Origin of the sequence: Pseudobutyrivibrio ruminis, from assembly GCF_015057245.1 — a bacterium.
GTDB classification, from domain to species: domain Bacteria; phylum Bacillota; class Clostridia; order Lachnospirales; family Lachnospiraceae; genus Pseudobutyrivibrio; species Pseudobutyrivibrio ruminis_E.
In genome coordinates, this window is sequence record NZ_SVET01000005.1 from 1 (window position 1) to 57,671 (window position 57,671).

Consider the following 57,671-nt stretch of genomic DNA (forward strand, 5'->3'; position numbering starts at 1 on the left):
CCACAGTATCTTAAAATAGCATAGTCAAACCTATAGAAAAGGTAAAGAAAGACTATGACTTTATATAATAGTAGGGGAATAGTTAATGAAAGTATTAATAGTTGATGACGAACTTTTTGCAAGACGCACTTTGGAAAGAATTCTTTCTGATGATGCAGAAATTATCGAGGCACAGGATTGTTACGACGCATACACAATGTATGAAGTATTTCATCCTGATGTAGTAATCACAGATATTATGATGAAGGGTGGCATCGGCGGAGACTGGCTGATAGATAAATTACTCCAGCTTGATGAGCATGCCAAAATCATAGTTTGCTCAGGCAGACAGAAGACAGATTTGCTTAAATATAAGCTTATGGGAGCTAAGTATTGCATCCAAAAACCAATCAAATATCAAGAGCTTTGGGACTGTATTGATGCCGTAATTTGACAAAAAAATGTAATAATGTTATATTAGCCTTTGTAACAAAGTTGTAATAAATAGAATTTTTTTGTAAAAAACAACGGAGGCTTATGGTTAAATTTAGCAATTATCTTGCTGCAGCGTACGATAAGAATCGAAAGTATATCAATAAACGTACTATGCAGTCAGGAGCTCTTGCAGTAGCATTGATGCTCTTATTTACAGGCGCATACACAGGCGCACCTGAGGAAGAGGTTTCTACTACAGCTGTAGAAGTTCAGCCAACTAGCACAGCAGGTGTATTCTCAGCAGTATCATCAATGGAGCTCACAGCAGGAGATTCAAGTCTGGTTTATGCATCAGCGGATGTTACAGTGGTTGCGTCTACAACAGATCAGGTTGAGCCTGATTTAGAAGATGAATACGATGAGTGGGCAGACAAGGTTATGGCACAGGTTGAAGATTATCTTTCTATTCGTTCAGAAGCCAGCTCAGATTCAGAAGTTATTGGAAAGCTTCGTTCTGGCGATGTTGCTACACTCGTAGATGTTTTTGACGGATGGTACGAAATCGAGTCAGGTAATGCACACGGCTTTGTATCAGCAGATTTCTGCGTCACAGGCATCGAAGCTTATGAGCTTGCAATGGATGTATGTGATACATACGCTACAACAGATGTAGCAGGCCTTCGCATTCGTAGCGAAGCATCAGAGGATTCTAGCATCCTCAAGGTTGTTTCTGAGGGAACAAAGCTTACAGTTAATTCTGATGCAGAGGAAGTTGACGGCTGGGTAGCAGTTACATCAGCAGACGTATCAGGATATGTTAAGGCAGAGTATGTCCAGGTGGACATGGTTACTGGCGAAGCCATCACTCTTGAAGAAGAGGCAGAGGCTAAGGCTGCAGCAGAGGAAGCAGCACGTCAGGCAAAGGAGGCAGCAGCTGCTGCCGCTGCAGCAAATCAAAGCATTATTGATTCTGCAGATGATGTTACTCTTCTTGCAGCAATCATTCAGATTGAAGCAGGTAATGAGATTTACGAGGGACAGGTTGCAGTTGGTTCTGTTGTTATGAACAGAGTTCGCAGCGGTTCTTATGCAAACACTATCAGCGGAGTTATTTTCGCAAAGGGACAGTTTGCAACTTCACGTATGTCATCAGTTATCTCTAAGGGACCAAAGGCTTCTTGTATCCAGGCAGCTTATGATGCCCTTGCAGGTGTTGATACAACAGGTGGCGCAACACACTTTAGACGTGCAGGTTCAAAAGATGGACTTATCATTGGTAACCACGTTTTCTATTAGTTTTGATATATTGATGCAAAAATCCGAGCTCTTGGGCTTTACCCAAGAGCTCTTTTATTGTATAATGCATAATTAATTACAATAAATGCATAAATATACATCACTAAGGAGGTACGTTATGAGCTTAAAGGGAAAGAACTATTTAAAGATGTTGGATTTAACTACTGAGGAAATCAATTATCTTATTGATTTATCTATTCAGCTTAAGGCTGAAAAGAAGCAGGGTAAGTCTCAAAAAGATTACATGGCCGGAAAGAATATTGCATTGATTTTTGAGAAGACATCAACACGTACCAGATGTTCATTTGAAGTTGCAGCTTACGACATGGGAGCTAATGTAACTTATCTTGATCCATCAGGTTCTCAGATTGGCAAAAAAGAATCTATCGCCGATACAGCTCGCGTCCTTGGTCGCATGTATGATGGAATAGAGTATCGTGGATTTGAGCAGACTATTGTTGAAGATTTGGCAAAATATGCAGGTGTTCCTGTATGGAATGGTCTAACAAATGAATCACATCCAACTCAGATGATTGCAGATATGATGACAATCAAAGAACATTTTGGCAAACTTGAGGGAATAAAGTTTGTATATATGGGCGATGCCCGTTATAATATGGGTAATTCCCTTATGGTCACTTGTGCAAAGTTGGGTATGGATTTCGTAGCTTGCACAAACAAAAAATATTTCCCAGAGGAGTCACTTGTAAAGCAGTGCCAGGACATTGCAAGCAAGACAGGAGCTACAATCACACTTACAGAGGATGTAGCAGAGGGCTGCAAGGATGCTGATGTTATCTACACAGATGTGTGGGTATCAATGGGCGAGCCTGATGAGGTTTGGGCAGAGCGTATTAATGATCTTAGCCCATATCAGGTTAATGCAAAGGCATTTTCTTATGCAAAGCCAGATGCAAAATTTATGCACTGCCTTCCTGCTTTCCACGACTTGAATACTACAATCGGCAAGCAGATTCACGACAAATTTGGAATAGACTGTATGGAAGTTACAGACGAAATTTTTGAAGGCGAGCATTCAATAGTATTTGATGAGGCAGAAAACCGCATGCATTCCATCAAGGCTATTATGTATGCAACATTAGGTTCATGTTAGAGGAAATACGATACGAATATTACGAATCAGTAGATTCAACAAACGACAGAATTAAAGAACGTGCTCATGAAAATGAGGCACAGGGGCTAGTTATTTCAGCAGGCACACAAACAGCTGGCAAGGGGCGCATCGGAAGAAAGTGGGAATCACCTACAAAGGATTCAGTTTCCACTTCACTCTTGCTTACACCGGATGATATTTCATTAGAGGCCATTCCAACAATCACTGTAGTTGCAGCAATGGCAGTGAGAGATGCATTATCAAATCTATATGGCTTAGAAGGCAAAATAAAATGGCCAAATGATATCGTGTTGGGCGGCAAGAAAATCTGTGGAATCCTGACAGAGATGGAAATGAAGGACAACAAGGTTTGGTATGTTGTAGTAGGTATTGGTGTCAATGTTCACAACACTCAGTTCCCAGAGGAGATTGCATTCAAGGCCACATCTGTGGATATTGAGCTTAAAAAGCAATCCGGGGAAAAAGGACATCGTTCCGAAATCACAAAGGCAATCTGGGAGAGCTTTCAGAAGTACTACAACATCTTCATAAAGACTCAGGATATGTCCGGCCTTAAGGAAGAATACGAAAGATATCTTGCTAATCTGAACGAACGTGTTAGAATAGAGGCTCAGGAGAATTCCTACGAAGCGATTGCTAGAGGAATCGATGACCGCGGCCAGCTCATCATAGAAGTTGACGGTCAGCAACAAATAATTAGTACAGGAGAGGTTTCTGTTAGAGGAATCTATGGATACATTTGATATGGAAGAAGAAGTAGTATTATGCGGCGCCAGCTGCTACACTAAAAAATTTTATTTGAATCCGGACTTCGAGGGACTCCCTCCAATGATTAAGGATGAATTAAAAATCATGTGCGTTATGTACACTGAAGAAGTTAGTGGAACAATTCAGTTCATCTACGAAGAGGATGGCAGTCTCAGAATTGACGTAGATCACAACGAGGATGATTTACTCTATGACGAGATTGGCTCTGCACTTGAAGTAAAAAGAATGCAGAGAGAACGTACAGAGTTATTCGAAGCACTTGAGACATACTATAAAGTAGTTTTCCTTGGGGAGGGCATGTAATGTTACTTACAATCGACGTTGGAAATACAAATATCACTATGGGAGTTTTTGATGGAGATACTCTTCTTGGCAACTTCCGTATCACTACAAAGATAAACAGAACATCAGATGAGTTCGGTATCGTAATCAAGGATATCCTTCGTTCAAACGATTTGGATGCATCAAAGGTAAACGATGTTATCATCGCATCTGTAGTTCCAAATGTAATGCACTCTCTTACAAGTGCAATCATTAAGTACTTCGATATTCAGCCTATCATCGTTGAGGCTGGTATCAAGACAGGCATCCGCATCGCTACAGAGAATCCAAAGCAGATTGGTGCAGATAGAATTGTTGATGCAGCAGGCGCATATGAGCTCTACGGTGGTCCAGTTCTCGTAATTGATTACGGCACAGCTACCACATACGATTTGGTAGATGGAAATGGAGCATTTGTTTCAGGTGTAACAGCACCTGGTATCCGCATCAGCGCAAGGGCTCTTTGGGAGGATGCAGCAAAGCTTCCTGAAATCGAAATCAAGAAGCCTGAAAAGATTCTTGCAAAGGAAACAATCTCATCTATGCAGGCAGGTCTTGTATACGGTCAGATTGGTCAGACAGAATACATCGTAAAACACATGATAGAAGAGAGTGGCTATGATAATGTGAAGGTTGTAGCAACAGGTGGACTTGGAAATCTTATCGCAAGCGAAACAAAGTGCATCGACATCTACAATCCAAATCTTACACTCTATGGAATGAAGTTTATTTATAACAAGCAAAAGAGATAATGATTAATAAATTAAAAATTGGAAATGTAACTCTAGACAATAATTTAATTTTGGCACCAATGGCAGGCGTAACAGACCTGCCATTTCGTCTGTTATGCAAGGAACAGGGAGCGGCTCTTTGCTGCATGGAAATGGTCAGCGCCAAAGGCATTTACTACAACAACAAGAACACCGAAAGTCTTCTTACTGTTGATGAAAGAGAACGCCCAGTTAGCCTTCAGCTTTTTGGCTCGGACCCAGATATCATGGCAGCCATGGCAGCAAAAATCGAGCATCGTAATTTCGATATCCTTGATATCAATATGGGATGCCCTGTTCCAAAGGTAGTTAATAACGGCGACGGTTCTGCTCTTATGAAGAATCCTAAATTGGCGGGCGAAATCATCGAAAAGATGGTAAAGGCAATCGACAAGCCTGTCACAGTTAAGATTCGTAAGGGATTTGACGATGAACATGTTAACGCGGTGGAGATGGCTCACATTGCACAGGAGTCAGGTGCAGCTGCCGTTGCAGTCCACGGAAGAACCCGTGAGCAATACTATTCTGGAAAGGCTGATTGGAGTATTATTGCTGATGTAAAAAATGCAGTATCAATTCCTGTAATTGGCAACGGCGATATTCTTGATGCAAAGGATGTGATTGCCATGAAGGAGCAGACAAACTGCGATGGTTTTATGATTGGTCGTGGAGCCCAAGGTAACCCTTGGATTTTCCATCAGATTCTTCACTACTTTGAGACAGGAGAGCTGATTGGCAAACCACCTATCGAGGAAATGATAGACACAATGCTTCGTCATGCCAGACTTCAAATCGAGTTTAAGGGAGATTATCTTGGAATTAGAGAAATGCGAAAGCATGCAGCTTGGTACACAGCAGGATACAAGGGTGCAAGCAAGCTGAGAGGCATGATAAATGACGTAGAATCATACGAAGAATTAGAAGCTCTTTTCTACAACTTTTTGGCAAATTTTAAATAATTTATGAATTAATTTGGAATTCTTGACATCAATATGTGGGTGGCTTATAATTCACTAAGTTATTGAAGTTAGTAGGGTCTTGCTTAGCAAGGCTCTTTTGAAAATGATAGACCCTGGAGGAAATAATATGGAAGCAAAGAAGAATTTACTTACTGCTGAAGGACTTAGAATATTAGAGGACGAACTTGAGGATCTCAAGGTCAATAAACGTAAAGAAGTATCACAGAAGATTAAGGAAGCTCGTGAGCAGGGCGACCTTTCTGAGAACGCTGAATACGATGCAGCTAAGGATGAGCAGAGAGATATCGAAGCTCGTATCGAAGAAATCGAAAAGATTCTTAAAAACGCTGAGGTCGTTACAGAAGAACACGATACAAAGAACATTAACATTGGATGGACCGTTACACTTCTTGATGTAGAGTTTGACGAGGAAGTTGAGTACAAAATCGTAGGTTCTACAGAGGCAAACAGCCTTAAGGGCAAGATTTCTAACGAGTCTCCTGTAGGTAAGGCTATTCTTGGACACAAGAAGGGCGATACAGTTACAGTAGAGACAGAAGCTGGAGAATTCCAGTACAAGATTCTTGCTGCAAAGAAGAACAAGTAATATCGCACATTAAAGCGGCCTATTCAGGGCCGCTTTTTTTGTACCTATAAATTAATCACATAACAAAAGGAGGAAAATATGCTAGCTAGACTTAAGAAAAAATACATCGGTGACAAGGCGTTTTACAGACGATATATTTTCCTGGCAACACCTATGATTATCCAGAATGCAATTACAAACTTTGTAAGTTTCCTGGATAATATCATGGTTGGACAATTGGGACAGGAAGCAATATCTGCTGTCGCAACAGTCAATCAGTTAAACTTTGTTTTTTCACTGGCAGTTTTTGGTGCAGCTTCCGCAGGAAGTATCTACGGAGCTCAGTACTTCGGTAAGGGCGACCACAAGGGTCATATGTACACTTTTCGATTTAAGCTCTACACCACATTGCTTGTAACTATACTAGGTATTTTGATGTTTAAGGTTTGGGGAAGCCAGCTTATTTCCCTTTTCCTTACAGAAAGCGAAGGCGCATCTCCAGAGCTTGCACTTTCACTTGGACTTCAATACTTAAGTATTATTTTGATTGGTTTGATACCTTTCGCTGTAAACCAAGCATACGCTACCAATATCAAAGAAACTGGTCAGACGGTAGTGCCAATGGTTGCAGGTATGGTTGCAGTTGCTACAAACGCTATTTTGGACTACTGCTTGATTTTCGGATTTGGACCATTCCCTCAGCTTGGTGTAGAAGGCGCCGCAATCGCAACAGTTATTGCAAGATATATCGAAGCAGCCATCGTAATCATTTGGGCTCACACTCACGCAGACAAAAACAAATATCTTGCAGGAGCTTACCTTGGTTTTGGAATCCCAAGAAAGATATTCAACCAGATTCTTATCAAAGGTGCGCCACTTATGCTTAACGAGGTACTTTGGGCAGCAGGTGTCAGCGCAGTAACACAGAGTTACTCAATACGTGGAATGAATGTACTTACTGCACTTAGTATTTCAAATACAGTAGGAAACCTGTTTAATATTGTATTCATCCAGCTTGGTGCATGTATCAGCATTATTGTTGGACAATACCTTGGTGCAGGTGAGCTTGAGGAAGCAAAGGATGCTGATAACAAGATGATTGCCTTTAGCGTATTCTGCTGTACTATCATGGCGGTTATCATGTTTGCGTTTGGAGGATTGTTCCCTCACATTTACAATGTAACACCTGAAATCAGAGCACTTGCTACAAAGTTCATTGCAGTAGCTGCACTATGGATGCCATTCTGTTCATTTAGCCATTGCTCATACTTTACGCTTCGTTCAGGCGGCAAGACTCTTGTAACATTCCTGTTCGACTCAGTGTTTACATGGGTTGTTATGGCTCCACTAGCATTTGTGTTGGCTCATTTTACAGGCCTTGGAATTGTTTGGGTGTACTTCTTTGTTCAGGGAACAGAAATCATCAAAAACATCATGGGATATTTCATGGTAAAGAGCGATGTATGGCTCCAGCAGATAGTATAGTTCCTTGACACAATTGAGGAAACTAGACTATAATTAAGTAGTTTGACAATAATTAAAATGTTTTTAAATAGATAAGGAGAAATTATGGCAGAGCAGGATATTAATCAGTTACTTCAGGTTCGCCGTGAAAAGCTTTCTGCACTTCAGGAAGCTGGCAAGGATCCATTCCAAATCACAAAATTCGATCAGACTCATCACAGCGATGAAGTTCGCGCTCTTTACGAGGAGCATGAGGCAAAGCTTTTAGCAGGTCGTCCAGCTGTTAACACAGATGGAATGGATGAGGAGGCTGCAAAGCAGGCCATTAATGATGATTACAACGAGCGTCGTGCTATCATGGATGCAGATCCAATCCACGTTAGCATTGCAGGTCGTATGATGTTTAAGCGTGTTATGGGTAAGGCAAGCTTCTGCAATATCCAGGATTTACAGAACAGCATTCAGGTTTATGTAGCACGTGACGCAATCGGCGAAGATTCATATGCAGATTTCAAGAAGTCAGATATCGGTGATATCTACGGTGTTAAGGGATATGCATTCAGAACAAAGACAGGTGAGATTTCTATCCATGCTGAGGAAATGACTCTTCTTTCAAAGTCACTTCAGATTCTTCCAGAGAAGTTCCATGGTCTTACAGATACAGACACACGTTATCGTCAGCGTTATGTTGACCTTATCATGAACAAGGATTCAAAGGATGTATTTATTAAGCGTTCACTTATGATGCGTGAAATCCGTAACTTCCTTGCAAACCGTGATTTCATGGAAGTTGAGACACCTATGCTTGTTGAGAACGCAGGTGGTGCAGCAGCTCGTCCATTCTTCACACACTACAATGCACTTGGCGAGGAGCGTAAGCTTCGTATCTCTCTTGAGCTTTACCTTAAGAGACTTATCGTTGGTGGCCTTGAGCGTGTATTTGAGATTGGCCGTGTATTCCGTAACGAGGGTGTTGATGCTCGTCACAACCCAGAGTTCACTCTTATGGAGCTTTACCAGGCATACACAGATTACGAAGGTATGATGGAGCTCACAGAGAGCATGTTCAGATATCTTGCTGAAAAGGTTGTTGGTTCTACAAAGATTTCTTACAACGGAGTAGAAATCGACCTTGGCAAGCCATTCGAAAGACTTACAATGACAGATGCTGTTAAGAAGTACGCAGGCATCGATTTTGATACAGTTGCAGACGATGAGGCTGCAAAGGCACTTGCTCGTGAGAAGGGTATCGAGTTTGAGGATCGTCACAAGAAGGGCGATATCCTTAACCTCTTCTTCGAGGAGTTCTGTGAGGAGAATCTTATCCAGCCTACATTTATTATGGATCATCCAATCGAGATTTCTCCACTTACAAAGAAGAAGCCATCTGACCCTACAAAGGTAGAGCGTTTCGAGCTCTTCATCAACGGATGGGAGATGTGTAACGCATACTCAGAGCTTAACGATCCAATCGATCAGCGTGAGCGTTTCGCAGCACAGGATGCAAATGCAGAAGCTGGTGATGACGAAGCTGAGCACACAGATGAGGACTTCCTTAACGCACTTGAAATTGGTATGCCACCTACAGGCGGTATCGGATACGGTCTCGACAGACTTTGCATGCTTCTTACAGATAGCGCTGCAATCCGTGACGTATTATTATTCCCAACTATGAAGTCACTTAACCCTGCAAAGCCACAGGCAGCAGGTGCTGATAATGGATTCTTTGCTCCAAATTCTAGCATCGATTTCTCAAATGTTAAGATCGAGCCACTTTTCGAGGAGCAGGTTGATTTCGAGACATTCTCAAAGAGTGATTTCAGAGCAGTAAAGGTAAAGGCTTGCCAGGCAGTACCAAAGTCAAAGAAGCTTCTTCAGTTCACACTTGATGACGGTACAGGCATAGACCGCACAATCCTTTCGGGAATTCATGCATTCTATGAGCCAGAGGAGCTTGTTGGTAAGACACTTGTAGCTATTACAAACCTTCCACCTAGAGCAATGATGGGAATTGAATCATGCGGTATGCTTCTTAGCGCTGTTAACAACCTTAAGGACAGCGAGGATGAAGAGCTTCATCTTCTCATGATTGACAACCACATCCCAGCTGGTGCAAAGTTATACTAAAATAAGTTTTTAAAACCTTCTTGGATAGAAATATCCAGGGAGGTTTTTTTGTTGCATGAAATTTTAGTGTTTAAAGTTCTAAAGTTTAAAGTGCTAATGTATTGTATTTTCTGTGTTTAAGAGCCCTAAAAACATTGAGAATCATGGTATAATCGAGGACGCTGCGTGTATAGGAAAATTAAATAAAGAATATATTTTATAAAGGAAGTAGTAATGAAAGAAGAAAAGAAATTAGGGCTAATGGCCCTCATACTGATGATCTTTACATCAGTATACGGATTTAACAATATCCCACGTTCATATTACTTAATGGGATATGCAGCAATTCCTTGGTTTGTAATTGCTGGTATTTTATTCTTTATACCATTTGCATTTATGGTAGCAGAGTTTGGTTCTGCATTTAAGGATGAGACAGGTGGTATGTATTCTTGGATGTGCAAGTCAGTAGGTCCTAAGTATGCATTCATTGGAACATTCATGTGGTACACATCATATGTACTTTGGATGGTAAATGTTTCATCAGGTATCTGGGTACCTGTATCAAACCTTATTTTCGGTGAAGATTGTACATCAAGCTGGTCTTTCTTTGGTTCAGAAATTCTTTCTGGCTCAAGACTTCTTGGTATCATGGCAATCATCTTCTTTATCTTTATCACATACTTTGATTCAAAGGGTATTGATAAGATTAGCAAGGTTACATCAATCGGTGGTACAGCAGTTCTTGTAATCAACATCATGGTAGTAGTTGGTTCAATCGTTATGATTATCGCTCGTCACGGACAGCTTGAGCAGCCATTCCTTGGCACAGAGTCATTGATGGTTCCTCTTAACGCAGCTTACCAGGGCAGCCCTATCATGATTTTATCATTTATTGTATATGCACTTTTCGCTTACGGCGGAATCGAAGCAGTTGGTGGTCTTGTTGATAAGACAGAGAACCCAAAGAAGAACTTCCCTAAGGGAATCGTAACAGCAGCTATGGTAATCGTAGTTGGTTATGCACTTCTTATCATGCTTGTAGGTTCATTTACAAACTACAGCGAAATCCTTGGCTCAGACAATATTACACTTGGAAATGTTTCATACGTAATCATGTCAAACTTTGCAGCAGCATTTGGTAAGGCATTTGGCGCTTCAGCAGCTACACAGGTAGCTCTTGCTCATGGATTCGCTCGAGTATACGCACTTATCATGCTTCTTGCACTTATGGGTGCTATGTTTACACTTGTATATTCACCACTTAAGCAGATTATCGACGGAACTCCAAAGGAGCTTTGGCCAGGTAAGATGGGTGAAATTGCAGAGGACGGTATGCCAAAGAACGCTATGTGGATTCAGTGTGCAATCGTTTGTATCATGATTCTTTTAGTTTCATTTGGTGGAGACACAATGCAGCAGTTCTTCGTTATCCTTACAGCAATGGTAAACGTTGGTATGACAGTACCATACATGTTTATTTCATTTGCATTCCCTAAGTTTAAGAAGATGAAGAACATCGACAGAAGCTTCGAAGTATTCAAGACACAGAAGTCTGCAAATATCTGGGGCTATGTTGTAACTCTTACATTGTTCTTTGCAAACGCATTTGCTATTATTCAGCCAGCTCTTGATGGCGATTTTAAGACTACATTCTGGTCATTAAGTGGTCCTGTAATCTTTGGATTAGCAGCCTGGATCATTTACACACGTTATGAAAAGAAATTAGCAGCAGGCGAATTCAATAAAGAAAATGCTGATGATGTTAATGAAAACGTTGTAACAGAATAATTAATTTAAGTTATAATACCTTCTTGGAATGATATTTCAGGAAGGTATTTTTTATTGTTACAAAAGACTATTAATGAACATTTATGCTAAAAAAGCGTAACAAACTGTGAACCTTGTTGAAAATAAATGAAAATCAATATATTCTCTTAATTATAAGGGATAGGAGGACTATTTATGGATTTGAAGGAAAGACACATATATGAAAGTAACAAGCTAGGATTTAAGTTGGCATGTATTATTCAAGTGTTCGAATTGGCTGCCACCATTCTCTATAGTGATCAGCGAGTGGGATTTTCATTTGTAAATACCACAACTATGTCTATCATACAGATTATAATGTTTATTTGCTCAATCTATGCATACTTACGATATAGTCATAGAACCAGAGGCAGATATTTGATGTTAGGCTCAATGCTCATTGGATACGCTGTAATGATGGCAGGATCTGTTCATGTCACATACATGTGGGCATTCGGACCATCATTTATTATTCTTTCCCTTTTGTTTAACGATGTGAAACTGACTATAGCTACATCAATAATTACAGCAGTAATTAATTTGTTATATATCCCATTGTTTTATATGTTTTCTGTGGAAGTGGCAGACAGACATTTTGCAGTCATGACAGATACTATATTCATGGTATTACTTTCTCTTATGGGTATATTCTATGTGCGCCTTAATTCACTTCAGAACAAAGAAACAATGGATGAAATCGAAGAGAATGTAAGACTTCAAGAAGAAAGTTCTGAGGTTATTAAAAATACAGGTATTACTATTGCTAAGAAGCTTGAGGATGCAAATGATGCAATGGAATCCTTGGCTTCAAAGGTTAGCTCAAGTGCAGAAGCAGCACAGCAGATTAGCGAGTCTGTAAACCTTACAGCAGAGGCCATTCAGACTCAAACAGAAATGAACTCTAATATCACAGATTCATTGGAAGAGATTGCACATCAGGCTAGAGCGATGAGACGAAATTCAGACGAGGTATCAGAAAACATCAGTGATGGTAATGCTCTTATTGAAGAGCTTCGTGCAAAATCTGATGAGGCATCTACAATTAACGCAGAGACAGCCACAATGACAAGTGAACTTCAGGAATCTGCAGTGACAGTAAAGGATATCGTAGGTACAATTCTTGATATCTCTGGCCAGACAAATCTTCTTGCACTTAACGCTTCTATAGAGGCCGCCAGAGCAGGTGAAGCTGGTAAAGGCTTTGCAGTAGTAGCAGACGAAATCCGTGCCCTTTCAGAGCATACAAAAGAATCAGCAGAGCAGATTTCAGCAACAATAGACGAATTAATCCAGCGTGTAAATACAGCATCTACAAACATGCAAAAGAGTGTGGACTCAGCAAATCAGCAGGGCGAAATGATTGCAGAAACTGGAGAAAAATTTGAAATTATCCTTGAGAAAATCACAGATCTTGCTCGCCGCGTAGCGATGATTTCCGACAACGTAGATGGCTGTGTAGATGCTAACAGTAAAGTAATGGATGCTATCAGCAACCTATCTGCAACATCACAGGAAGTTGCTGCATCTTCAGAATCTAGCATCACTCTTAATCAAGATTGTGAAGCTGACATGGAAAGCACCAAAGAAATCCTCCATGACATCCTCACAATCTCTCGAAGCAGCATGAATTAACTATTCTCACCTCCACTAATGGGATGAGGACAGGCCACCCTACCGGGACCCACAGCACCGCCCTGCTTAGCGTGTATCATTTGAGCAGATTTATAGATTTCCTTAATGTGTAAAGTCTCCCATATGTAGGTGTACTTACGAGGCTTTTACTATTCGAAGGTAATGTGTGGGTGGGACGGACAATGTTGTTTATATAATCATCTTGTCTTAACTAGTCTTTGTATTATTACTTTTGCTACTCCGTTCACCAAGAAAAATTAAAAAAGAGATATTTGTATGTATTGGCACCGTGGCACATTCAACATCGTGTTTCAAGTGACCACTGCTGCTGCCGTCCTAGCAGCAGCTGCCAATTCATATCAAATATCTCTTTTTATTTTTCTAAGTTCACTCCAAAGCAAATAGTAATAAATACAAAGCTAGTTTAAGACTGATGATTACTAAGTGTAGTGTATGTCCGTCTCCACCCATACTTTACCGATAGAATTGTAAAACTTCGTAAGAACACCTACTAATGAATATGGGAGACTACACATTTAGGAAATCATAAATCTGTGATTGTACACGCTAAGCAGGGCGGTGCTGTGGGCCCCGATAGGGTGGCCTGTCCTCATAGAAAATTCCTGGCAGAATAGTTATTTTTTTGCATGGACATTGGTTGAAAATAGGCATATAATACAAAGTAATTTAACGATTTAAAGTGACAGAGAGGGTGAGAAGAATGGTTATTTCGAAGAACATGGAAGCACTTGTAGCGGGAAGTTCCACAATCAGAAAATTATTTGAGGAGGGCTTGCAGCTTGCGGCTGAAGTTGGTGCAGAGAATGTGTACGATTTCAGCTTGGGAAATCCAGCTGCACCTGTGCCTGAGAAGGTTACTCAGTCTATTAAGGATATATTAGCTGAGAATCCTGGTGCGTATGTTCATGGTTATATGAAGAATGCGGGATTTGACGAAGTAAGAGTAAACGTTGCAAACAGCTTAAATAAAAAGTTTGATATGGGATATGGACCAGAGGATGTTGTTATGACTGTAGGGGCTGCTGGTGCCATGAATTGCGTGTTCAGAGCCCTTTTAGGATATGAGGATGAAGTAATTGCATTCGCTCCTTATTTTGGTGAATATAGAAGCTATGTGGCAAACTACGGTGGTATCTTGAAGGTTGTACCAGCAAAGCTTGACGATTTCGATTTGAATTTGGATGAGCTTGATGCGCTTATCAACGAGAAGACAAAGTGTGTCATTGTAAACAATCCTAATAATCCATCCGGAAAGGTTTATCCTGCAGCTACACTTCAGAAGCTAGCAGATATTTTGGAGAAGGCTGAAAAGAGAGTGGGTCATCCTATTTATGTAATCGCAGACGAGCCATATAGAGAGCTTGTATACGATGGAGATGAAGTGCCTTACATTCCTTCTATCATCAAGAATAGCATTTACATGTACTCATTCAGCAAGACTCTTTCCCTTCCAGGAGAGCGAATTGGCTACATGGCTCTTTCCAAGAGAATGGATTACTACGAGGAAATGATTGGTGCCATGGTTGTTGCAAATAGATGCTTAGGCTATATTAACGCCCCATCTCTATTCCAGCTTGTAGTATCAAGATGCCTTGATGTAGATGTAGATTTGGAATTCTACGATAAGAATAGAAAGCTTTTATACAGCAAGCTTACAGATCTTGGCTTTGAAGTGGTAAAGCCTCAGGGAGCATTTTATTTACTTGTAAAATCTCCATATGAAAACGAGGAAGAATTTGTAAAAGCAGCAAAGAAAAACCACATAATCTTAGTTTCTACTAAGACATTTGGTTGTCCTGGATATGTACGTATTGCATATTGTGTGGATTACAAAATGATAGAACGCTCTTTGCCAGCCTTTGAACAACTGGCAAAGGATTGCGGTCTTTAATCGTTAGATTTGAAATGCTCGTTTATCTTTTTATAGAGCATATCAATTGAAGACGAAATAGTATTACGTTTCCAAGCGATAGAGATTGGAAGATGATCATTGAGATTGAAATAATGGATTCCTGGGTGGTGGATTCCCTGGTACCAACCATCCAGGACTGCCACTCCAAGTCCATTTTCTACAGAGGCAAACACTGTATTGATGTTTGGAACTGCAGTAAATCTTGGAACAAAACCATAAGGTCTAAATAATAATTCAATGTCCTGACACAGCTCGCCAACACGTGGGTCGTCAATCATATAGAAAGTATATGAGGCGAAATCGGCAGCTGTTTTTATTTTGTCAAAATCTGGTAAAAGTTCAGAGTATACCACGATACGAGGTATGCTTGTGAACTTGTATCTAACCAAATCAGCTCTTCCCTCAACATAATCAGACGAAGTAATAATAGCATCTAAATGCTTGTCCTCAAGGGCCTGGAGAAGGTCTCTAAAGCCAAGACATTCAAATGAAATCATAAAGTCTGGATCCTCACTACGGCATTCGTTAACAACCTTTGGAAGAAAGCTTGAAACATTCCAACCGATGTTGTATCCCAAGCGGATATGGTTGGTGGTGTTGGCAAGCATCTTGCGGATGTTGTGTAGCTCAGCAAAATAGCGCTGGAAGAAATTGAAATAAAGAGTTCCTTCATCAGAAAGAGAGATGTGTCTGCTGTTTTCTCTGATGAAAAGATCTACTCCAAGTTCTTCTTCCAAGGCAGAAATATATCTGCTGACAGCTGGCTGAGGAAGATATAAATTTTGAGCAGCTTTTGTAAAGCTTAAATGTTTTGCTGTTTCTAAAAAACATTCTATCTGTTTATCATTCATGCCACCTATTATAGCAAAAAAATAACAGCTGTCACGTGGGCAACTGTTATTTATATATGGAGAATTTAAAATTAGTAGAAATAACCTATACTAAACATTTAAGGATATAAACACCATCATGCATTGCGTTCATGTAGATGTATCCTCTGTCATCAACAACCAAATCCTCAGCTGTGCCAAGAGGCTTGTTAGGCATCTTTACATCGAAGCAAAGCTTCTCTGGGTTTGGTGGGATGAAGTAAGCGATTTCCTTTGGTACGTATGGATCAGAAATATCGTATACACGAAGTCCTGCATGGAAGTAGCAGTCATAAGCTCTGTCACTTCTGTCCTCAAGCCAAGGCTTACCAGTCATTGGCTCGTGAAGGTTGTGTGGACCAAAGGAAGTAGGATAACCATATCCTAAATCATTAAAGTTTTTATATGGGAAGTCCTCTGGCACCTCAGGATAAGGAAGTACTGAAATAAGTACTGGATCCTCAGGATTAGAGATATCAAACATCTCAATACCGCACATAGCCTGTACGCCGAACTTATCAAAATCATTTTTGTTATAAGTCCACTGACGCTCGCCTTCCTGCATACCAATAGCATACTTTGTGCCGTGGATAGGCATGAATGTATGGCAAAGTGCGCCTCCAAACTTTGTAGCGAAAGGTGGAGTCATTTTAGCTTCACCGATTACCTGTGGCCACTCTGGATTTGAAACATCAAGAATCTTGAATCCGGCACCAGCGCAACTAAGGTAAGCTGTATCGCCATCAACATATGGGAAATGTACGAAACCAGGGTAAGTGTTGTAGCCCTGCCATCCATTCCATTCTTTTTCTCTAGTCTTCTTGGTCTGATTACCGAAGAACTGACCAGGATTCCACCAACGACCAACTTCATGTGGGTTTGTTGGGTCTGAAATATCTACGATTCTGTAGATGAAATCCTTAAATCCAACTGCTGTAGCAGAAAGATGTAAATATTTGCCACCGTTATATGTAAAACGATGAACGCCGGCACCTGGGTTACCCTCATCACCTGTTGACCAGAATGAAAGCTTCTTAGGATGCTCAGGGTCTTCCTTAAGAGAGAAGATATGTACTCCGCCTGGAGCAGGAGTGTACTTCTCTGGAGCAGGTCCATGAAGAAACTCAAGACAGTTACCATTTGAAACAATCATGAGATCATCTGCAATCTGAACCTTTGGTGTAGACATGTAAGGGTAAACCTCTGGATCCATAACAGGCATGTACTGTACATGACGTGGATTTGCAGGGTCTGTTACATCGATAATTTCAACACCATATCCGTAGAAGCAGCCGCCGTAAAGATAATACTTGCCGTCAGCTGTTTTATATAACTGTGACTGGAATAAGTAATGATTGTCAGCATCGTGATATGCGACAACTTCCATATTCTTTATGTAGCCTTCGTTTCCTGGGCTTTTAGCATAAAACTTTTCGCTCATAAAAACCTCCTTATAAGTGATTGCCTTAATTATAGGTCTCAAATTTTGGCTAAGTCCAATATTAAAAAGTGGTCATCAATAATATCAATTTTGTTATTGAAAATTTTTTCTCATTTAGATCCAAATCTGGATAAAAAAATTCTTTCATTATATAGGTTAAAAATTTAACAGACTTATATCATTTTTGTTATCAATATCCAACAATATTGATATTTTTTATCAAGAATCTGCGGTGTTATTATCTCAAATAGTTAAATATGCACAATAAATGTGCCTAAAAGAGAAGTTCAGTTGGTTAGTTTTATCTAACCGATGTAGAAGGAGGATCGTTATGGCTTACGAGTTTAACTTAATGAGAAGCTTAATCTATGTGGGGTTAGCAAAGGAAGAATACAGACCTAAGCTTGAGCACTGGCTTTACTATCATCATGTGCCAGAAAGTATCAGCAAGTTTTCCCCATATGTAACAAAGTATGCGTTTTACCAGGCATACCCAACACCACCAGAGGGAGATAGATTTGGTGCAAGAGCAATGCAGCTTACAGAGCATTACTGGTTAGTAAATGAGCATCTTCCAGAGATGGCAAACAACATCTTCTGTGAATATATGCCAATGGATGTACTTCGCTGGCAGGGATGCATTCCTGATGTAGAAAGCGCAACAGTACATGATAATTCAGAGTCTGGCGACGCAGGTCGCGCAGCAGGTGGCGGAGATTTCCCACCATTTATTTTCTCATTCGTTCCAATCAACTGGGAAGAAGATTTCAAGGGAAAAGATAGAACAATGGAAGATGGACCAAACTTCCGTTGGCAGTTCCTTATCAAGTATCCAGAGGAGTGCGGTAAGGAAGAAGGAGAAAGATGGTTCCATGAAGAAGTGGTTCCATTCCTTACAGGATCTGTTCGAGTAAACAGAGTAGTAAGTAGCAAGGTAATCGTAAACTACGGTGCTCCAGAAGCACAGTTTGATAGAGTTGTTGAGGTTTGGTTTGAAGGACCAGAAGAATGGCATGAGCTTTGTGTAAACCTTGCAAAGACACATCTTACAAAGCCAGCTTGGGCACAGCAGGATGAGTTCCCATTCTTAAAGCCACAGCACAATATAGCTTCAGTATTCCTTGGTGACAGATGTACATCTGACAACCTAAGACAGTACCAGGGCTATATCACACTTAGATAAATTCACTTATAGGTTTTAGCGAGGTAGGAAAATGCAACTAATCAAAAATGCATTAGCAATGAAAAAAACAAATTTCATTCTCATTGGCGAGGCAGGCTGTGGTAAGAGTGAGATAGCTCTCAATCTTGCTGAATACCTTGCTAAAAATACTGATAAGCATGTCCATCTGATTGATATGGACATGACAAAACCTCTATTTAGATCCAGGGATTTGCTAAACAGCGGGAAGCTCTCTGATGTAAATATCCACTATGAAGAACAGTTCTTTGACGCACCAACAGTTGTAGGCGGAGTCAGAGAGCTTTTAGCAGATCCGGAAAGCATTGTTGTTATGGATGTAGGAGGAGATGATATCGGCGCCAGATCTATTGGAGGATTTATGCTTGGGGTAGATAAAAAATCTATGTGCGTCATGTATGTACTAAATTACTACAGACCATTCTGCCAAGACATTGAACATATTGATCGATTTCTTTCGGAAATTCTCGCAGTTTCCCACTTAACTTTAGAGGATATTCACTTTGTGGATAATCCAAATGCAGGCCTGACAACAACTATTGATGAAGTTGTTGAAGGTGCAAACAAGATGAATGAAATCATTTCTGAATACAGAGAAATAGAGATGAATGTAATTCATGAAGGATTTTATGAATCCGTAAAAAACAAGCTCCAAAAAGAAAAGATTATGCCTATACACTTGTTCCTAACCTATGAATGGTTAAGAGACTAAGTTTATGGATATAGATATTAGATAAAGGAGGTCTAATAATGGCAAAGTTTAGAGTTAATGTAGTTGCCGAACGTTGCAAAAGCTGTGGCTATTGCATGAAGTTCTGTCCAAAGAATGTTCTAGAAGTTGGAACAGAAGTAAATGCAAAAGGCTATGAATATGTAGTGGCTGCACGACCAGATGACTGTGTAGGTTGTCTAACATGTGGTCGCATTTGTCCTGATGGGGCAATTGAGATTTATAAGGAGGATTAAAAATGGCTAGAACATTTATGAAGGGCAGCGAGGCTGTAGCTGAAGCAGCAGTACGTGCCGGTTGCCGTTTTTTTGCAGGTTATCCTATCACACCTCAGAACGAAGTCCCAGAGTATTTCTCAAGAAGACTTCCAGAAGTTGGTGGAACATTTATACAGGGTGAGTCTGAAGTAGCATCAATCAACATGGTTTACGGTGCTGCATCAGCAGGTGTCAGAGCAATGACATCTTCATCTTCACCAGGAATCGCACTTAAGAGTGAGGGAATATCATATTGTGCATCAGCACGTATTCCAATTGTGTATACAAACTTCGCAAGAGGGGGCCCTGGAGTAGGTTCAATCCAGCCAGCACAGATGGATTACTTTGAGGCTACAAAGGCAGCTGGTAACGGTGGTTTCCAGATGATGGTACTTGCTCCTTCAACAGTACAGGAAGCTGTAGACCTTACAGTTAAGGCTTTCGAGCTTGCTGATAGAGATAGAAACCCAGTTCACATCCTTGCTGATGGTGTTATCGCAACAATGATGGAGCCAGTTGAGCTTCCAGAGATGATGTCTGAGGAAAAGGTTGCTGAAATCAGAGAGTCAAAGAAGAAGTGGGCTTGCATAGGTCATGAGCTTGATTATGCAAATCGTGCTTGGATCCAGCCAGGTCAGTGGCAGACAACTGTTATGCAGAAGTGTAACGAGGAAGCTGCAGCACTTTATGAGTCATGGAAGAAGAATGACGTAATGGTTGAGGAATACATGGTAGAGGATGCTGAAATCATCCTTACAGCTTATGGTATTTCAGGACGTATTGCTAAGTCTTCTGTAGATATTCTCAGAAAGCAGGGAATCAAGGTTGGACTTATTCGTCCTATCACTCTTAATCCATTCCCAACAGAAGCTTTTGAGAAGTTAGATTACTCAAAGGTAAAGGCAATTCTTGATGTTGAGATGTCAATCCCAGCTCAGTATGCAACAGATGTTGAAGCAGTTGTTAGACGTCGTTGCCCAGTTGAGAAGTGCTTATGCTCTGGTGGTAACGTAATGTCAAGAGAGGCCGTGCTTGAGGCTGTAATGAAATTAGCAGGACAGGAGGCTTAACATGGCAGAATTATTATATAGCAGAACTAAAACAATTCAGGAGGACAAGGTTTCAGGATTTTGTCCAGGATGTATGCACTCTTCAGTTATGAAGTTAATCGGTGAAGTTATCGATGAGCTTGGTATCGTTGATAAGACAGCAGCTGTACTTGGTATTGGTTGCTGTGGTCTTCAGATGGACTACATGGCATACGACAACATTACAGCTCCACACGGTAGAGCATGTGCTGTTGCAACAGGTATGAAGAGAGCAAATCCAGATACTATTTACTACACATATCAGGGTGATGGTGACCTTGCTTCAATCGGTCTTGCAGAGACAATGTCTGCAGCAAACCGTGGCGAGAACTTCACAGTTATCTTCGTTAACAACGGAATTTATGGTATGACAGGTGGTCAGCTTGCTCCTACTACACTTTTCGGAATGAAGGCATCAACTGCGCCTAAGGGACGTATCGCTGAAGAGCATGGTTATCCAATGCATGTTTGCGAGACACTTAACCAGCTTACTGCACCATATTATTTAGCACGTACAAGCTGCAACACTCCAGCAAATGTAATGAAGACAAAGCAGGCTATCAAGAAGGCATTCCAGTATCAGATGGAAGGCAAGGGATTCTCACTTGTTGAAATCGTTACAAGCTGCCCAACAAACTGGGGACTTGATTCACTTAAGGCACTTGATTTCCTTGAGGAGAACATGCTTAAGGAATACCCACTTGGTGTAATTAGAGACAAGGGAATGGAGGAGAAATAATGGAAACAAATTTATGTGTAGCCGGATTCGGCGGACAGGGCGTTATGACCCTCGGAAAATTCCTTGCTTCTGCAACATGTGATTCAACAGATAAGAATGTAACATTCTTCCCTTCATACGGCGCAGAGCAGCGTGGTGGTACAGCAAACTGCTACGTAGTTATTTCAGATGAAATGATCGGTGCACCACTTGGTGACACAATGGACGACCTTATCGTTATGAACGGTCCTTCATTAAACAAGTTCATCGGAACACTTAAGCCAGGCGGACGCCTTTTCATCAACAGCTCAATCGTAAAGGACAAGATTGAAAGAACAGATGTTGAAATCGTAGAAGCACCTGTAACAGAGCTTGCACTTGAAATGGGTAATGCAAAGGTTCTTAACGTAATCATGCTTGGTGTTTACGTTGGTTATACAGAGGTTATCGCTCCAGAAATCGTTTGGGGCACAGTAGAGCACAAGCTTTCAAGCAAGCCAAAGCTTTTACCTCTCAACAAGGCTGCTTTTGATAAAGGTCTTGAAATCGGTCGTGAGTTCAAGGTTAAGAACGGCAAAAACTAATTTGATTTGAAAGGTAAAGCATATGGTATTTCATAATTTTGATGAGCTTATCGCAAAGGTAAAGGGCAACCCTTCAAGAAAGATTATGGCAGTTGCATGTGCAAACGATGATCACACACTTGAGGCTGTTGTTCACGCTCGACGCGAAGGCATTGTTGAGCCAATTCTTGTTGGTGAGAAGGCAATCATTACAGAAATCTTAGCAAAGCTTGAGGAAGAAATTCCTGAGGAGAACATCATCGATGTTCCTGCTGATGATTTACAGAAGGCCTGCGAAACAGCTGTAAAGCTTGTTAGCTCAGGTAAGGCAGATTTCCTTATGAAGGGTAAGGTTGATACAAAAATTATCCTTAAGGAAGTTGTTAATAAGGAATATGGACTTGGACAGGGAAGACTTATGTCTCACTTCACAATGTTTGAAGTTCCTTCATATCACAAATTAATTCTTCCAGTAGATGGCGGTATGGTTACATATCCTGACCTTCAGCAGAAGAAGGAGATTATCCAAAACACAGTAGACACACTTGTTGCTATGGGATATGACTGCCCAAAGGTTGGTGTCCTTGCATGTGTTGAGAAGGTTAATCCAAAGATGCCAGAGTCTGTTGATGCAGCAGAGCTCCAGGCAATGAATGAAAGAGGCGAGATTACAAATTGTATCGTAGAAGGACCTATCCAGTACGATTGCGTTATGAGAAAAGATCTTGCTGATTTCAAGGGACTTGAGTCTAGAATCGCTGGCGACCCAGATGTACTTGTTGCTCCAAACATCCATGCTGGAAACATCATGGGAAAGATGTACGCAATAAGCTGCGGTGCAAAGATGGCCGGATTTATCGTAGGTGCAAAGTGCCCAATCGTTATGGTTTCAAGAGGTTCATCGGCTGAGGAGAAATATCTTTCAATAGTTGTTTCTGCAGCAGCTGTTAAATAAGGAGAAAAACATGGCAAATGAAAAAATTCTTGTCATCAATCCAGGTTCTACTTCAACAAAAATTGCTGTTTATCAGGCTGATGAACAGCAATGGGTTGAAAGTATTGCTCACTCGATGGATGACTTAAAGAACTACCCAACAATCTATGATCAGCTTGATATGAGAAAAGAACTAATCATGGCATGCCTTGCAAAGCATGGCGACAAGCTTGATTCTCTTGGAGCAATCGTAGGTCGTGGTGGAGCACTTCCTCCAGTAAAGACTGGCGCCTATGAAGTAAATGAGAAGATGGTTGATACATTAAGATATCATCCAGTTGATCAGCATGCTTCAAATCTTGGTGCTGGTATTGCATACAGCCTTGCCCAGGAAATAGGGGTAAAGGCATACATCTACGATGCTATCACAGTTGACGAGATGACTGAGGTAAACAAAATTACAGGACTTAAGGGTGTTAGAGTTCCTGCAAAGGGACACAACTTGAACACTAGAGCAGCAGCCCTCAAGCTTTGTGCAGATAAGGGGATTGATTATAACAAGGTAAACATCATAGTTGCTCACCTTGGTGGAGGTATTACAGTAAACCTTCATTCTAATGGACAGATTATTGATTTCTTCAATGATGAAATTGGAACATTTGCTCCAGAGAGAGCAGGCGGACTTCCTACATACGCACTTGTAGATTTGTGCTACAGCGGCGAGTACACAAAGGAAGAGATGATGAAGAAGCTTCAGCGTAAGGGCGGAATTGCTTCTTATCTTGGAACAGCAGATATGCGTGAAGTAGAGCAGATGGTTGTTGATGGAAATGAGGAGGCAGCTCTTCTTTTCGAAGCAATGGCACTTAATACAGCAAAGACAATTGCTCGTATTGCACCATCAGTTGACGGAAAGGTTGACTACATTGTACTTACAGGCGGTCTTGCTTATTCAGATATGTTCGTAGACTCAATCAAAAAGCATGTAGGTTTCGTTGGACCAATTGAAGTAATTCCTGGTGAAAACGAAATGAAGGCACTTGCTGAAGGTACTCTTAGAGTTATGAGAGGCCAGGAAAAGGCAAGAATCTACGAATAATCTTATTGGAAATTTGGAGTTTATAAATGAATAAAACAAATAGATGGATTTATGCAATCGCAGGAGTAATCGTGCTTCTGTTTGCAGGACTAATCTACGCTTGGAGTGTACTTTCCAGCCCTATCGCTGCAGAGTTTACATCCTGGAGTAAGGGAGCTCTTTCCCTTACTTTCACTCTGGCAATGAGCTTCTTTTGTATAGGAGGTCTTGTTGCAGGACTTGTGGCAGACAAGGTTAAGGAGAGATACATCTTCATTGTATCTGCGGTGCTTTTCTTGATTGGCTTTGAGTTAGTCAGCATGATTTCTTCTATTGGAATGCTTTATTTAGGTTTCGGAGTGTTAGCCGGTCTTGGAGCTGGCTGTTCCTATAACGCAGTAATGGGAAGTGTTACAAAATGGTTCCCAGATAAGAAGGGACTGATTTCTGGAATTCTTTTAATGGGATTTGGAATTGGTGCATTCATTATAGGAAAAGTTTATGCCGGGCTATTAGGTACTTATGGCTGGAGAACAGAATTCAAGGCACTTGGAATTATCGTATTTGCGGTAATTTTTATCGGCGCATTTATCGTTAGAAAGCCTACTGCTGAAGAGCAGAAAGTATATGCAGTAGAAGATAAAAAATCTGAGAAGAACACTTCAGAGGATTTCACCACAATAGAAATGGTGTCGAAGGTAAGCTTCTGGCTTTACTTCGTATATGCGATATTGCTTAGTGCAGCAGCATTGGCACTTATCGCACAGGCAAGTGGAATTGTTACAGAGACAGCACCTGCACTTGCAGCAGGCTCTATCGCAACAATCGTAGGACTTATTTCTGTGTTCAACGGAATTGGACGAGTAATATTCGGTGGTTTGTACGACAAGCTTGGACAGAAGAAAACAATGCTTTTAAATTGTGGACTTTTCTTAGTTTCAGTACTTATCAATATCGTAGCAATCAACTCAGTTAGTCTACCACTTGTTGTAATTGGATTTATATTCTTTGGCCTCTCTTACGGAGGTGTAACACCAACAAACTCTGCATACATAATGGATTTTTACGGTGTTAAGAATTATCCTGTTAACTTTTCAATTATCAATTTGAATTTGCTATTGGCATCATTCGGAGGGACTCTTGCAGGTATGATTTACGACATGCAAGGCACATATCTTAGCATTTTCATGATTATGATTGGCGCAATTGTACTTGCTACAATCTGTACTTTATTAATTAAACGACCTGCGAAAGGAAAATAGAAATGGATGATATAATTCGCTTTTTCAGATGGAATGTAATCATCAATGTATGTATGGCGCTTTCTATCAATACTACAGCAACCATACTAGCAGGTGGAGATTCATTGGCCGGCTGGGTGAGAGGATGCTGCTGTGCTTTTACTATCAACACAGTTGCAGCAATTATTCTTCCGATGGGGTTAATTGGAAGCTGGTTTGCAGAAAAGATATGCAATCAGAAACCTGGTACCTTCCTTGAAATGCTGGCAAGGAATTTCATTGTAAATGCAATATACGTGACCATAGTAAGCTTCTGTATGGCCATTATTAATGTTGGAGTTGGGGATTTGCTTATAGCAACTTGGTTTTCTACCTATCCTATTCTTCATATTGTAGGCCTTATCACAAGTCTTGTTATAGAGAAGCCAGTAACTAAATTAGCGTATGGCAAATAACTAGATAAAAATGTTCAGCGGAGCAATTTTATAAAAAGGAACTAATAACAATTTAGGAGGTTTATGGTATGAAAATTTTAGGACTTTCATGCGGAACAAGAAACGGCAACAACGATACAATGTGCCGTGTTGCTCTTGAAGCAGCAAAAGAAATGGGGGCAGAAATCGAGTTTATCCACGTATTTGATTGGGACATCAAGTACTGTACAGGCTGTGTTGCTTGCTCTAGAAGTTTAGTAATGGGTAAGGGCATGGTTTGTTCTCAGAAGGACGATTTTGCAAAGCTTTTCGATAAGATGGCTGAGGCAGATGGCGTTCTTGTAGTTGACCCTATTTATGAGTCAGGTGGATCTGGATTATTCCACGTATTATGTGACCGTATGGGCCCTGGACATGACATCGGAATGATGTACATGCTTGATGGAAAGCTCAAGGAGCAGGGTAAGGAAGGTCTTGATCCTAAGTACTTAAAGAAGAAGGCAATTTCTTTTGTAGGTATCGGTGGATCTGACTGGGCATGTCGTGTTGAGACAGATCACGCTATGCTTGCAATGAGCCCAGCTTGGACTGTAGTAAATAATGAGTTCTTCTCATGGTCAAAGGATGTAATCATGCAGGATGAGAAGGTTGAGCGTATGAGACAGATCGGACGTAATCTTGTTGAAGCTGCAAAGGATGTTGACAATGCTAAGTGGATGGGCGAGCCAGGTGCATGTCCTCACTGCAATGGTAACAACTTCTACATCTTCCCAGGCACAACTCATTGTGTATGCGAGCTTTGCGGTCTTGAGGGAACACTTGAGGTTGTAGACGGTGCATTCAAGTTCAAGTTTGCTCCAGAAGATGAGCACAAGGCTCATGACACAATTTCTGGTAAGAAGCTTCACGGTGATGATATTTTCCAGAACGAGGGACGTCTTATGAACCTCTTCAAGGATCCAGAGTTTAAGGCTCGTAAGGAGCACTACACAAATGTAGTTGCACCTACACCTTCACCATCGAAGGCAGTTTAATTAAAAATTGGGGGCTATGGGCAATTGGTTGCTAATAGCCAATTGTTCATTTTCCTTGAGGTAGAACAAGGGCTTTAAAGCCTGTTTGTCATATGTAAAGGAGAATAAAATAATGGGAAAACCAAGTTTAAAATTTTTTGTTGTATTTAATTTAGTAATGAATATTCCTCTTGCAACAGCAATGTCAATTGGTGGAATGATTTTTTCAGGAAATGCTGCAAATTTAGCTACTCCGGCACTTCCAATTAATATACTGCTAGGATTTATTTTGGCGTGTATCGTAAATGCGATATTCCCAATTCCACTTATTGCAATGAAGTTCCCAGGATTGTTTAAAATTAATCCTGAGAGCACTCCGGGAAGATTCTTAGGAAATGTTCCAGTTGTATTTATATTTGTTGTAATCATTGGACTTGCAATGAACTTTGTGAATGTACAACTATTTGCAGGAGCACCTGCTCCAGCATTCTTGTTTGCATTCTTTGGAACTTTCATTCCTATGTATGTACTATGCTACATCATTGCTATGATTTTTATTCCAATTGCTCAGGGAGCAGCTGCTAAGGCAGATGGAAAGAAAATTGCATAAATAAACTTGTTAGCCATAATGAGGGCCATCTTTCTTGATTTTATCAGGAAAGGTGGCCCTTATTATACAATACATGGAATGTATAAAATTTATTCACAAATGAATGATAGAATGTATTATCAGATTATAATGAAGGATTCATGTAATGGGAAAAAAGGAGTTTTTAAAGGAAAATCGAGACGATTTAACAGGCCTTCTGGATAAACACGCTTTTATAGAGTGGGGCCAGGAGCTTATTGACACGCAAGACAAACAGGTTGAGTATGGGTTTGTCTTTTTTGACATGGAAAACTTTAAGCTCTACAACATTAACTACGGGTATGAAAAGGGAGACGAATTATTAGTAGAAATAGGAAAAATATTAGAAGAAATATTTAAAAACCAGCTTGTTGCCAGGTTTTCTGGGGACCATTTTGTAGTGTGTACTAATAGTATTCGGATAGTGCCTGCAATAGTTGAAGCGAGAAAGCGAGTAAAAGCGCTACAAAGAAATATAAATGTGGAGCTGAAGGCCGGTGTTTACATATTAGACAATGATAAAATTGATGTTACGAGATGCGTTGATAGAGCAAGGATGGCTTGTGTCAGCATCAAGAAAAAATATGATATCGACTATAAGTTTTACGACGAAGAACTAGCTGGAACAATACAACGAAAACAATTAATTATAGATACTGTAGACGAAGCTTTAGAAAAAGGATATATAAAGGTATATTATCAGCCAATTATACGAAGCCTTACAGGTTATATTTGTGGATGGGAAGCATTAGTTCGTTGGATTGATCCTAAAAGAGGAGTATTTTATCCGGATGAGTTCATATCTGTATTGGAAGAATACAGATTGATTCATAAGGTTGATTGCTATGTAATCGAAAAAGTTATAGCGAAATTTTCTGAAATGAAAAGAGCTGGACTAAAAGCTGCTGTCCCAGTATCTGTGAATTTATCGCGAATTGATTTTGAAACAATAGATTTAATCTCTTATGTTGGTAGTCTGATAGAAAAATATGATACAGATAAAAGCATTATCAGACTAGAAGTAACTGAAAGCGTTATGATGGACAATCCTAGATTTATTCAGGAAGAAATATCCAAATTAAGAGAAAATGGCTACAAAGTGTGGATGGATGACTTTGGTAGTGGTTATTCTTCCCTTAATTTGCTGAGAGCATTTCAGTTTGACCTAGCCAAAATAGATATGGAATTTTTGCAGGATTTTGATACATCAGACAATGGAAAGATTGTATTAAAGCATACTGTATCTATGCTGAAAAATATGGGTATTCATACTCTTGCGGAAGGTGTGGAAACAAAGGAACAGTACGATTTTTTGAAGCTGTTAGGCTGCGAACTGCTACAGGGATATTATATCGGACGACCACTGCCTCTTGATGAAAGTATGCGGGAAGTGGAGAAAGCGGGATATAAGTTTGAAAACCTGAATTATAGAGCATTTTTGGATTTAGTTGGGGAAACAGATCTGCTTAGACAAAATCCGTTGGAAGGAAAGCAGGATACTGTTACAGAAAATGATCTTCCTTTAGCAATGGGCCTTGTACGCAAAAATAAGTGGAGATTTGCCTATTTCAATGAAGGGTATGAAAAGGCAATAAAAATCTATGGTAATGAAAATATGGAAATTGCCGAGGCGATGATAAATGGAGATGAAAAATGGCCTTGGATTCAAAAAAATGATTTTTGGAATATGTGCCTTTTAGCTAAGAAATCGGGAGAAGCAGAAAGTATCGAATTTGTAGAAAATGGGCATATTGTGAATATGAGAGCTCGTCATATTGCATATGATGAAGAAACACAGACGGATGCGTATCTGGTTTCAATCAGATTATTATCAAACTATTTAAATGAAAGCTATGAAAGCAAGGTCAAAATTGTAAGTAGTTATATATTCTCATTTTACGAATGTATTGACGTCTTTGGATTAGATGGAGTTTATTATGAAAATATATACCTTTCAAATGGCAGTGTACATGTGCGGGATAAAAATTTAAAAGCAAAAGAAATGATAGAAAGCTTATGTAAAAACAAGATACATGAAGACGACAGGGAATTATTCTATAAGCTGATGGATTTGGAGCATGCCAAGGAGAATCACATGTATGAACCAGGAGGAGTTAAGTTCGATTTACTTAGAATATCTGACGCTAATGGTGAGTACGTATGGAAGTCTGTCACTACAAGGATTATTTCTATATTCGGAAGAGAAGCGTTGATGAGTTGTGTTGCTGAGGCTACGCAAGGCATGTCTAATCATATGAGTGAATTCATGTCATATGATAACAGTTTAATTAACAAAATAAACGATAATGATTATGCCTTTGAAAATATCCTAAGACTTGTGCCGGTTGGTGTTTTTTGGAAGGATCGAGATCGTAGATTTTTAGGGGCAAATCAGATGTTCCTGGATTATTATGGTTTGGAAACGGTCGATAGCATAAGGGGAAAAAACGATGAGGATATGGGATGGCATATTAATCCCGAACCATTTAAGCAGGATGAACTGGCGGTCATAAAAGAAGGAAAGGTAATTAGAAATGTTCCAGGCGAGTGTATTGTAAAAGGCGAGCTCAGGCGCATATCAGCAAGCAAGCAGCCATTTGTTATTGATGGCAAAATTGTTGGATTATTGGGATATTTTGTGGATATAACCGATGATGAAAAGGTAAAGGCAAATCTAGAGGCATTATCAAATACAGACGAATTAACAGGTATGTTAAATCGACGCGCTTTTGATGAAATCGTGGAGAAATACATAAATCAATATAATACAGATAAAACCGATTTTGCGATGATGGTATTTGATATTGATAAGTTTAAGCAGGTAAATGATCATTATGGTCATATGTTTGGAGATTTGGTTCTCAAAGCTGTAAGCAAAAGATTAAAAGAAGTAACTAACAATAATAGTGTTGCATTTAGAATTGGAGGGGATGAGTTTGCCCTTTTGCATCAGTATGCTAGCAAAACAGAGTTGGATAGTATAGTTCAGGACTTTAATTACAAAATTGCAAAGATAAAGAGAATAGGTAAGGAGGATATAAAAGTAAGAGTATCAGTTGGAGTATCAACTTATAAAGAGACAGAGGACAAGGATCGTATGTATGAATTATCAGATAAACGTATGTATGAAGATAAGATGTCGAAGAAAGGATAAAGATTTGGAAGGCACTACTACTGTGCCTTCCTTTTTCATTTATCAAATTGTTACAAAATATACCACATTGAAATAGTAAAAGTGACAGAATTTGACCAGGTATGATTATTTGTGAGCGTTTATGATTGCAAAGCCCGAAATATGGTGTTATATTTTCCTTAGAACAATCAAATTCAATCGAATTTGTTCAAGGGGTGGAAAATGCTAACAGAAGAACGAAGGGCAAAAATAATTGAAATAGTCAATGAAAAAAAGGCGGTTTCAGTAAATGAGTTGGTGGAGTTGCTTGATACATCAGCAGCTACCATTCGAAGAGACATCAATGCACTCAATCGTTCTAAGCAACTGGTGAAGGTATTTGGAGGTGCTACTGCAATCTCTACTTTGGATGTAAACACCAAAGAAGATGCAGTAAAGGCAAAGGCTAGCAAAAATGTAGCTGAAAAAGATTGCATCAGCAAATATGCAGCAGGGCTTATACAGGACAATGATTTTGTGTACATCGATGCGGGAACTACAACACTTACCATGATTGATTACATTGATAATCGCAAGGCTAAGTACATTACAAATGGTGTAGTACATGCAAAGAAGCTTATGGACAAAGGGCTTGAAGCCATCATGATTGGCGGCAGGCTCAAAGCCCCAACAGAGGCAGTAGTTGGTCCAGATTGTGTTGAGTTTATTCGAAAATATCATTTTACTAAAGCCTTCATGGGAACCAATGGCATTTCAATTCATGCGGGGTTTACCACACCAGATGTGGACGAGGCCATGATAAAGACAGAAGCAATCAGACATGCTTATATGTCATACGTTTTGGCGGACCACACCAAATTTGATCAGATTAATTCGGTCACATTTGCGCAGATTGGTGATTGCTGCATCATCACAGATAAGCTACAGGCTAGAGATTATATTAATCACACAGTAGTAAAAGTATGTGCAGAATAAACTAGGAGGAAACGTAATGATTTATACTGTTACATTCAATCCAGCATTGGATTATGTTGTGCGTATGGATGGAGATTTACTTCCAGGCATGACAAACCGTTCTTCAAGTGAGGAATATTATTTCGGAGGTAAGGGAATCAACGTATCAATGGTTCTCTCAGAGCTTGGATTAAAGAGTACAGCACTAGGATTTATCGCAGGCTTCACAGGTCATGCAATTGACGCAGGTGTTAAGGCTGCAGGAATTGACACAGACTTCATCGAATTAAAAGAAGGCATTTCACGAATCAATGTAAAGCTTAAGGCAACAGAGGAAACAGAGATTAACGCTCAGGGACCAAAGATTGACGAAGCAGCACAGATGGAACTTTTCAATAAGCTTTCAAAGCTGGTAGAGGGCGACGTACTTATTCTCGCTGGATCAATTCCAAATTCTTTACCAGATGATGTATATGAAAGAATTCTTTCTGCTTTAGACGGCAAGGGAATCGAGTTTGTAGTTGATGCTACAAAGGATCTTCTTACAAACGTATTAAAGTATCATCCATTCTTAATCAAGCCAAACAACTTTGAGCTTGGCGAAATCGTAGGCAAAGAGCTTAAGACAGACGACGAGATTTACGAGGGAGCATTAAAGCTTCAGGAAATGGGCGCAAGAAACGTTCTTATCTCAATGGCTGGGGACGGCGCAATGCTTGTTGATGAAAATGGAAACAGATATCGCATCGGCGTACCTAAGGGAAAGGTTCGCAACTCAGTAGGAGCTGGCGATTCAATGGTTGCTGGTTTCGTTGCAGGATACATGAAGACAAAGGACTACGATGTAGCGTTAAAGATGGGAACAGCTGCAGGTTCTGCAACGGCATTTTCTGACGGTCTTGCACAGGCTGCAGATATTGATGCACTTTATAAAACATTGTAATTAGCTGCTTACTCGGAGAAGGCAGTTAATATATATTAATTTTTAAACACATGTAGGAGGGAATATGAAAATTTCAGAGTTTATCGATCCTAGAGGGATCAAGCTTCAAGAGGCGATAGCTTCTCAGGACGAAGCAATCGACAAGCTTATTGCTCTTCATAACGAAGTAGGCAACTTAAACGATGTAGCAGGATTTAAAGAGGCAATCCTTGCACGTGAGGCAAAGGGCACAACAGCTATTGGAAATGGTATTGCAGTACCACACGGAAAGTCAGCAGCAGTTAAGAAGGCTGGTCTTGTTGCAATCACATGTCCAGCAGGTGTTGATTACAAGGCTCTTGATGGTAAGCCAAGTAATTTATTATTCATGATTGCAGCTCCAGAGGGTGGCGCTGATACACATCTTGAGGTTCTTTCAAAGCTTATGCAGATGCTTATGGACCCTGCATTCTGCAAGACTCTTGTTGAGTCAAAGTCAGTTGACGAGTTCCTTGCACACATCGATGCAAAGGAAGCTGAGAAGGACGCAGCAAACGCAAACAAGACAGATCTTTCAAAGGCTGCTTCAGGCACAAAGAAGATCGTTGCAGTTACAGCATGCCCAACAGGTATTGCACATACATTTATGGCAGCTGAGTCTCTTGAGCAGAAGGCTAAAGAGCTTGGTATTGCATTTAGAGTAGAAAAAGATGGTTCTGGCGGAGCTAAGGATCCTCTTACAGCTAAGGAAATCGAAGAAGCAGATGCAGTTATTATCGCTGCAGATAAGAACGTAGATATGAGCGTATTCGATGGTAAGAAGGTTGTACTTGCATCTACAAAGGATGCTATCCACACACCAGAGAAGCTTTTCGACAAGGCTGAGACAGCTTCTGTATATCATCACACAGGCGCAGTTTCAAAGAAGTCTGACGACAGCAACGAGTCTATCGGACGTCAGCTTTACAAGCACCTTATGAATGGTGTATCACACATGCTTCCATTCGTTATCGGTGGTGGTATCCTTATCGCTATCGCATTCTTACTTGATGATTATTCAATTGATCCAAGCAACTTTGGTATGAACACTCCAGTAGCAGCTTGGTTCAAGACAGTTGGTGGTGCAGCATTTGGATTCATGCTTCCAATTCTTGCTGGTTTCATCGCTCAGTCAATCGCAGACAGACCAGGTCTTGCAGTTGGTTTCGTTGGTGGTGCTCTTGCAGCTTCTGGTGCTACATTTGCAGCTCCAGGTGGAAACATTCCATCAGCATTCCTTGGCGCTTTAGTAGCAGGTTTTGCAGCTGGTTACTTCATGAAGTGGCTCGAAAAGCTTTGCGACAAGCTTCCACAGTCTCTTGAAGGTATCAAGCCAGTTCTTATTTACCCACTTTGCGGTATTACAGTAATCGGTGTTATCATGTGCGCTGTTAACCCAATCGTTGGTGCACTTAACGCTTGGATTTCTGGTGTTCTTTCAAGCATGGGAACAACATCACTTGTACCACTTGGAATTATCCTTGGTGCAATGATGGCAACAGATATGGGTGGCCCACTTAACAAGGCAGCATATGTATTCGGTACAGCAGCTCTTGCAGAGCAGAACGAAGTAGGCTGGATGATCATGGCAGCAGTTATGGTTGGTGGTATGGTTCCTCCAATCGCAATCGCTCTTGCAACACTTATCTTCCCTAAGAAGTTTACAGTTGCTGAGAGAAAGGCTGGCCCAGTTAACTTCATCATGGGCTTCTGCTTCATCACAGAGGGTGCTATCCCTTATGCAGCAGCAGATCCACTTCACGTAATCCCATCTCTTATGGTTGGTTCTGGTGTAGCTGGTGCACTTTCAATGGTATTTAGATGTACACTTATGGCTCCACACGGTGGAATCTTCGTATTCCCTGTAGTTGGCCACTGGGCACTTTACCTTGTAGCTCTTGCAGTTGGTTCAGTTGTAAGCTGTGTACTTCTTGGCTTATTGAAAAAAAATGTAGAAGAATAGTTCAGAATCTGTTAATATATTGAACGATAAAAAACCATTCTGGGGGACTATGCTCCCCTGGAATGGATTTTATGTTTTTGTACTTTATAGACTTCCCGTTTATTCTATAAAGTATAGACACATAAAATAGATAATTGTATTTTGCGAAACGAAAGGAGTTTTATTTATGGTTTCACAGAAGGTAAAGGTAACTAACGAACAGGGTATGCACATGCGCCCAGCTACAGTATTCAGCGCAGCTGTTACACCATTCGATTCAGATGTTAAGATTTTATTCAACGGCAACGCATACGACGGAAAGAGCGTTATGATGCTTATGGCAGCTTGCATTAAGTGTGGTGCTGAAATCGAGATCCAGTGTGATGGTTCTGATGAGGAAGCTGCACTTGCAAAGGCAGTAGAGTTAGTAGAGAGCGGTCTCGGAGACTAATACAGGAGGATACTTATGTACAAAGGCATTGAAGCGTCTAGAGGTATTGGTATCGGAAGCATTTGTCTTATTGTTGAGCACGATTTAAGCTTTGAATCTAAGCACATCGATGATACTGAGGCAGAGAAGGCTAGATTCAATAACGCAATCGAAGCATTCAAGACAGAGACATCAGCTATGGCTGAAAACATCAGAAAGAACATCGGTCCTAAGGAAGCAGAAATCATGGAAGGTCACCTTGCTATGATCGCTGATCCTACAATGGCTGGCGAGATGACAAAGATGATCGAAGCTGGTCAGTGCGCAGAAGCTGCAGTTACAGCTGTTTGCGATATGTTCATTGGCATGTTCTCAAAGATGGAAGATGATATGATGCGTCAGCGTGCATCAGATATTTCTGATATCAAGATCAGCTTACTTAAGCTTTTACTTGGCATTGAGGATGTTGATATTAGTAAGGTAGCACCAGGTACAGTACTTGTTGCTCATGATCTTACACCTTCTATGTGTTCTCAGATTGTTAAGGAGAACGTTGTAGGTATCATTACAGAAGTTGGTGGTAAGACATCTCACTCTGCAATTCTTGCTAGAGCACTTGAGATCCCAGCTGTACTTTCAGTTCCTAACATCACAGAAATCGTTAAGGACAAGGATACAGCAATCGTAGACGGTACTGAGGGTGATGTTTACATCAACCCAGACGGAGAAGTTATTTCTCAGTACGTAATTAAGCGTGAAGAGTTCGTTAAGGCTCAGGCAGAGCTTAAGAAGTTCATTGGACAGAAGACAGTTACAGCTGATGGAACAGAGCTTGAATTATTCTGTAACATCGGTACTCCAAAGGATGCTAGAAAAGCTGTTGAATGCGACGGCGAGGGCATCGGTCTTTTCCGTTCAGAGTTCTTATTTATGGATAGACCACATCTTCCTACAGAGGAAGAGCAGTTCGAGGCTTACAAAGAAGCTGTAGAAATCATGGGTGGTCGCACAGTTATCATCCGTACACTTGATATCGGTGGTGACAAGGATATTCCATATCTCGGACTTGAAAAAGAGGAAAACCCATTCCTCGGATATAGAGCAGTTAGATATTGCTTAGCAAATTCTGATATGTACAAGATTCAGCTTAGAGGTATCCTCAGAGCTAGTGCATTCGGAAATGTTAAGATCATGGTTCCACTTGTTACTTGTGTAGACGAGGTTCGCGCCGTTAAGGCTCTCGTTGAGGAGTGCAAGAATGAGCTTAGAGCAGAAGGCGTTAAGTTCGATGAGAACATCGAGGTTGGTTGCATGGTAGAGACAGCAGCTGCTTCACTTATCGCTGATATCCTTGCAAAGGAAGCTGATTTCTTCTCAATTGGAACAAACGACTTAACACAGTACACAATGAGTGTTGATAGAGGAAATGCAGAAGTTGCATATCTTTACTCAGCATTCCAGCCAGCTGTACTTCGTTCTATCAAGAACATTATCGAGGCAGGTAATGCTGCTGGTATCACTGTTGGTATGTGTGGCGAGGCCGCTGCAGATCCACTTATGATTCCACTCCTTATCTCATTCGGATTAAAGGAATACAGTGTTAACCCTGTACTTGTGCTTACAGCACGTTCAATTATTTCTAAGTGGTCAAAGGCTGAGGCTGACGCTCTTGCAGAGAAGGTTCTTGCTCTTACTACAGAAAAGGAAATTGTTGAGCTACTTAAAGCATCAGCTAAATAAATCTGTATATACAGGCAGTCTATGTAGCTATCTTGTTACAGCTACAAGCCTGATGATTTCTCCGCTCGACGACATGTCTCGCTTGAGAAATATCAGAGCTTGTTGCTTACAAGATAGCTTTTTTACTGTAATTAAATTATAATGATTTAGAAATACGGTTTTAAGGAGATACACATGAGCGATTTTACTGAGAATATTGACATACATGATTGCCCAATCTGCGGAGGAGCAGGTTTGATTGAGGCAGAGGATCACGGATACTATGTGGCATGCCTTGACTGCGGAAGCTACACAGGTACTGTTGGCTTCAAGACAGAAGAAGGCAGACAGGAAGCTGCCGAGAAAGCAGCAATGCTTTGGAATACTGGCAAAGTAATTAACAGTGCACCAGGAGAGTAAACTGGGAGAAAGAAGGAAATGATGAAGCAGACACAGGATAAAGCTCGTAATCTTACCATGATGATGGATGAGTACGAACTTACTATGGCAAATGCGTACTTTAACGACCCTACTATTGATAACAATACCAGGGTTAGCTTTGATGTGTTTTACAGAGTAAATCCAGATGGAGGCGGTTTTGCAATTTTTGCAGGACTTCAGCAGGTTAAGGACTATCTTCTTAACATGCACTTCACTGATGAGGATATTGAGTATTTGAGAAGTGTGGGACACTTCACTGAGAACTTCCTTGAGTATCTTAAGGATTTCAAGTTTACAGGTGATGTGGATGCATTCCCAGAGGGAACTATCATGTATCCTAACGAGCCAATTATCACAGTTACTGCCCCTATCATTGAGGCACAGCTTGTGGAGACAGAGATTTTGGCTCAGGTTAACCACCAGTCATTGATTGCAACAAAGGCTAGCCGTATTGTTCGTGCAGCAGCAGGTCGTGCAGTTTCAGATTTTGGAGCAAGACGTGCTCACAACAACGACGCAGCTATTTACGGTGCTAGAGCAGCATATATCGGTGGCGCCAGCGGTACAGCAACAGTTTCTGCAGGCCAGTACTTTGATATTCCAATCGGTGGAACTATGGCCCACAGCTATGTAATGTACTTCACATCAGATGATAACGATTACCGTACTTCTGAGCTTGCAGCCTTCAGAAGTTTTGCAAAGAGCTATCCTAACAACTGTATCCTTTTGGTAGATACATACAACGTTTTAAAATCAGGCGTGCCAAACGCTATTAAGGTATTCCAGGAAATGAAGGATGCCGGCATTGAATCAAAGAGCTTTGGTATCAGGATCGACTCTGGCGACTTGGCATATCTTACAAAGAAAGCTAGAAAGATGCTTGATGATGCTGGCTTTACAGATGCCAAAATCATCGTAAGCAATTCTTTGGATGAGTACACTATCACATCTATCCTTCAGCAGGGTGGACAGGTAAATTCATTTGGTGTAGGTGAGCGACTTATCACTGCAAAGTCAGAGCCTGTATTTGGTGCTGTTTACAAGCTTTGTGCAGTTACAGATCCAAAGACTGGCCAGGTGATTCCAAAGATCAAGATTTCAGAAACTGTTGAAAAGATTACAAATCCTGGATTAAAGGATGTATATAGAATTAAGGATGAGCACGGTAGAGCAGTTGCAGATTTGCTTGCCATTAAGGGCGAGGAAGTGGATATAACTGCAGAGGGTGGATACAAATTTGTAGACCCAGAGCAGCCATGGAAGAGCACACACATCTTTGAAAACTGCACAGCAGAGTTGTTGCAGCAACCTCTTATCCGCGGCGGAAAGCCAGTAGTTGAGGATGAGGATATGGAGACAATCCGCAACCGTGTTAAAACTCAATTGGAGACAAGTGTATGGCCTGAGGAGCAGCGTTTCGAGAATCCTCACAAGCACTACCTAGATATGACTCCAAACTACTACAACATGAAGATGGATCTTCTTCGCAAAGAGGACAAATAGTTCATGACAAATGAAGAATTATTAAGATTTAATACAAAGCTTGCCGCAGTTAATTTGAGCCTTCAGCAAAATGCTGAGGGCCTCACTTTGACTGACGGTGAGCTTTCTATAATGGTTGATTTTAGGGAAATGCTTCCAAGATTAAAGCAGAGCAATCTTCAACGAGAGATGCTTGTGAAGGCCGCCAGAATAAAGGGGCAGCCAATGCCGCAGACTCTTATCGATGCAACTGCAGGATTTGGGGAGGATTCCCTTATTTTAGCGGCAGCAGGTTTTCAGGTGCAGCTTTATGAATTTGATGAAGTAATAGCTGTCCTTTTGAAGGATGGTATGGAACGAGCATTGGAAATTCCAGAGCTGAAAGAAGCGGTAGGGCGAATGAAGTTGGTTTGCGGAGATAGCACGGAAGGCATGAGAAAACTGGATTTTAAGCCAGATATCGTGCTGCTTGATCCAATGTTTCCGGCAAGACAAAAGAGTGCGCTGATAAAGAAAAAATTCCAGCTGATACAAAGGCTGGAAAGCCCATGTTCTACAGAAGAACAACTTTTAGATGCAGCAGTGGCGGCGAATCCAAAACGAATTGTAATCAAGCGTCCACTTAAGGGACCATACTTGGCAGATAGAAAGCCAAGCTACAGTTTGGAGGGCAAAGCGATTCGCTACGATTGCTTTGTTTTTGCGAGAAATTAAATAGTTTTTTCACAGAATTCTCTTATTTATATACTAAGATACTCGTATAGTACCTTAGTGACATTGTGAATTTGAGAGGATTCAGAATGAAAAATAGGAAGCGTTCATCTATCAGAAGAAAGATAACAAGACATGTGATTGCAGCGTTGGTAATTACTATTACAGTTATGACAGTTATCAACCTGGTTTATTTGTCTAGAAGAATAATAGAACAGCAGGAGACTAAGCTTGAATTGGCTACTCAGATGAGTGCTAATGAGGTTCAAAGCTGGTTGAATGATATGGCCACAGTAACCGAGGATATGGCAACCAGCCTTACGGCAATCGGAGATTTAAATGAGGCTACAGTAAGGGCGGTTGTAGATAGAGTGGCTCTTAATCATCCTGAGTTTTTCTATGTATACTTCTCTGACTATCATGGAAACATGACAATGGCTAGGGGAATCGATTTTAAATCAACTGGTGTGGATCCAAGAAGGAGAGGCTGGTATCAAAAAGCTGCAAAATACGGTCACACAGTTGTGATTGACCCATATGCAAGTGCAACCAGGCCAGATGTAATGATGGTTACGGTGGCAACGCCAGTATATTGGGGAACCACAATGGTTGGCGTAGTGGCAGTGGATGCAGATATTGAGAGTATTCAGGAATTTATGAATACAATCGATTTCGAGGAAGGCTCTTACGGATTTCTGCTTGATAGTCAGGAAAATATAATCGTCCATCCAAATTCTCAGTACAATCCAACATCAGAGGCGATTGTATCCGCAGTGGAGGTAATGCCAGAGCTTGAGGAAGTGCTGGATTCCAAGGGTGAATATATTACGGCAAAGGATTACACTGGCACAGAGATGGTATATTCGGTGACAAAGCTCCATGACAGTGGCTGGACGGTGGCAGTGGCATATCCAGAAAAAGGATTCCTGTCGCATGTTGATAGAGGAATAAGAATCAGTATAATTGTGGCAATTATCTGTGCTCTTCTTGCAGTTGGGGATATTACCTATACAGTTAGAAAAGTGCTTAAGCCTTTGGATAAAATCAATCCAGCAATGGATAGAATCATGGAGGGGGATTTCTCAACACCTATCGATTTTGCCGTGGCAGATGATGAAATAGGTGATTTGCAGAACAAGCTGGCTATGACTTTGGCGGAGCTTTCAGATATTATCCATATTCAGCAGCATGTTCTGTCCGAGATGGAGCAGGGAAATTTGGCCGTGGCTGATATGGATGAGTTTCCAGGTGAGATGAATGATATCAGTATGTCGGTTAATTCTATCAAAGCTAGATTTAACGATATGATTGCCGATATTCAGTTTTCTGCTATCAATTTGCAGAGCTTTGCTATGGGAATAAATGAGACAGACGATATAGAGGAAATTAAAGCAATATTTGAAGAGTTGTCGGCAGAGGCAAATGCGTTGATGGAGAAGACATCTAGGTTCACAACGCTTCCATTAACTTATGAGGTTCCTAATGAGGACGACAATTGGGGATAGAATGTGAAATGCGCCTCGCATTCACCGGATATTCGCTTTTAATTCATAAATTTTGCTAAACTTATACACAAATCTATTGTACAATATTTCCTATAGTCGGGGAGAGCTATGAATCCTAGAAGGAGGTTCCCAACGATGGATAATGAATTCAAAGAGTACATCACATTTGTGGTTAACACTAAAGATGGCGATGAGGTTGAGATGGCTGTAATAGACCAGTTCGAGTTTGAGAATAAGGGCTATGTTGCAGCAGCTTTGGTGGATGGAGACACAGTTAGCGATGAGGGCTGCTTCATCTACAGAGTAAAGGTTGGAGAGGAAGATTTCAAAGTAGAAAAGATCACCAACCAGATTGACTATAAGAGAATCGCAGAAGCTTATATGGAAATGATGTAAACGATAATGTAGGGGTAGCAATGCTACCCCCGTTTTATTTTTATTGCATTTCCATTATAATGGAGGTATCTAGGAGGATTCTGAATGGAATTTGCAAACTTGGACTTTGATCGAAAGAATCGGACAGGATTCCCAGAAGTGATTTTTTGCCAGGGCAAAATGGATGACTTTCTGGTAGATATCTATCAAAAGATGTACGAAAGAGATGGCTGCGTGTTTGGCACCAGAGCAACGGAGCATCAATACGAAATCGTAAAGGCGGTATTGCCAACAGCCACTTATGATAAAGTGAGCAGGATTCTCAAGGCAAAAAAGCCTGATTTTAAAGAGCAGGAGCTTATCGGAAATGTGGCAGTGCTTACAGCTGGCACAGCAGATATTCCTGTAGCAGAGGAAGCAGCACAAACAATCGAGTATTTTGGAAGTAAGGCAACTAGGGTTTTCGATGTGGGAGTAAGCGGAATTCATAGATTGCTTGAAAACGTAGATACTTTAAATGAAGCCAACTGCGTGGTGGCAGTGGCAGGCATGGAAGGCGCACTGGCGTCAGTGGTAGGCGGACTGGTTAAGGTTCCGGTTATTGCTGTGCCAACTAGCGTAGGCTATGGGGCCAACATGGGCGGAATATCTGCACTTCTTACCATGATTAATTCATGTGCCAATGGAATTTCGGTGGTAAACATCGACAATGGTTACGGAGCAGGTTATATAGCAACCCAGATTAACAGACTGGCGGTACATTGAGGGGCATTCTAGAAAAGGGTTAATAAGGGTATAAATGAAAAGTAATAAGGGAAAAAAGTTAAGAATTACAGGGATTATTGTCCTTGTGTTAATCGTTGCAATCGTAGTTAAGTTCTATAGCTATGTAAATAATTATTATCAGGCTGCAGATAGAGCCATGGAGTACATCAACAATCCAGCAGAGGGAGTAACTGTGGAGTATGTTGATAATACAATCGTATTTGAGCCGGAAAATCCAGTGGCTGGATTTATTTTTTATCCAGGCGGGCTGGTAGAGTCGGAAGCATATGCTCCTTTGATGGAACAGCTGGCAGAGCAGGATATCATGTGCATCATTGTTGAAATGCCATACTATCTGGCCATGTTTGATGCAAATGGGGCCAGAGGCATCCAGGCTAAGTATCCCCAAATCGATGAGTGGTACTTAGGCGGCCACAGTTTGGGCGGAGCCATGGCATCGCTTTATGCCGACAGACATCAGAGCGAATACGAAGGACTGATTCTTCTTGCCGCATACTCTACCAAGGATTTGACAGATGAACCAGCTATGAATGTTTTATCAATCCGCGGTTCTGAAGACGGCGTATTAAATATGGAGAAATATAATGAAAACTTGGCAAATCTGCCTGCAGATTATGAAGAGGTGATTATCCAGGGTGGCTGCCACGGATACTTTGGGGACTATGGCATGCAGTCTGGGGATGGCGAGCCTACAATCACCGTGGAAGAGCAGACAGAGGCTACGGTAGAGGCGATTGGGGAGTTTGTAGAAAAATAGGAGACTAATTGATGCGACAGTCTAAGGCTAAACAAATTACTAATTACATTGCATTATTTAGGAAGATTGTAGAAGGAATCTACACAAGTTTATCCGCAAAAAATGTGGATGTTGAAGGGGCATGTTCATATCTGGAAATGTGCCAACAGCGCGCGATTGATTTCGGCACTTTTATCGAGGGTGAAGAGGGGGAAGGTCATCCAACAGTAAAATTGCTGGAAGAATTTTGCGAAGTTCTATATGAAATTCACGAGGAGATTCAGTCTGAAAGGGGCTTGTCGGCAGATTCTGCCAAGGCCCGCCTCGATACCATGGTTAATAGAATTGAAGAAAGTGCAAACAGGGATATCACCATCACTACGGTGAAAGTGTTTTTGCCATATAAGGCGAGCATGTGGGATTCACTTGAGAGCGTTTGGATGAAGGCAAATGAGGATCCAAACTGTACAGCTATCGTAATTCCGATACCTTATTTCGACAAAAATCCGGATGGTTCAGTGAAAGAAATGCACTATGAAGGAAATGACTATCCTGATAATGTGCCAGTAGTTTCATTTGAAAACTTCGATTTTATGGGCGTTCATCCAGATGAGGTGTACATCCACAATCCATATGATGATTGGAATTACGTAACATCGGTACATCCATATTTCTATACGGATAACATCAAAAAGTTTACAGACAAGCTTATTTACATACCATACTTCGTATTGGCGGAGCCAGACGTGGACAATCCTGATGTGCTTGAGAGCTTGAAGGGATATGTGCTATCTAAGGGTGTGGTAAACGCAGATGAGGTTATTGTTCAGTCGGAACAGATGCGTGAGGCCTATATCAGAGTGCTTACTGCTCAGTTTGGAGAAGATACCAGACCTAGCTGGGAGGCCAAAATAAAAGGTACAGGCTCGCCAAAGGTAGAAAAGCTGCTTCGTATGTCGAAAGAAGAGCAGGATATTCCAGAAGATTGGAAGAAGATTATCACTAAGCCAGATGGCAGTAGAAAGAAAATCATTTTTTACAATACAAGCGTAGTTGCTATGCTCAATCAGAAGCAAAAAATGATTGATAAGATAAAGGATGCCTTGGAAGTATTCAAGGAGTGCAAGGATGATGTAGCCCTTTTGTGGCGTCCACATCCACTTACTATGGCAACCATCGAAAGTATGGTTCCTGAAATCAGAGACCAGTATAAAAAGATAATTGAGGATTATCGTTCGGAAGGCTGGGGCATCTATGATGATACTCCAGATATGGATAGGGCAATTATTATCAGCGACGCTTATTACGGGGACCCAAGTAGTCTTGTGCAGTTGTATGAGAAATTAGAAAAACCAATCATGATCCAAAATGTGGATGTGCTTGAAAAGGAGAGCGTATGAGCTTTGAATTAAATGCATCAATGATGTGTGCCAACTATGGACATTTGGCCAGAGAAGTAAATGATTTGGAAAACGCAGGAATCGATTCTTTCCATATCGATATTATGGATGGTCGATATGTGCCAAATTTTGCCATGTCTTTGAATGATATGACATATATTTCCAGGGTTACTTTTAAGCCAATGGATGTTCATTTGATGGTTGAGCACCCTAGCAACACAATCGATTTGTTTATCAGGAATTTGAGAAAGGGCGATACCATCTACATCCATCCTGAGGCAGAATATCATCCATCCACAACATTGCAGAAGATTATCGATGCAGGGATGATTCCTGGAATTGCTATCAACCCAGGTACAAGTATTGAAACGGTAATGGAGATGCTTCGCATTGTTGATAAGGTTTTAGTAATGTCTGTAAATCCTGGAAACGCTGGTCAGATGTATCTGCCTTACGTTGGTCAGAAGGTGGAACGTCTTTTGGAGTTGAAGGAAGAAATGGACTTCAAGCTATACTGGGATGGCGCCTGCGCAAAGGACAAGATTATGAAATACGCGCCAATGGGACTTGATGGATTTGTTCTTGGAACTACACTGCTGTTTGGCCAGGGACGTCCATATGATGAGATTATCAAGGATATTAGAAACATGAACTTGTAGGTAAGCGTATGAATATAGCGATTTTACTTTCAGGGGGAACCGGCAGCAGGCTTGGTTCGCAGAAGCCAAAGCAGTATCTGGATGTGGAAGGGAAACCAATCATCATGTATTGCATGGAGACCCTAGAGAAAAGCGAATTAATTGATAAGATTCAAATTGTAGCTCATGATGAATGGGCAGATTTGATTAAATATTGGGCTGCGCAGTACGGTGTGGAGAAAAAGATTTGTGGTTTCTCAAAGCCAGGAGAGAATAGACAGCTGTCTATCTACAATGGGCTGAAGGATATCAGAGATTTTGCCAGCGACGATGATAACGTGTTTATCCACGATGCAGCCAGACCGAATCTTAGGTTATCAACAATCCAGGATTCGTTTGAAGCTATAAGTGGATACGACGGAGTCATTCCAGTCCTTCCAATGAAGGATACAGTTTATTTGAGCAAGGACGGTTTGGAGATTGATTCACTTTTGAATCGTCAGGAGATTTTTGCTGGGCAGGCACCAGAAACTTTTGTGTACGGTAAATATTTGGAGGCGAACGAGAAGCTAGTTAGTTCGGGAGAGATTATGCGAATCAACGGCTCTACAGAACCTGCAGTGATGGCAGGCATGAAGATGCATATGATTGCAGGGGACGAGGGCAATTTTAAAATCACTACAAGTGATGATTTAGAACGATTTACTGAACAGATAAAGGCGATGAAATGAAGGCATTAGTTTTAGAAGATGTTGGAAAAATCAAAATAGATGATATAGCAAAACCTTCCCCTAAACAGGGGGAGGTTTTAGTGCATGTAAAGGCCTGCGGAATCTGCGGATCGGACATACCAAGAGCTTATAAAGACGGCGCCCACAACATGCCACTTGTGATAGGTCACGAATTTGCAGGCGAGGTCTGTGAAGTTGGTGAAGGCGTGTCTGGTGACTGGGCCGGTAAGGCTGTTGGAATCTTTCCACTTATTCCATGCAAGAAGTGCCCTTGCTGTGTGGAAAAGAAATACGAAATGTGCAAAAACTACTCTTATTTGGGCTCCCGTGTGGATGGCGGCTTCGCCGAATATGTGGCAGTGCCAGAATGGAATCTTATGGAGCTGGGCAGCAGCGTTGCCATGGAGCAGGCTGCAATGATGGAGCCAATGGCTGTGGCAGTGCATGCCATTAGGCAGGGGTTGAGAACCTGCGGTAAGGACTTGCAGGATTTGGGCCAGCTTCGCAAAGCTAAGGTGGCTGTAATAGGTCTTGGTACTATCGGCTTGCTAGTGACCATGTTTTTGAAGGACATGGGATTTGAAAATGTGTATACCATCGGAAAAAAAGAGATACAAAGGCAGAAAGCCTTTGAGTTTGGCGTGGACGAAGCTCACTATGTAAAAGAGATTTCAGATGTGGATCTTTTCTTCGAGTGCGTGGGCTCCATAGAAAGCCTCATCACCGGAATCAACGCAGCTGCACCTGGCGGCGTGGTATGCACAGTGGGCAACCCATCCAGTGATATGAACATAGACCGTCACGCATACTGGCAAATCCTACGCAACCAGCTAACCCTGGTGGGCACCTGGAACTCATCCTTCACCCACGACACCACCGACGACTGGCACTACGTGCTTAGCAGATTGCAGCTGGGCACAGTGAAGCCTGAGAAGCTGATCACTCATAAGTTCGGGCTGGAGGAGATTCTGGAAGGCTTTGAGATTATGAGGGATAAGAAGGAAGAGTATGTGAAGGTGATGGGGGAGGTTTAAAATCCATGAAGCAAGATATATGACACCTATTGCATAAATTTGTGATAGGTGTTATATTATGCGTTGAGATACGACATATCGGATTATACAAATATAATACGGAGGATGAGATAAATGAAAGTTATTAGCACAGGTGAGAAATATAGCATTTTTCCAGATGATCTAAAAACATATGATAGAATTCCAGCTGGATATTATGTTGTTAGGTTTGTTAAAGGAGAGGGCTTCTTTTTAGAGAAATACTATAAATTTGATATAAAAGAACAAGTCATATATGGGGTTCACGATGAAAAAGTACACAAAGTAATTGATTCATTTAAAGAGTTTAATCGCAATTTAGGCGTGATTTTAAGTGGTGATAAAGGGATAGGAAAATCGCTATTTGCTAGAATGCTTGGTGTGGAGATGGTCAATGACAATAAGCCTGTAATAATTGTTGATAAATATATTGAAGGCATTGGGGCATTTCTCGATAAGATAGACCAAGAAGTGATGGTTCTTCTAGATGAATTTGATAAAACCTTTTCGTCAAGTAGAGATGATGAATGTAATCCTCAAACAAGTATGCTGTCATTATTTGATGGTGTATCACAGGGGAAGAAATTGTTTGTGGTTACATGTAATGAAATAAGAGGACTAAATAGTTTTTTGGTCAATAGACCAGGAAGATTTCATTATCATTTTAGATTTGATTATCCAACTGCTGGTGAGATTAGAAAGTATTTGGAAGACAAACTGAAAGCTGAATATTATGGAGAAATAGATAATGTTATTTGCTTTTCGACAAGAGTTTCTCTTAATTATGATTGCCTAAGGGCAATAGCTTACGAAGTGAACAAAGGATTATGTTTCGCAGAAGCAATTAAAGATTTGAATATTGTAAATATTGATAGAGAACAGTATAAACTACAGGTGCTTTTTGATGATGGAGAAATACTGACTAATAAAAGATTCTTAATGGATTCATTTAGTGAGTCGGAAATATCAGTTGATATTAGAAATAAAAATAATCATTATTCCGGCGAGATAAGTTTTTCACCAGCAGATATAAAATATAATTATAGTTTAGGTACTATGTACATTTCGCCAGAAGATATAGAGCTAGGTTATGAAACATATGATGACGATGATAATATAAAATTAAAAGCTTTAAAAAGTAGGAAGATAAATACAATTGTGATTAATAGAATAAATGAAAAGCAACTACATTACGTAGTATAATGGCGCATCCTAAAAAATGAATTGTAGCTAGAATGTCTTTGTGTATTTAGGTATACTTAATGCAGATATCTAAAAGGACTAGGGCTATATTATGGGAAAACAAGTATATGAGAAAATATTTGAATTAATTAAAGCAAAAGGAATGACCCAGAAAGATTTTTCAAAAGCTACAGGAATACCAGAAAGTACTGTTAGCGATTGGAAAAAGAAAAAGTACAATCCAGGAGTAGACAAAATACCTGTTATTTGCAAGGCACTTGGAATTACCACAGCTGAATTGTTGGATTATGAAGAAAAGGATGAGATAGGCTGTAGATATTATCTTTCAAGTGATGAAATGGTAGTTATTGAAGCTTATCGTGCTGTTGATGATAATGAAAAGAAACATATCAAAACCTATGTTAATTATATACTTGAAATGTACAGGAAAAATGAATAATGTCTATAAAAATTGACAAAACATCTTCTTATGTTTAAAATTATTTACATAAGGAGATGTTTTATTATGGCTAAAAAATCTATTGTATTATTACCAGAAACAGAAGAGATTCTATCAGAGATGGGAATGCAGATTAAATATGCTAGATTACGAAGAAAGCTTACGTCTGAGCTTGTGGCAGAGAGAGCAGGAATTAGCAGAGCGACGTTGGTTGCAATAGAAAAGGGAGCGCCATCTGTAGCGATGGGATGCTATGCAGCAGTATTACATGCGCTTAATTATATGGATAAAGATTTGTTATTAGTCGCAAAGGATGATGAATTGGGCCGTAAACTGCAGGATTTGGATTTGCCTGTTCGTAAACGAATCAAAAAATGAGGAATGTCATGAGTGAAGAAAAAGTAATATATGTATATGCAGACTTTGCGCCGTATGAAAATGAATTGGTTGGCCGAATAAATGTAACTCAATCCAGAGGAAAGGAATTCTATAGTTTTGAGTATGAGGATTCATGGTTGGATTATCAGCAGATGGCCTTAGACCCTGATTTGCAGTTATATAAAGGGCGTCATTATTTAAATGATGATAAGAATATTTTTGGCGTCTTTGCAGATTCGTGCCCTGATAGATGGGGCAGGAGGCTAATGAACAGAAGGGCAGAAATTTGCGCCAAGGAACTACAAGAAAAACCAAAAAAACTTATGGAGAGCGACTATCTACTAGGTGTATATGACGAAGCTAGAATGGGTGGACTCAGATTTAAACTGGATAAAGATGGTGAGTATCTGTCAAATGATAAGGATTTTGCTACTCCACCATGGACGTCTTTGCGAGAATTGGAACAGGCATCATTAGCTTATGAAAAAGAAGAAAATGTCTTAGACGATAAATGGCTAAAACAGTTAATTGCACCAGGCTCATCGCTTGGCGGTGCAAGACCAAAAGCATCAGTTATGGCACCTGATGGTAGTCTTTGGATTGCAAAGTTTCCATCTAAACATGATGATATAGATTCTGGAGCATGGGAAATGGTTGTACACGAGTTAGCTCAGCTATGTGGACTAAATGTCCCAGAAGCGAAGGTGGAAAGATTTTCAAAATTGGGAACAACGTTTTTGGTAAAGCGTTTTGATAGAAATGGAACAGAGCGAATACATTTTTCGTCTGCTATGACAATGCTGGGAAAAACAGATGGAGCAAATGCGAGTGATGGAAGTAGTTATTTAGAGATAGTTTCATTTCTGAAGGCAAACGGTAGTAAGCCTAAAGAAGATTTAGAAGAATTATGGAAGCGCATAGTGTTTAGTATGGCAGTTTCTAATACGGATGACCATTTCAGAAATCATGGTTTTATTTTGGAGAAATCGGGTTGGAAATTATCTCCATTGTACGATGTAAACCCAGATATCTATGGAAATTATTTATCTCTTAATGTAAATAGCGAAGAATCTGACTTAGATTTTGAATTAGCAATTAGAACGTCTGCATATTACGGATTAGATGAAAAGAAAGCTAAAGAAATTGTTAATGAAATCGCTGAAAATGTAAGAGATAATTGGAAAAATATTGCCCAAAAGTATGGTATTAATAGGTCAGAAATAGAGCGTATGAGGCCAGCGTTTATGATATGTGGCGAGTAGGAGGATTAATATATTAGCTATATTTGCCAATTTTGGCGAAAAAGACTAATATATTAGCATGATTAGTTTATATCAAAAGACATGGAAAGAAATAAATAATGAAGTAGCATCCAATGTTCAAAAGCTTCGCAAGAGAAAGAAGATATCACAAAAAGAGCTTGCTGAAAGATCAGGGGTAAGCTTAGGTTCTATAAAAAGATTTGAACAGACAGGTGAGATATCGTTGCAATCTCTGACTAAGATTGCAATAGCGCTACGCGCCGAAAATGAGATGGAGGCTCTATTTACACAACCTAATTTTGAATCTATAGAGGAAATATTAAATGGACAGAATTAAGAAGTTAGATGTTTTCTATCACGATAGATTAGTTGGAACAATGGCACTCTATAATGGGACATTGTGTGCATTTGAATATAGCAAGGAATGGCTGACAGAGGGATTCTCTATCAGCCCTTTTTCACTTCCATTAGAAAAAGGCGTATTTATGCCAAAGATAGATCCTTTTGAAGGCTTGTTCGGAGTATTTGCCGACAGTTTGCCTGATGGCTGGGGACGTCTATTAGTAGATCGTCTAATGAGAAAGAAGGGAATAGATCCTTTTTCTTATGGAAATATGGAGCGTCTTGCAATAGTTGGCGAGACTGGAATGGGTGCGCTTACTTATCGTCCTGTGATAGATATGGAAGAAGAATATGACGACTATTCGTTGGACGAAATTGCTAAGGAATGTGAAAAAATCTTATTGTCCGGGTCTAGTGATAAATTGGACTATTTATTTGCAAAGGGCGGCTCATCAGGCGGTGCACGTCCAAAGATTTTAACAAAGGTGGATGGAGATGATTGGATAATTAAATTCCCTGCAACCTTTGATGATAAAAATATTGGAAAGCAAGAATATGAATATGCTTTGTGTGCAAGGGAGTGTGGAATAAATCTAGAGGAAGTACGACTTTTTGATTCTGAAGATACAGAAGGGTATTTCGGAATGAAAAGATTCGATAGAGTTGGGAATCGTATTTGCGATAGAGTGCACATGGTTTCCGCCGCAGGCTTGTTGGAGACATCCAATAGAACACCAAATCTTGATTACAATATACTCATGCGGTTGACTCTACAGCTCACAGGTTCAATGGAAGAGTGTGAACAGTTATTCAGACGGATGTGTTTTAATGTGTATGCTCATAATAGGGATGATCATGCTAAGAATTTTAGCTATTTGTATATAGAAAATGAAAATCGCTGGATTCTTTCACCGGCATACGATATGACATACAGCAACTCAATTGGAGGCGAGCACGCAACTACAGTCAATGGAAATGGAACTAATCCAGGGGAGAACGACTTGTTGGCTGTGGCAGAGAATATAGGATTGAGCTTGCCGAAGGCGAAGAGGATTGTGGTAGAAGTTGAGGAATGCGTGAGGGAATATTTGGGATAGGAAAAGTAAAATGAAAATGGCTTCACGACTGATGCTGCGAAGCCATTTGTGTCTTATGGGCACTTGAAATAATAGTTACAGATATGGATTAATTGATAAATGAGTATTTGAAACGAAAATGCAACGATTTTGAAATCGTTGCATTTTCGTTTCAGCGATGATAATATAGACATATATGAAAGGGGCAACTATGAAGGAATCAAAATATTTGGAATGGAAAGAAGATGTTACAAACACATTTCTAAAGACTGTTTCAGCATACGCAAACTATGAAGGTGGTACAATTGAGTTTGGAAGGAATGACAAAGGAGAAATTGTAGGCTTAGACGATATAAGACAAGCATGCTTAAATATAGAAAATAAGATTAATGATTCAATAGCACCAATGCCAGATTATTCAATTCAAATTAAAGGAAGAATCATCGTATTAGAAGTATCTGCTGGAATAGCTAAACCATATTTTTATAAGGGTAAAGCATATAAGAGAAGTGATACAGCTACAATTGAAGTTGATAATATAGAGTTAAAAAGATTAGCTCTTGAGGGAGCTAATAAATACTATGAACAGTTAAAATCAGAAAAACAAGATTTGAGATTCACATATTTGGAAAGCTGTTTAAAAGAAATACTTAAAATAGATAGATTATCAGAGGATATATTAAAAACATTGAACTTTTATGTGGATGGAAATAGTTACAATAATGCAGCCGCATTATTTGCTGATGAAAATGACTTTTCTGGAATAGATATGGCAAGATTCGGTGACAGTATAAATATTTTCCTTGATAGAAAATCCTTCGTGAATGTATCTGTTTTAGCGCAGTTTGCTGAAGCTATAAAAATATTTGAGCTATATTATCAATATGAACAAATAGAAGGACAAGTAAGAGAAAAAAAATATCTTATTCCTTCGGATGCATATAGAGAGGCTGTAGCAAATGCATTGATACATAGAACATGGGATATCAATTCGAATATTCGTATTTTAATGTATAAAGATAAAATTGAGATATCATCCCCTGGTGGACTTCCTAGTGGGATTTCAAAAGACGAATATCTAAATGGAAGAGTTTCAGTGTTGAGAAATCCAACATTAGCAAATATTTTTTACAGATTAAAATATGTAGAAATATTTGGAACTGGGGTAAGAAGAATAATTGAAGCATATAGAGACTACATTGTAAAACCAGATTTTTTGATTAATGAAAATACTATAACGATAGTGTTACCGGTAATTAATACATCCGGCAAAATGACGACTGATGAACAAAAGTTAGTAGATGTGTTTACAAAAACAAGTGTTTTATCATCAAGTGAGATGGTAGAACTAGCTGGATTTAATAAGGCAAAAACACTGAGATTGGCGCAGTCTCTTATAGACAAAGGCATATTGAAAAGAGAGGGAGAAGGCAGAGCGACGGGATATAGCTTAAATTGATTAAATGCATATTAGGTATTTTAAGTCGTGAAGATTGCGTTTCAAAAAGTAACAAAAGCGGGTAGATATGTTTAATACTCCTGATATAAATAAAGATGACTAGATTAAGAGGAAAAAATCTGTAGAGGTGAAAGGTTTGGTATACAAAAATTTTAAAGATTATGAAGATTATTACGAAGAGCGTAAACTATATGAATTTGATAAATGTACTAAGTGCGATGGAATAAGAGAACTGATAGAGACAGAAGTGTATTATACGATTGGAGATAAATCACTTTATTTTCCAAGTATTTTAGTAATGCGATGTGAAAAGTGCGGGGATGAGGTTTTACCAGAATATACTAAAGAAATTATAGATGGGGCATATAGAAATATGCTTGCAGAAAATCAAACCAGAGGTATGTTTACACCAAAAGAGTATGCGAAAAAATTTAAGTACTGTGAAAATGAAAACTATATTTACGATCATAGAGATTACTACAATATTCCTGGTTTAAGATATGATGAAGAGCATGGTACGGAAGGGTTTTTAACTCCGGTATATTTTGAAAAGAGGGCGTTGGTCCATTTCATTAATGTGCCGGAGTATAATGTTGATATTTTTTCAGAATCTTATGGACAAATTGCAAAAGCTAACCTTGAAGGAGTCTATGAATATGATTGGGTGATTCCGTTTGGCTTTAATAAAAACGGTAAAATGGTTATGTGGTTAGGCGATATTGATTCTATGGATCCTATAAGTAGGGGGATTATTAAACCATTCAATATTGAATCGGATCATAAATTAATGAGTTCCGAATTCTATCAAGCGCAGATGAATTGTATTTTCAGTGATCCTATAACTGAAAAGCAGATAGTTTTATGTAAAAAACAGTTTATTGAAAATGTAAAGAAGAAACACGGTATAGACTTGTCTCATTTGGTCGAAGAGTGTGAAGAACATGAGGCAAAGATAAATCGACCAGTTGTATTCTCTGAACAAAGTGTAAATGGTGTGATTAATGCATTCGATAAAGTACTGGTAGAAGGATTCAATGTTAAAGCGTTAAAAGAGTTGTATGAGAAGTTGTATTCTGAAGATGAACGAACGGCAGGATATAAAGACTGGGCGTCAATTAAGTTCTTAGAATCATTGATAGATAAATGGTGTATGGGAATGGCGGTTGATGTTAAAACTTTGATATCACCATTATATGTTTTACACGATTATAGAATTTATTTGGATCATTTGCTTTCTAACGATAAGAGAAAGGCACGTGTAGATAATATAGTTAAGACGCTAGGAGTCACAGATTTTTCAGACCAAGAAAAAATATACTATGAAGAAATCTCGAGACTTAAAAGTCTATTTCAAACGTTGGTTGTATTATCCGAATAGCTACGTGTGCCGGAATAGATGTCAGTGAAGCTTGAAGTAGTTATGTATGATAATATTTTTGATTTCGCAGGAGGGAACTTAACATGGGATATAGGAGGCAATGCTGATACATGGAGCATACAATATAAATTTTTCAAAAGATAACGTAGCACGTGTTGAGGCGATGATTCATCATAACTCTGGCTATGATTGGATTTTAATACTACGAATCCAGAAAAAAGTTGCATACAAATTTCAGCACCTAAAAAACGCTCTTATAGGAAACAAGAATATCTATGCAGGTGAATATAGGATTCAAATTGAAGAACTGGTGACTGCAATAGATAAGTAAAAGAAAACTCATTTGAGTACTGACGGTAGAGATATAAAAGTGATTTCAAAACGTATTGCAGATATTGAACAGGATGAACTGGTGTACCTGCTGAAAAATCCTAAAGAAACAGATTACAAATTAATTGAAATTATTGCAAAAGAAACAAAACCAGTAGGACAAAGTGATAAAGGAAATCCGCATAGAGGCAGAAGAAATCTATCTTTCGCCAGCAAGTTCTGCCGCTATGCTTGTTTCTATTTGTTTGATGGGAAACACAGAGACAACTATTCCATATACGATAGTATCGTGAACAAGGCGCTTCCATCATATATGGAGCGATATGGAATTGAGAAAAAGAGAATTACTACCTATGCCGAATATCAGGAGGCTATCGATGAGGTTATAAAGAAATCAAAGTCGGGTATCAGTAGGAATGGATTTGATCATTTATTATGGTATTGCTATAAGTAGCACATTGCCAGTTCGAAGAACAACGAATACCTTGTGACAATTCTGTGTCCACACCCCATATTTATTGAATAACCCTACCATATTCAATATAATTAATACATAATGATTAATCCGTGGAGTAAATCGGACCACGGATGGGGAAGCTAGGCTAATTTAAAACTGAATGCTTGGTGGGGAGTAATGGTAATATGGTAATAATTTAAGGGCTTCGCACCTAGTGGTGCGAGGCCCTTTTTTCTAAAGAAATGGGGCATAATTGCCGAAATATACTTAAGTGATACAAAAAATGTGCGAGGTAAATATGGAATACATAATAGTACAAGCTGGTGGTAAAGGGACCAGACTAGAATACTTAACAGAAAATAAACCTAAGGCATTGGTTCCAGTGGATAATCTTCCAATGCTTTTTCATCTATTTAGAAAATATCCTGACAAAAGATTTGTTATTATCGCTGATTACAAGAAGGAGGTATTGAGGAAGTACTTAGCTGCATTTGCGGATGTTAAATATCAGGTAGTAGATGCTGAAGGAACAGGAACTTGTTCTGGAGTAGGACAAGCACTTGAACTAATACCTGAAGATGAAGCGTTTATGCTTGTTTGGTCTGATTTAGTTTTACCAAAAGATTTGGAACTTCCAGAAGAATACACTAGTAACAAGGCTGAAAGCAATTACGTTGGCTTATCTCAGACATTTCCATGTAGATGGAAATATGAAAATGGAGTATTCGAGGAAGAACGTTCTGAGGAATATGGTGTTGCAGGCTTCTTCTTATTCAAAAACAAAGAACAAATAGCTGATGTTCCAGAAAGCGGGGAGCTAGTAAGATGGTTCAGCAGTAAAGAGTTGAATTTTAAAACGGTGGGACTTGCTGGCACAAAAGAATTCGGGCTTATAGAAGAATACAAGAAGTTTGCTGTCCCCAAATATAGACCGTTCAATAGAATTACAGTCGATGGAGATGTTCTCACAAAAGAGCCAGTTGACGACCAGGGACTAAAATTGGCAAAACGTGAGACTGCTTGGTATGAAAAAGCAAAACTGTTAAATATTCCTGAACTGCCTAAGATATATAAAACAAAGCCTCTACAGATGGAATACATAAAAGGCAGAAACATATATGATTGTGATTTTGAGTACGAACGCAAGAAAAAGATTCTAGAATCTCTTGTAACAATGCTGAAGAAATTACATGCAAGTGGAAGCATTCCAACGGATACGTTTAGTATTCAAGATGCATATTTTGATAAGACTCTAGCTAGATTGCAGGAGGTGCAAAATCTTGTACCATTTGCAAAAGAGCGAGTAATAACAATTAATGGTAGAAAGTGCAGAAACGTTTTCTATCATTTAGAGGAGCTTGAGCATAGACTGGATAAATTGAAAACAAATTGTAAGGATTTTAGATTTATCCATGGCGATTGTACCTTCTCGAACCTAATGATTAGAGAAGATAACTCACCAGTGTTGATAGACCCAAGAGGTTATTTTGGATTCACAGAGCTATACGGTGATGTTAGGTATGATTGGGCAAAGCTTTATTACTCAATTGTAGGTAACTATGATCAGTTCAATTTAAAGAGATTTAGGTTACATATTTCGGATGATGTTAATGAGGGAGTAAAGCTCGAAATTGAATCCAATAATTGGGAAGAGATGGAGCAAGATTTCTTTGACTTAACAGGTGCAGATGAATATGAAATAAAGCTATTACATGCAGTTATTTGGCTTTCGCTTACTACATACGCATGGCAAGACTACGATTCAATTTGCGGAGCATTTTATAATGGATTGTTATATTTAGAGGATGTCCTTTAATTGAAGAAAGGTTATAAAAGATGATTGATTATTATAAAAGAGTATTGGAAGTGCTGACTGATTCTATGGAGTCTATACCAACTGAGATTTACCAACAAATGGTTGATGAATGTGTCACGACATTGAATAAGGGCGGAAAAATAATTGCGAGCGGATTGGGAAAAAATGTGCCTATTTGCGAGAAATTTGTAGGTACATTAAATTCTTTTGGATTGGATGCACGATTTCTCCATACTAATACAGCTGTTCACGGAGACCTTGGTATGGTTGGAAAGGATGATATTGTATTTTTGCTTTCTAAAGGCGGAAACACATATGAGACTGTTGCACTTGCAGAGTATTTAAAACAACGAGGGACCAACACATGGCTTTTAACTTTTTATGATGATTGTAAGACGGCAGAAGTTGTTGATAAACTTTTAGTTTTAAATTTACTTGAAGAAGGCGACGAATGGGATATTGTTCCAAATAACTCTACGACTGTTTATTTAATTCTGCTTCAAGGGATAGCTCTGGAATTGAGTAAAAGACTTGGAGTGACTTTGGATGATTTCAAAGTGAATCATCCAGGCGGAGGTATTGGTGCAAGGCTTAGTGGAAAAGACTTATGGTGAGAATGTAAGATGATTAATTATCGTATACAGTGCAACAAAGATTGTGTGAGAATAGAACAAGTATGATTGAATTAAATGGACACTCTGGGTGCAAAATATATGTTGTTGATGATTACTCTAGAAAAGTGGTTAGAAAAGTCTCATCTAGCGAAGATTATAATGAACGACTAATTGCTCAGATGAGAAAACAGGAGTATCTCGTCCTACCAGGCTTTAAAACATGTGAGGTTTTGGGGAATGGTAAGATTAACAATTTGTTTTACTTTGAAATGGAGTACCTTAATGGAAAAACATTAGCAGAGAGTATTGAAACATTAAGTTTAAACAATGTAATTAAAATTTCAAATATATTAGGGGGGAATATAGTTGATTATGAATCGCCAAATAAAGAGGCGGATTATGTTTTTAAAGAAAAAATAAAATCCTTAAAACTAGACGAACGTGTTAAAAATAAACCGATAGTTCAAGCTAGTTTACGATATGTAAATAATTATTCTTGGAAATATGTAATGAACTCTAGCTGTCATGGAGATTTG

The 57,671-nt window shown here is 39.8% G+C and carries 57 protein-coding genes (1 of these 57 running past the window's edge); 55 read left to right on the forward strand and 2 right to left on the reverse strand.

Annotated elements, in window-relative coordinates:
• Positions 1–85 precede the first annotated feature (85 nt).
• From E7274_RS05735 to E7274_RS05795, 13 genes are all read left to right on the forward strand, one after another.
• Positions 86–433 (forward strand): response regulator, encoded by a 348-nt coding sequence (locus E7274_RS05735; RefSeq protein WP_090481086.1) that lies wholly within the window; start codon positions 86–88, stop codon positions 431–433.
• Positions 434–516: 83 nt separating this feature from the next.
• Positions 517–1,710 carry a cell wall hydrolase gene (locus tag E7274_RS05740; RefSeq protein WP_304174460.1) on the forward strand — a complete coding sequence of 398 codons (1,194 nt, stop codon included), beginning with the start codon at positions 517–519 and terminating at the stop codon, positions 1,708–1,710.
• 118 nt (positions 1,711–1,828) lie between these two features.
• Positions 1,829–2,824, forward strand: coding sequence for an ornithine carbamoyltransferase (gene argF, locus E7274_RS05745; RefSeq protein ID WP_304174462.1), 996 nt, complete (start codon positions 1,829–1,831; stop codon positions 2,822–2,824).
• Positions 2,818–3,588 carry a biotin--[acetyl-CoA-carboxylase] ligase gene (locus E7274_RS05750; protein ID WP_304174464.1) on the forward strand — a complete coding sequence of 257 codons (771 nt, stop codon included), beginning with the start codon at positions 2,818–2,820 and terminating at the stop codon, positions 3,586–3,588. Before argF ends, E7274_RS05750 begins: the two co-directional genes overlap by 7 nt.
• On the forward strand, positions 3,575–3,916 hold the full coding sequence (locus E7274_RS05755; RefSeq protein WP_330371741.1) for a DUF6145 family protein: 342 nt from the start codon (positions 3,575–3,577) through the stop codon (positions 3,914–3,916). Before E7274_RS05750 ends, E7274_RS05755 begins: the two co-directional genes overlap by 14 nt.
• Entirely contained in the window at positions 3,916–4,686 is a 771-nt protein-coding gene (locus tag E7274_RS05760) for a type III pantothenate kinase (RefSeq protein WP_033152712.1), read from the forward strand. Before E7274_RS05755 ends, E7274_RS05760 begins: the two co-directional genes overlap by 1 nt.
• Complete coding sequence (gene dusB, locus E7274_RS05765; RefSeq protein ID WP_304174466.1) at positions 4,686–5,663, forward strand: tRNA dihydrouridine synthase DusB; 978 nt, start codon at positions 4,686–4,688, stop codon at positions 5,661–5,663. The genes E7274_RS05760 and dusB overlap by 1 nt, the downstream gene beginning before the upstream one ends.
• Before the next feature lie 127 nt (positions 5,664–5,790).
• On the forward strand, positions 5,791–6,270 hold the full coding sequence (gene greA, locus E7274_RS05770; RefSeq protein WP_044936502.1) for a transcription elongation factor GreA: 480 nt from the start codon (positions 5,791–5,793) through the stop codon (positions 6,268–6,270).
• 78 nt (positions 6,271–6,348) lie between these two features.
• Positions 6,349–7,734: an MATE family efflux transporter gene (locus E7274_RS05775; protein WP_304174468.1), complete on the forward strand. Its 1,386-nt coding sequence runs from the start codon at positions 6,349–6,351 to the stop codon at positions 7,732–7,734.
• Between the two features lie 84 nt (positions 7,735–7,818).
• Positions 7,819–9,840: a lysine--tRNA ligase gene (lysS, locus tag E7274_RS05780; protein WP_304174470.1), complete on the forward strand. Its 2,022-nt coding sequence runs from the start codon at positions 7,819–7,821 to the stop codon at positions 9,838–9,840.
• Positions 9,841–10,053: 213 nt separating this feature from the next.
• Positions 10,054–11,607, forward strand: a complete 1,554-nt coding sequence (gene yjeM, locus E7274_RS05785) for a glutamate/gamma-aminobutyrate family transporter YjeM (RefSeq protein ID WP_304174472.1) — start codon at positions 10,054–10,056, stop codon at positions 11,605–11,607.
• Between the two features lie 174 nt (positions 11,608–11,781).
• On the forward strand, positions 11,782–13,257 hold the full coding sequence (locus E7274_RS05790) for a methyl-accepting chemotaxis protein (RefSeq protein WP_304174474.1): 1,476 nt from the start codon (positions 11,782–11,784) through the stop codon (positions 13,255–13,257).
• Positions 13,258–13,978: 721 nt separating this feature from the next.
• Complete coding sequence (locus tag E7274_RS05795) at positions 13,979–15,169, forward strand: pyridoxal phosphate-dependent aminotransferase (protein WP_304174476.1); 1,191 nt, start codon at positions 13,979–13,981, stop codon at positions 15,167–15,169.
• On the opposite strand, the gene E7274_RS05800 is transcribed toward E7274_RS05795, so the two are convergent.
• Both E7274_RS05800 and E7274_RS05805 read right to left on the reverse strand, forming a co-directional pair.
• On the reverse strand, positions 15,166–16,041 hold the full coding sequence (locus tag E7274_RS05800; RefSeq protein WP_304174478.1) for a LysR family transcriptional regulator: 876 nt from the start codon (positions 16,039–16,041) through the stop codon (positions 15,166–15,168). The genes E7274_RS05795 and E7274_RS05800 overlap by 4 nt on opposite strands.
• An 85-nt stretch (positions 16,042–16,126) precedes the next feature.
• On the reverse strand, positions 16,127–17,500 hold the full coding sequence (locus E7274_RS05805) for an LVIVD repeat-containing protein (RefSeq protein WP_033152732.1): 1,374 nt from the start codon (positions 17,498–17,500) through the stop codon (positions 16,127–16,129).
• 331 nt (positions 17,501–17,831) lie between these two features.
• Between E7274_RS05805 and E7274_RS05810 the strand changes: the two genes are divergently transcribed.
• The 42 genes from E7274_RS05810 to E7274_RS06015 all read left to right on the forward strand — a co-directional run.
• A complete protein-coding gene (locus E7274_RS05810) occupies positions 17,832–18,683 on the forward strand; it encodes an acetyl-CoA hydrolase (protein ID WP_304174480.1) in 852 nt (283 codons plus the stop codon).
• Between the two features lie 31 nt (positions 18,684–18,714).
• Entirely contained in the window at positions 18,715–19,413 is a 699-nt protein-coding gene (locus E7274_RS05815; RefSeq protein ID WP_033152735.1) for a nucleotide-binding protein, read from the forward strand.
• A 38-nt stretch (positions 19,414–19,451) separates the two neighbouring features.
• Complete coding sequence (locus E7274_RS05820) at positions 19,452–19,667, forward strand: 4Fe-4S dicluster domain-containing protein (RefSeq protein WP_033152741.1); 216 nt, start codon at positions 19,452–19,454, stop codon at positions 19,665–19,667.
• Positions 19,668–19,669: 2 nt separating this feature from the next.
• On the forward strand, positions 19,670–20,758 hold the full coding sequence (vorB, locus tag E7274_RS05825; RefSeq protein ID WP_033152743.1) for a 3-methyl-2-oxobutanoate dehydrogenase subunit VorB: 1,089 nt from the start codon (positions 19,670–19,672) through the stop codon (positions 20,756–20,758).
• Position 20,759: 1 nt separating this feature from the next.
• Positions 20,760–21,515, forward strand: coding sequence for a thiamine pyrophosphate-dependent enzyme (locus E7274_RS05830; RefSeq protein WP_033152745.1), 756 nt, complete (start codon positions 20,760–20,762; stop codon positions 21,513–21,515).
• Positions 21,515–22,078, forward strand: a complete 564-nt coding sequence (locus E7274_RS05835) for a 2-oxoacid:acceptor oxidoreductase family protein (protein ID WP_033152747.1) — start codon at positions 21,515–21,517, stop codon at positions 22,076–22,078. The genes E7274_RS05830 and E7274_RS05835 overlap by 1 nt, the downstream gene beginning before the upstream one ends.
• Positions 22,079–22,100: 22 nt before the next feature.
• The gene (locus E7274_RS05840) at positions 22,101–23,012 is read left to right on the forward strand and encodes a phosphate acyltransferase (protein WP_304174482.1); all 912 of its coding nucleotides are present in this window, start codon (positions 22,101–22,103) and stop codon (positions 23,010–23,012) included.
• A 10-nt stretch (positions 23,013–23,022) separates the two neighbouring features.
• Positions 23,023–24,090: a butyrate kinase gene (buk, locus tag E7274_RS05845; RefSeq protein ID WP_304174484.1), complete on the forward strand. Its 1,068-nt coding sequence runs from the start codon at positions 23,023–23,025 to the stop codon at positions 24,088–24,090.
• Positions 24,091–24,116: 26 nt separating this feature from the next.
• On the forward strand, positions 24,117–25,331 hold the full coding sequence (locus E7274_RS05850; RefSeq protein WP_304174486.1) for an MFS transporter: 1,215 nt from the start codon (positions 24,117–24,119) through the stop codon (positions 25,329–25,331).
• Positions 25,332–25,333: 2 nt separating this feature from the next.
• Positions 25,334–25,765 (forward strand): hypothetical protein, encoded by a 432-nt coding sequence (locus tag E7274_RS05855; RefSeq protein ID WP_304174488.1) that lies wholly within the window; start codon positions 25,334–25,336, stop codon positions 25,763–25,765.
• 68 nt (positions 25,766–25,833) lie between these two features.
• A complete protein-coding gene (locus tag E7274_RS05860) occupies positions 25,834–26,778 on the forward strand; it encodes a flavodoxin family protein (RefSeq protein WP_304174490.1) in 945 nt (314 codons plus the stop codon).
• A 112-nt stretch (positions 26,779–26,890) separates the two neighbouring features.
• Complete coding sequence (locus E7274_RS05865) at positions 26,891–27,367, forward strand: hypothetical protein (RefSeq protein ID WP_304174492.1); 477 nt, start codon at positions 26,891–26,893, stop codon at positions 27,365–27,367.
• A 145-nt stretch (positions 27,368–27,512) separates the two neighbouring features.
• Entirely contained in the window at positions 27,513–30,539 is a 3,027-nt protein-coding gene (locus E7274_RS05870) for an EAL domain-containing protein (RefSeq protein ID WP_304174494.1), read from the forward strand.
• Between the two features lie 201 nt (positions 30,540–30,740).
• The gene (locus tag E7274_RS05875) at positions 30,741–31,493 is read left to right on the forward strand and encodes a DeoR/GlpR family DNA-binding transcription regulator (protein WP_304174496.1); all 753 of its coding nucleotides are present in this window, start codon (positions 30,741–30,743) and stop codon (positions 31,491–31,493) included.
• Positions 31,494–31,509: 16 nt separating this feature from the next.
• Positions 31,510–32,415, forward strand: a complete 906-nt coding sequence (gene pfkB, locus E7274_RS05880) for a 1-phosphofructokinase (RefSeq protein WP_033152758.1) — start codon at positions 31,510–31,512, stop codon at positions 32,413–32,415.
• A gap of 64 nt (positions 32,416–32,479) precedes the next feature.
• Complete coding sequence (locus tag E7274_RS05885) at positions 32,480–34,396, forward strand: PTS fructose transporter subunit IIABC (RefSeq protein ID WP_304174498.1); 1,917 nt, start codon at positions 32,480–32,482, stop codon at positions 34,394–34,396.
• Between the two features lie 166 nt (positions 34,397–34,562).
• The gene (locus tag E7274_RS05890) at positions 34,563–34,826 is read left to right on the forward strand and encodes an HPr family phosphocarrier protein (protein ID WP_304174500.1); all 264 of its coding nucleotides are present in this window, start codon (positions 34,563–34,565) and stop codon (positions 34,824–34,826) included.
• Between the two features lie 15 nt (positions 34,827–34,841).
• On the forward strand, positions 34,842–36,545 hold the full coding sequence (ptsP, locus tag E7274_RS05895) for a phosphoenolpyruvate--protein phosphotransferase (RefSeq protein WP_090394837.1): 1,704 nt from the start codon (positions 34,842–34,844) through the stop codon (positions 36,543–36,545).
• Between the two features lie 174 nt (positions 36,546–36,719).
• On the forward strand, positions 36,720–36,944 hold the full coding sequence (locus tag E7274_RS05900) for a Lar family restriction alleviation protein (protein WP_074791433.1): 225 nt from the start codon (positions 36,720–36,722) through the stop codon (positions 36,942–36,944).
• A gap of 21 nt (positions 36,945–36,965) precedes the next feature.
• Positions 36,966–38,468, forward strand: a complete 1,503-nt coding sequence (locus E7274_RS05905; protein ID WP_304174693.1) for a nicotinate phosphoribosyltransferase — start codon at positions 36,966–36,968, stop codon at positions 38,466–38,468.
• A gap of 3 nt (positions 38,469–38,471) precedes the next feature.
• A complete protein-coding gene (locus E7274_RS05910) occupies positions 38,472–39,161 on the forward strand; it encodes a class I SAM-dependent methyltransferase (RefSeq protein ID WP_304174502.1) in 690 nt (229 codons plus the stop codon).
• 86 nt (positions 39,162–39,247) lie between these two features.
• On the forward strand, positions 39,248–40,663 hold the full coding sequence (locus E7274_RS05915) for a sensor histidine kinase (RefSeq protein ID WP_304174504.1): 1,416 nt from the start codon (positions 39,248–39,250) through the stop codon (positions 40,661–40,663).
• A gap of 135 nt (positions 40,664–40,798) precedes the next feature.
• Entirely contained in the window at positions 40,799–41,059 is a 261-nt protein-coding gene (locus E7274_RS05920) for a DUF1292 domain-containing protein (protein WP_044936461.1), read from the forward strand.
• 84 nt (positions 41,060–41,143) lie between these two features.
• A complete protein-coding gene (gene larB, locus E7274_RS05925; RefSeq protein WP_044936460.1) occupies positions 41,144–41,803 on the forward strand; it encodes a nickel pincer cofactor biosynthesis protein LarB in 660 nt (219 codons plus the stop codon).
• A 34-nt stretch (positions 41,804–41,837) separates the two neighbouring features.
• The gene (locus E7274_RS05930; RefSeq protein WP_304174506.1) at positions 41,838–42,581 is read left to right on the forward strand and encodes an alpha/beta hydrolase; all 744 of its coding nucleotides are present in this window, start codon (positions 41,838–41,840) and stop codon (positions 42,579–42,581) included.
• A gap of 11 nt (positions 42,582–42,592) precedes the next feature.
• Positions 42,593–43,960, forward strand: coding sequence for a hypothetical protein (locus E7274_RS05935; RefSeq protein ID WP_304174508.1), 1,368 nt, complete (start codon positions 42,593–42,595; stop codon positions 43,958–43,960).
• Positions 43,957–44,619 (forward strand): ribulose-phosphate 3-epimerase, encoded by a 663-nt coding sequence (locus tag E7274_RS05940; protein WP_304174509.1) that lies wholly within the window; start codon positions 43,957–43,959, stop codon positions 44,617–44,619. Before E7274_RS05935 ends, E7274_RS05940 begins: the two co-directional genes overlap by 4 nt.
• Before the next feature lie 8 nt (positions 44,620–44,627).
• The gene (locus tag E7274_RS05945) at positions 44,628–45,329 is read left to right on the forward strand and encodes an IspD/TarI family cytidylyltransferase (RefSeq protein WP_304174512.1); all 702 of its coding nucleotides are present in this window, start codon (positions 44,628–44,630) and stop codon (positions 45,327–45,329) included.
• Positions 45,326–46,363: a galactitol-1-phosphate 5-dehydrogenase gene (locus E7274_RS05950; RefSeq protein ID WP_304174514.1), complete on the forward strand. Its 1,038-nt coding sequence runs from the start codon at positions 45,326–45,328 to the stop codon at positions 46,361–46,363. The genes E7274_RS05945 and E7274_RS05950 overlap by 4 nt, the downstream gene beginning before the upstream one ends.
• A 114-nt stretch (positions 46,364–46,477) precedes the next feature.
• Entirely contained in the window at positions 46,478–47,584 is a 1,107-nt protein-coding gene (locus E7274_RS05955) for an AAA family ATPase (RefSeq protein WP_304174516.1), read from the forward strand.
• 91 nt (positions 47,585–47,675) lie between these two features.
• Positions 47,676–48,023: a helix-turn-helix transcriptional regulator gene (locus tag E7274_RS05960; RefSeq protein WP_304174518.1), complete on the forward strand. Its 348-nt coding sequence runs from the start codon at positions 47,676–47,678 to the stop codon at positions 48,021–48,023.
• A 66-nt stretch (positions 48,024–48,089) separates the two neighbouring features.
• The gene (locus E7274_RS05965) at positions 48,090–48,401 is read left to right on the forward strand and encodes a helix-turn-helix domain-containing protein (RefSeq protein WP_304174520.1); all 312 of its coding nucleotides are present in this window, start codon (positions 48,090–48,092) and stop codon (positions 48,399–48,401) included.
• 8 nt (positions 48,402–48,409) lie between these two features.
• Entirely contained in the window at positions 48,410–49,663 is a 1,254-nt protein-coding gene (locus E7274_RS05970; protein ID WP_304174522.1) for a type II toxin-antitoxin system HipA family toxin, read from the forward strand.
• A gap of 58 nt (positions 49,664–49,721) precedes the next feature.
• The gene (locus tag E7274_RS05975) at positions 49,722–50,000 is read left to right on the forward strand and encodes a helix-turn-helix domain-containing protein (protein ID WP_304174524.1); all 279 of its coding nucleotides are present in this window, start codon (positions 49,722–49,724) and stop codon (positions 49,998–50,000) included.
• Positions 49,987–51,102 (forward strand): type II toxin-antitoxin system HipA family toxin, encoded by a 1,116-nt coding sequence (locus E7274_RS05980; protein WP_304174526.1) that lies wholly within the window; start codon positions 49,987–49,989, stop codon positions 51,100–51,102. The genes E7274_RS05975 and E7274_RS05980 overlap by 14 nt, the downstream gene beginning before the upstream one ends.
• A 190-nt stretch (positions 51,103–51,292) precedes the next feature.
• Positions 51,293–52,540: an ATP-binding protein gene (locus E7274_RS05985; protein ID WP_304174528.1), complete on the forward strand. Its 1,248-nt coding sequence runs from the start codon at positions 51,293–51,295 to the stop codon at positions 52,538–52,540.
• Positions 52,541–52,676: 136 nt separating this feature from the next.
• Positions 52,677–53,918 (forward strand): hypothetical protein, encoded by a 1,242-nt coding sequence (locus E7274_RS05990; RefSeq protein WP_304174530.1) that lies wholly within the window; start codon positions 52,677–52,679, stop codon positions 53,916–53,918.
• Positions 53,919–54,018: 100 nt separating this feature from the next.
• Positions 54,019–54,249 (forward strand): hypothetical protein, encoded by a 231-nt coding sequence (locus E7274_RS05995; RefSeq protein ID WP_304174532.1) that lies wholly within the window; start codon positions 54,019–54,021, stop codon positions 54,247–54,249.
• 39 nt (positions 54,250–54,288) lie between these two features.
• On the forward strand, positions 54,289–54,702 hold the full coding sequence (locus E7274_RS06000) for a hypothetical protein (RefSeq protein WP_304174534.1): 414 nt from the start codon (positions 54,289–54,291) through the stop codon (positions 54,700–54,702).
• Between the two features lie 301 nt (positions 54,703–55,003).
• Positions 55,004–56,521 (forward strand): phosphotransferase, encoded by a 1,518-nt coding sequence (locus E7274_RS06005; protein ID WP_304174536.1) that lies wholly within the window; start codon positions 55,004–55,006, stop codon positions 56,519–56,521.
• A 20-nt stretch (positions 56,522–56,541) separates the two neighbouring features.
• A complete protein-coding gene (locus E7274_RS06010; RefSeq protein WP_304174538.1) occupies positions 56,542–57,135 on the forward strand; it encodes an SIS domain-containing protein in 594 nt (197 codons plus the stop codon).
• A gap of 62 nt (positions 57,136–57,197) precedes the next feature.
• Positions 57,198–57,671 carry the 5' portion of a phosphotransferase gene (locus E7274_RS06015; RefSeq protein ID WP_304174540.1) on the forward strand. The gene runs 354 nt beyond the window's last position, so 474 of the gene's 828 nt are visible here — the first part of the coding sequence; it begins with the start codon at positions 57,198–57,200; the stop codon falls past the right edge of the window.

Coding starts and splice junctions, on each gene's coding strand:
- E7274_RS05980 (WP_304174526.1), top strand. CDS start 49,987: ATGGACAGAATTAAGAAGTTAGATGTTTTCTATCACGATAGATTAGTT.
- E7274_RS05940 (WP_304174509.1), top strand. CDS start 43,957: ATGAGCTTTGAATTAAATGCATCAATGATGTGTGCCAACTATGGACAT.
- E7274_RS05945 (WP_304174512.1), top strand. CDS start 44,628: ATGAATATAGCGATTTTACTTTCAGGGGGAACCGGCAGCAGGCTTGGT.
- E7274_RS05750 (WP_304174464.1), top strand. CDS start 2,818: ATGTTAGAGGAAATACGATACGAATATTACGAATCAGTAGATTCAACA.
- E7274_RS05740 (WP_304174460.1), top strand. CDS start 517: ATGGTTAAATTTAGCAATTATCTTGCTGCAGCGTACGATAAGAATCGA.
- E7274_RS05805 (WP_033152732.1), bottom strand. CDS start 17,500: ATGAGCGAAAAGTTTTATGCTAAAAGCCCAGGAAACGAAGGCTACATA.
- E7274_RS05810 (WP_304174480.1), top strand. CDS start 17,832: ATGGCTTACGAGTTTAACTTAATGAGAAGCTTAATCTATGTGGGGTTA.
- E7274_RS05995 (WP_304174532.1), top strand. CDS start 54,019: ATGCTGATACATGGAGCATACAATATAAATTTTTCAAAAGATAACGTA.
- E7274_RS05790 (WP_304174474.1), top strand. CDS start 11,782: ATGGATTTGAAGGAAAGACACATATATGAAAGTAACAAGCTAGGATTT.
- larB (WP_044936460.1), top strand. CDS start 41,144: ATGGAATTTGCAAACTTGGACTTTGATCGAAAGAATCGGACAGGATTC.
- E7274_RS05890 (WP_304174500.1), top strand. CDS start 34,563: ATGGTTTCACAGAAGGTAAAGGTAACTAACGAACAGGGTATGCACATG.
- E7274_RS05775 (WP_304174468.1), top strand. CDS start 6,349: ATGCTAGCTAGACTTAAGAAAAAATACATCGGTGACAAGGCGTTTTAC.
- dusB (WP_304174466.1), top strand. CDS start 4,686: ATGATTAATAAATTAAAAATTGGAAATGTAACTCTAGACAATAATTTA.
- E7274_RS05885 (WP_304174498.1), top strand. CDS start 32,480: ATGAAAATTTCAGAGTTTATCGATCCTAGAGGGATCAAGCTTCAAGAG.
- E7274_RS05820 (WP_033152741.1), top strand. CDS start 19,452: ATGGCAAAGTTTAGAGTTAATGTAGTTGCCGAACGTTGCAAAAGCTGT.
- E7274_RS05755 (WP_330371741.1), top strand. CDS start 3,575: ATGGATACATTTGATATGGAAGAAGAAGTAGTATTATGCGGCGCCAGC.
- E7274_RS05875 (WP_304174496.1), top strand. CDS start 30,741: ATGCTAACAGAAGAACGAAGGGCAAAAATAATTGAAATAGTCAATGAA.
- buk (WP_304174484.1), top strand. CDS start 23,023: ATGGCAAATGAAAAAATTCTTGTCATCAATCCAGGTTCTACTTCAACA.
- yjeM (WP_304174472.1), top strand. CDS start 10,054: ATGAAAGAAGAAAAGAAATTAGGGCTAATGGCCCTCATACTGATGATC.
- E7274_RS05795 (WP_304174476.1), top strand. CDS start 13,979: ATGGTTATTTCGAAGAACATGGAAGCACTTGTAGCGGGAAGTTCCACA.
- lysS (WP_304174470.1), top strand. CDS start 7,819: ATGGCAGAGCAGGATATTAATCAGTTACTTCAGGTTCGCCGTGAAAAG.
- vorB (WP_033152743.1), top strand. CDS start 19,670: ATGGCTAGAACATTTATGAAGGGCAGCGAGGCTGTAGCTGAAGCAGCA.
- E7274_RS05910 (WP_304174502.1), top strand. CDS start 38,472: ATGACAAATGAAGAATTATTAAGATTTAATACAAAGCTTGCCGCAGTT.
- E7274_RS05985 (WP_304174528.1), top strand. CDS start 51,293: ATGAAGGAATCAAAATATTTGGAATGGAAAGAAGATGTTACAAACACA.
- E7274_RS05960 (WP_304174518.1), top strand. CDS start 47,676: ATGGGAAAACAAGTATATGAGAAAATATTTGAATTAATTAAAGCAAAA.
- E7274_RS05950 (WP_304174514.1), top strand. CDS start 45,326: ATGAAGGCATTAGTTTTAGAAGATGTTGGAAAAATCAAAATAGATGAT.
- E7274_RS05905 (WP_304174693.1), top strand. CDS start 36,966: ATGAAGCAGACACAGGATAAAGCTCGTAATCTTACCATGATGATGGAT.
- E7274_RS05935 (WP_304174508.1), top strand. CDS start 42,593: ATGCGACAGTCTAAGGCTAAACAAATTACTAATTACATTGCATTATTT.
- E7274_RS05975 (WP_304174524.1), top strand. CDS start 49,722: ATGATTAGTTTATATCAAAAGACATGGAAAGAAATAAATAATGAAGTA.
- greA (WP_044936502.1), top strand. CDS start 5,791: ATGGAAGCAAAGAAGAATTTACTTACTGCTGAAGGACTTAGAATATTA.
- E7274_RS05915 (WP_304174504.1), top strand. CDS start 39,248: ATGAAAAATAGGAAGCGTTCATCTATCAGAAGAAAGATAACAAGACAT.
- E7274_RS05870 (WP_304174494.1), top strand. CDS start 27,513: ATGGGAAAAAAGGAGTTTTTAAAGGAAAATCGAGACGATTTAACAGGC.
- pfkB (WP_033152758.1), top strand. CDS start 31,510: ATGATTTATACTGTTACATTCAATCCAGCATTGGATTATGTTGTGCGT.
- E7274_RS05815 (WP_033152735.1), top strand. CDS start 18,715: ATGCAACTAATCAAAAATGCATTAGCAATGAAAAAAACAAATTTCATT.
- E7274_RS05865 (WP_304174492.1), top strand. CDS start 26,891: ATGGGAAAACCAAGTTTAAAATTTTTTGTTGTATTTAATTTAGTAATG.
- E7274_RS06005 (WP_304174536.1), top strand. CDS start 55,004: ATGGAATACATAATAGTACAAGCTGGTGGTAAAGGGACCAGACTAGAA.
- E7274_RS05920 (WP_044936461.1), top strand. CDS start 40,799: ATGGATAATGAATTCAAAGAGTACATCACATTTGTGGTTAACACTAAA.
- E7274_RS05760 (WP_033152712.1), top strand. CDS start 3,916: ATGTTACTTACAATCGACGTTGGAAATACAAATATCACTATGGGAGTT.
- E7274_RS05965 (WP_304174520.1), top strand. CDS start 48,090: ATGGCTAAAAAATCTATTGTATTATTACCAGAAACAGAAGAGATTCTA.
- E7274_RS05840 (WP_304174482.1), top strand. CDS start 22,101: ATGGTATTTCATAATTTTGATGAGCTTATCGCAAAGGTAAAGGGCAAC.
- E7274_RS05855 (WP_304174488.1), top strand. CDS start 25,334: ATGGATGATATAATTCGCTTTTTCAGATGGAATGTAATCATCAATGTA.
- E7274_RS05835 (WP_033152747.1), top strand. CDS start 21,515: ATGGAAACAAATTTATGTGTAGCCGGATTCGGCGGACAGGGCGTTATG.
- E7274_RS05850 (WP_304174486.1), top strand. CDS start 24,117: ATGAATAAAACAAATAGATGGATTTATGCAATCGCAGGAGTAATCGTG.
- E7274_RS05930 (WP_304174506.1), top strand. CDS start 41,838: ATGAAAAGTAATAAGGGAAAAAAGTTAAGAATTACAGGGATTATTGTC.
- argF (WP_304174462.1), top strand. CDS start 1,829: ATGAGCTTAAAGGGAAAGAACTATTTAAAGATGTTGGATTTAACTACT.
- E7274_RS05860 (WP_304174490.1), top strand. CDS start 25,834: ATGAAAATTTTAGGACTTTCATGCGGAACAAGAAACGGCAACAACGAT.
- E7274_RS05735 (WP_090481086.1), top strand. CDS start 86: ATGAAAGTATTAATAGTTGATGACGAACTTTTTGCAAGACGCACTTTG.
- E7274_RS05955 (WP_304174516.1), top strand. CDS start 46,478: ATGAAAGTTATTAGCACAGGTGAGAAATATAGCATTTTTCCAGATGAT.
- E7274_RS05830 (WP_033152745.1), top strand. CDS start 20,760: ATGGCAGAATTATTATATAGCAGAACTAAAACAATTCAGGAGGACAAG.
- E7274_RS05900 (WP_074791433.1), top strand. CDS start 36,720: ATGAGCGATTTTACTGAGAATATTGACATACATGATTGCCCAATCTGC.
- E7274_RS05800 (WP_304174478.1), bottom strand. CDS start 16,041: ATGAATGATAAACAGATAGAATGTTTTTTAGAAACAGCAAAACATTTA.
- E7274_RS05970 (WP_304174522.1), top strand. CDS start 48,410: ATGAGTGAAGAAAAAGTAATATATGTATATGCAGACTTTGCGCCGTAT.
- E7274_RS06010 (WP_304174538.1), top strand. CDS start 56,542: ATGATTGATTATTATAAAAGAGTATTGGAAGTGCTGACTGATTCTATG.
- ptsP (WP_090394837.1), top strand. CDS start 34,842: ATGTACAAAGGCATTGAAGCGTCTAGAGGTATTGGTATCGGAAGCATT.